This window comes from Arthrobacter sp. AZCC_0090, assembly GCF_014207375.1.
Classification (GTDB): domain Bacteria; phylum Actinomycetota; class Actinomycetes; order Actinomycetales; family Micrococcaceae; genus Arthrobacter.
This window is the reverse complement of the sequence record NZ_JACHEE010000003.1, coordinates 230,145-285,956: the sequence shown is the minus strand read 5'-3', so window position 1 is coordinate 285,956 and position 55,812 is coordinate 230,145. Positions and strand designations below refer to the sequence as shown.

The following is a 55,812-nucleotide window of genomic DNA, read 5'->3' as shown; positions in this document are numbered from 1 at the left end:
CTCATTTCCATTCCCTCCTCAGCTGACCGGATCAATCGGAGAATTAGCTTCCGGCCTCTTCCGGGTGTTCGCGGGCGCGCTCTTCATTGGGGTTTTCGCGGCTTTCATCCGGGATAAAGTCCGGGTCCACCTTGCTGCCCATGCTTTCGGCCGAGACGTTCTTGGGCGTCTTGTTCCGAGCTACTTCTTCCTCGTCCCGTTCATGGCGCTCTTGTGCGCGCTCTTCGCTCATGCGCCAAAGGTAGCCCCGCGGGAGCACGGTGTCGAGGGCTATCGCCCCGTCCACCAGCGCGACGTGACCCCGGGTGTACCGCTCGTCATTATGCCTAAAAGATGAGGCGGCGCCCCCAAGGACCCGAAGCCCGGGGTCAATGGTTCGTGGAAAGGTCCACTTGGGACCGCGTCTCCCGGGGACCGGCGGGGTAGCCACCGCGGCGGCTGGCCAGGATGATTGCGAGCGCTGCCGCCGTGGGGACGGCTGCGGCTAACGGCACCCACGGGGCGCCGACCGTAGTCAGGGGCCAGAGCGCCATACCCGGCGCCGACGGCGATGCCCCATTGAATGGTAACCACGGTCAAACCGCTTTGCGGAGCTCTCAAAGGCCCGACGGCGGTCGTCCCGTACCCTTGAAGAGTGACCCTTTCTGCGATGAACGACTTTGCCGTATCCACTTTGGGAGGCGCAGGACCGGTGCAGCCGCACATGTCCGCGCTCCTCCCCGACTGGCTGAACCCCCAGATCTTCCTGGCCGACCCCGCCTTGGCGCCTTGGGTGGTCCTGCTCGTGTGCGGCATCGTGTTCGCAGAGACGGGACTTCTGGTCGGGTTCTTCCTGCCTGGCGACTCGATGCTCTTCACCGCAGGACTGCTCGTCGCCACGGATACCATCAAGTTCAATATCTGGGCACTTGCCGCCCTGATCATCGTCTCGGCAATCATCGGCAACCAGAGTGGCTACCTCATTGGATCCAAGGCCGGTCCGGCGATCTTCAACAAGCCAGACTCCAAGTTGTTCAAGCGCGAAAACGTCGAGAGCGCCCACGCCTTCTTCGAGAAGCACGGTGGTAAGGCCCTGATCCTGGCCCGCTTCGTACCTATCATCCGCACCTTCGTCCCGGTGATCGTCGGCGTCGCTCAAATGGACAAGCGCAAGTTCTTCATTTTCAACGTCATCGGGGCCGTGCTCTGGGGCGGCGGCGTTACGCTCCTCGGCTACCTGCTCGGCGATAAAGTTCCGTGGGTCCGGGACAACCTCGACATTATCTTCGTGGTCATCGTCCTTATCTCGGTGGTCCCCGTGGCCGTCGAGGTCATCCGCGGCTTGCTGGCCAAGCGCAAGGCCACTGACCGCAGCGCGAACCCCGCCGAAGAGTTCGTCGACGGACGCGAAGCCGGAAAGCACGGCGAGCGCTAAGCCCACTGGCTAAAGAAGAAGGCACCCCGCAGTTCGCTAGCGGGGTGCCTCTCTCGTTAACTCGTACGCTAGCGCAAAGCGTCCACGATGGCTGGAAGCAGCGCCCGGAACGCCTTGCCGCGATGGCTGATGGCGTTCTTCTCCTCGGAACTCAGCTCGGCGCAGCTGCGGTCCAAACCCTGGGGCTGCAGCACGGGGTCATAACCGAATCCGCCCCCACCGCGGGGTTCACGCAGGAGAGTGCCTTCCAGCTGGCCGTATTCGACCACCTCCCGCCCGTCGCCGCCGACGGCGTCCGGTACAGCGAGCGCCGCAGCGCAAACAAACGCCGCTCCACGGTGTGCGTCGGGGACATCGGATAATTGCGCCAGCAGAAGCTGGAGATTGGCGGCGTCGTCACCGTGCCGGCCGGACCACCGGGCCGAGAAGATGCCTGGGGCTCCGCCCAACACGTCCACGGCTAGCCCCGAATCATCGGCAATCGCCACGAGTCCCGTGGCTTCAGCCACGGCCCGCGCCTTGAGCAGGGAGTTCTCGGCAAAGGTTACTCCGGTCTCGGCAACATCGGGGGCTCCAGCCGCAGCCGCATCAATCACTTGCGTATCGACGTCGAGTCCTGGCACTTGCCCCCTCAGGAGCTCCCTGAGCTCCCGCAATTTGCCTTTGTTGTGGGTGGCGAGAACAAGCCGCGGCGCCGCTGCGGTCACCGCCTCGCTCACGGGGCCTCGGCCAGGGTCTCGCGCTGGATCGCGGCCAGCTCGCCCGTGCCAAGGAGGGCAAGGTCCAGCAAAGCATTCAGTTCATCGCGGTCGAAGGGGGCCCCTTCGGCGGTGCCCTGGACCTCCACAAACTTGCCCGAGCCCGTGACCACCACGTTCATGTCGGTTTCGGCGCGCACGTCCTCGACGTAGGGCAAGTCCAGCATGGGGATACCATCAATGATCCCCACGGAAACGGCAGCAATGGTGTCGATCAGGGGCTGCGCGTTCTTGGCGATCATCTTGTTCTCCCGTGCGAAGCGGATCGCTTCGGCAAGGGCCACGTATGCTCCGGTGATCGCTGCCGTGCGGGTGCCACCGTCGGCCTGCAGGACGTCACAGTCGAGCACGATCGTGTTCTCGCCGAGGGCCTTGGTATCGATGATGGAACGCAACGAGCGGCCGATCAGGCGCGAAATCTCGTGCGTGCGTCCGCCGATCCTTCCCTTGACCGACTCGCGGTCGGAACGGGTGTTCGTGGCTCGCGGCAGCATAGCGTATTCGGCCGTGACCCAGCCCCGGCCCTCCCCCTTGAGCCAGCGGGGAACGCCCTCGGTCAGGGAAGCCGTGCACAGCACCCGGGTATTGCCGAATTCGATCAGGGCAGAGCCTTCGGCCTGCTTCGACCAGCCGCGGGTGATGCTGATGGGACGGAGCTGATCAGGCGTGCGGCCGTCGGCACGGATGACAGGGACAGATGTGGCTTCGGAAGTCATAGTGCAAGCTTAGCGATCCCCCAGCCTCCGCTGGACTGCGCAGTCGGACTGCGGGTTCAGACGGTGTAGTGAACCCCGGCAACCGCGACGGCGACATCGCCGGCGAACTCGGGCCGCGCCTCTGCCATGACCTTGGTCTGCGATGTCCACACGGGGATGTGGGTCAGGAGGAGGCGTCGAGCTCCAGCGGCCGTGGCTGCTTGTCCCGCGCGCTTGCCGGTCAGGTGCACATCCTTGATGTCGTCGTCGCGTCCTTCTTCGAAGGCTGCCTCGCACAGGAAGAGGTCCGCGTTACGGGCGGCATCCTCAAGGCCCTGGCACGAGTCGGTGTCCCCCGAGTACGTCAGAATCCTGGTGACGGGACTTCCTTCTTTGTCCGGCTCTGTGACCTCCACGCGTAAGGCGTAGGCCTCTTCCACCGGGTGGTTCACGGCGTACGGCGTCACGGTGAACGGTCCAAGCTGCACGGATTGGCGTTCGTTCCAGTTGCTGAAGTCGAATTCCTCGTGCATTCCGGGGACCAGTTCCAGCCCGTAGGCGGTGGCCATGCGGTCCGCCGTCGCGGCGGGCCCCCAGACGGGGATCCTGTCCCGTCCCCAACCGCCTGGCTTCCACCGGACGGCCACGTGCAGTCCGCACAGGTCCATGCAGTGGTCCGGGTGCAAATGGGTTAGGAAGATGGCGTCGATGTCCTCGAGGTCCGTGTACCGCTGGATGGCCCCGAGGGCACCACTGCCGAGGTCCATGACGATCTTCCACTGGCGTTCGCCGTCGTGCGCAGTCAGTAGGTAGCACGATGCCGGAGAACCCGGCCCGGGAAAGGAACCTGTGCAGCCAACAATGGTCAGTTTCACTGGATGCGGCCCCCGCGGGCCGCGCCGAATTCATTCACTGTGAAGCCTGCAGGGTCAACGAAGTTGGAGGTCCTCGCATGGTGCCCTCCCGCGCGGGCGGCCTCCAGCATTTCCGGGGTGATGCGCGCGAGGCTTCCTGTCGGGTACTGCGCGGCCACATGGTCCACGTGGCGCACGGACAGGACCTCCGGTCCGAGGAAGCGGCGCGCCAGGGTTTCGAACTGGACAGCGTCGCCGGTCGCCATGAAGTCGTGCCGGGGCAGGCCGGCGTCGGTCCGTTGGATCCCGTGGGTGGCCAGGGCGCGATACACGTCTTTGGCGGTCTCCTCGGCGCTGGATACAAGGGTGACGGCCTCCCCCATGACGTAGGAGATCACTCCCGTGAGCAGCGGATAGTGCGTGCAACCCAACACCACGGTGTCCACATCGGCATCCCTGAGCGGTTCCAGGTACTCGTGGGCTGCGGCGAGGAGCTCAGGACCGGTGGTGATGCCGGCTTCCACGAAGCTCACGAATTCCGGACAGGCCACCGAGGTGATATTTAGGTCCGGGGCGGCGGCAAAAGTGTCCTCGTAAGCCCGGGAACCCACCGTGGCCGATGTCCCGATCACTCCGATCCGGCCAGATCGCGTAGCGGACACGGCCCGGCGGACCGCGGGTTGGATGACCTCGATGACTGGAATCCCATAGCGGGCCGTGTACCGTTCCCGGGCATCGCGCAAAACTGCGGCCGAAGCTGAGTTGCAGGCGATCGTCAGCAGCTTGACGCCTGAGTCCACCAGCTCGTCCATGACGCCGAGGGCATTCGCCCGGACTTCGGCGATTGGAAGGGGCCCATACGGTCCGTTGGCAGTGTCCCCCACATAGATGATGGACTCATTCGGCAGTTGGTCGATGATGGACCGTGCCACGGTGAGTCCGCCGACTCCCGAATCGAAGACACCTATGGGGCGCGATCCCAGCAAAGTGTTGACTGCGTTGGTGTTCAGTGTTTCGGGCTTGCGCTGGGATGCCGGCGCCGATGCGGCGCTCTCCCCACCCGATTCCGTATCCGATGCTGAGTTCATGATTCTTAGAGAATAAGCCACTGCATGTGTCGCAGCCATGACTTGTGGCGGGGGCCTCGTGTCTGTTTTGTCACACGGAAGGCCGCTGGCACCTCTAAGTCCATCTCAGGTTTTCCGGTCCATCGATGCCATCATGGCCTGCACCAGCGATTCCTGGAGCCACGTGGTGAAGTTGTATACGAGCGCCAGATAGCTCTCAACGTCTTCGGCTTGGGACCAGTCCTGCATGGCGTGGACATGGTCCGCATCGGCCTCATCGCGGATATCGAGGCGCTCGGCCAGCACCAGGCGGACGTCGTTGAGCGCCATGGACCAGAGCTTCGCCTCCTCGGGCGTGAGCACGAGTTCGTTGCGGTCCAGGCCCATCGCGGCGGCCCGAAGCGCACCGATTTTTCCTTCCCGCAGCGAGCGCTCGGTGAGCTGGCGGAACTCGAGGGACGCGGCGTCGTCGTTCTTCATGACGTTTGGCAGCAACCTCAGCAAGGCGCGATCGGACGGTTCCTTGACGTTCATGTCCAGGCCGATCAGGGCAGTCAGCGGGTCTTCATCGCGGGAAAGCTCCGGTTCCAGCATGGAGATGACATCATCCAGAAGCCCACGCAGGAGTTCGCGCTCGGCGGGCTCAAGGTAGCCTGTGATGCCTTTGAGTCCGTATTTGAAAGCCTTAGCCACGTGCGCCGCCCTTGCGTCCCCGGCCGTCGCCGCTACCGTTTGCCTTTTCAACCGTTGCCCACAAACCGTAGCCGTGCATGGCAACCGCATGCTGCTCCACTTGTTCCTTGCCACCGTAGGCCACGATGGAACGGCCCTTCCTGTGGACTTCGAGCATGAGTTTGTTGGACTTGGCCTCGGAATAGCCGAAGTAGCTCTGGAAGACATAGCTCACATAGCTCATGAGGTTAACGGGATCGTTCCAGATCACCAGGTTCCAGGGGATGTCAGCAGCGCTGAGGAGGTCGGTGGACTGCTGCTCCGCGGTGTCCGTCCGTTCCTCTCCCTTGAGGCCTGCGTCTGTGACGGCTGCAGTGCCGGGGGCAACGGTAGTGGTCATCTGTCCATTCTAAGGCGATCGATGGGCCACGCCGGAGCAAGACCTGGGAGCCGGTGGGTGGGCCCACGCCGGCGAGGGGCCCGGGTCGAGCGGAGCGAGACCTGGGAGCCGGTGGGTGGGCCCACGCCGGCGAGGGGCCCGGGTCGAGCGGAGCGAGACCTGGGAGCCGGTGGGGACTAGAGTGAATTCGTGAGTAGATCCGTCGCCTGGGACCACCCCCGCACGTCGTTGTACACCGATCACTATGAGCTGACAATGCTGGAAGCTGCCCTCCATTCCGGGGCGGCGCACCGGCGCTCGGTCTTCGAAGCCTTCGCCCGCCGCTTGCCAGATGGCCGCCGCTACGGCATCGTCGCCGGCACCGGCCGGCTGCTCGAGGGAATTAAGGACTTCCGTTTCGGCGACGCCGAGCTCGCCTTCCTGGACCGGCACGAAGTGGTGGACAGGCAAACCCTGGACTTCCTCGCCGACTACCGGTTCTCCGGGGACATCTGGGGCTATCCGGAGGGCGAAGCATACTTTCCCGGCTCCCCCATCCTGATCGTCGAATCCACGTTCGCCGAAGCGTGCATCCTGGAAACCTACATCCTGTCCGTGCTCAACCACGACACCGCCATAGCTTCGGCTGCCTCCCGCATGACCAGCGCCGCCGGGAACCGGCCCTGCATCGAGATGGGCTCTCGGCGCACCCAAGAGGAATCGGCGACGGCGGCTGCGCGCGCCGCGGTCATCGCCGGTTTTGGCAGCACCTCCAATCTTGAGGCCGGCCGCCGCTACGGCATCAAAACCGTGGGCACGGCGGCCCACTCGTTCACGCTCCTGCACGATACCGAGCGCGAGGCCTTCGAAGCGCAGATCTCCGCCTTCGGACCAGGAACAACGCTCCTGGTAGACACCTACGACGTCGAGACCGGGGTTCGAACCGCCGTCGAACTCGCAGGTGACAAGCTCGGAGCGGTCCGTCTCGATTCCGGAGACCTGGTTGCCCAGGCACAATGGGTTCGCGAGCTTCTGGACAATCTCGGCAACGTCAACACCAGGATCGTGGTCACCTCAGACCTCGATGAATACGCCATCGCCGCCCTGCAATCGGCCCCGGTGGATGTGTACGGCGTAGGCACCTCCCTGGTCACCGGATCGGGCGCGCCGACGGCCAGCATGGTCTACAAGCTGGTCAGCCGGACCAACGATGCCGGCGAATTCGTTTCCGTCGCAAAGGTAGCCAAAAACAAGGCCAGCGTGGGCGGCCGCAAGTACGCCCTCCGCAAGCTTGACCAACACGGCATCGCAACCCAGGAGATTGTGGGCATCGGACACCGGCCGGAAGACGACGGGAACGATCGCCCGCTGCTCCAGCAGTTCGTCAAGAACGGCGAGCTGCTCCCCGGGTGGACAGGACACGAAGGCGTGGTCCGGGCCCAGGACCGCCATACTGCCACCATGGCTGAACTCCCGCCAGTAGTCCGGAGGCTGCAGCGCGGCGAACCGGCAATCCCCACCGTCTACGAGGAGGACTGAATGTCCCGTGCCCTGATCATCGTCGACGTCCAGAACGACTTCTGCGAGGGCGGGTCGCTCGCTGTGGAAGGTGGCGCCGCTACGGCAGCCGCCATCAGCGAATATCTTGACTCCAATCACCAGCACTTCGACCACATCGTGGCCACGCAGGACTGGCATGTGGATCCCGGAAGCCATTTTTCGGACACGCCGGACCTCGTGGACAGTTGGCCCCCGCATTGCCGTGCCGGCAGCAGAGGCGCCGAGCTCCACCCGGACCTGGATGCCGAGTACATCCAGGCATACTTCCGCAAGGGCCAGTACACCGCGGCCTACTCGGGGTTCGAGGGAGTCCTGGCACCCGAAGACGAAGTGCCCACGGGCGAGCTCGCACCCGGCGCCGCCCCCTCCGTCGAGCTGGACGAAGATGCACTAGGCCTCGATGACTGGCTGCAGAGCCACGGGGTGGAAGAAGTGGTGGTGGTGGGAATAGCCACGGACTATTGCGTCAAGGCCACCGCTTTGGACGCCGTCCAGGCTGGCTACTCCGTGACGGTAATCGGAGAACTCACCGCTGGAATCGCGGAAGATCTAGGCGAGACCTACGCAGAGCTGGAAGAGAACGGCGTCGAGCTCAGCGAGGGCTGAACCGCCGGAGCACGCTCAGAACCCACAGCCCCGAGTCCGCCTGGGCAGCCAAGCGGTTCTACTTTCGCCCGATGAACCAATCCTGAAGCTTGCGCAGCCGCGACTGCAATTGCTCTTCGTTCGCCTGCGCGACGGCCGGCCCGCCGCACACCTCGCGCAACTTGTTGTGGACGACGCCGTGCGGGGTGCCTGTCCTGGCAGACCAAGCCGCCACGTTCTTGGCAAGCTCGTTGCGCAGATCCATCAGCATGCGGTGGTCCGGCACCGCAGGTGACGCAGCAGCAGCCAACGGCGATTGGCGCTTCTTCCGCGACTGCTGATCGTGCTGCCGCTGCCGGAGCAAAGTGCCCACCTGTTCGGCGTCGAGCAAGCCGGGAATTCCGAGGAAATCAAGCTCGTCCTCGGAACCGATGTCTGCTCCCGTACCGAACTCGCCGCCGTCGAACAGCACCCGGTCAAAGGACGCCTGGGAATCGAGGGCTTCGAATTTGCCCTTTTCCAGGGAGTCCGAAGCTTTCTCCTCGCGGTTGGCCTCGGCCATCAAGTTCTCTTCGGGGTTGAAGAGACCATCCGGATCCTCCTTCTCGGGCCGATCCAGGGCATGGTCCCGCTCGGCCTCCATGGAGTTGGCGAGGGCCATGAGGGGCGGCACGGAGGGCAAGAACACCGATGCGGTTTCACCTCGTTTGCGTGCACGAACGAAGCGGCCCACCGCTTGGGCGAAGAACAGCGGCGTGGACGTTGACGTCGCGTAGACGCCGACCGAAAGCCGCGGGACGTCGACGCCTTCAGACACCATGCGGACGGCAACCATCCAGCGCTTGTCGCTGGCGGTGAACTCCTCGATCTTGTGCGAAGCCTTGGAATCGTCCGACAAAATCACCGTGGGCGACTGACCCGTGATCTTCTTGAGCTGGCCGGCGTACGCGCGGGCGTCGTCGTGGTCCGTTGCAATCACCAAGCCACCGGCGTCGGGCACGGTACGGCGCACCTCGCTGAGGCGCTTGTCGGCGGCCGCAAGAACCGCTGGGATCCATTCGCCAGTAGCGTTCAGCGCCGTCCGCCAGGCTTGGGAGGTGATGTCCTTAGTCACGGCGGCTTCGCCGAGGGAGGCCGCCATTTCGTCGCCGGCGCTGGTACGCCATCGCATCTGGCCCGAATACGCCATGAACAACACGGGGCGCACGACATGGTCCCGCAAGGCGTTGCCGTAGCCGTAGGTGTAGTCCGCCTTCGAGCGGCGGATGCCGTCGCGGTCTTCGGCATATTCGACGAAAGGAATGGGCGAAGTATCGGAGCGGAACGGCGTACCCGTGAGGGCCAGGCGCCTCGCCGCGGGATCGAAGGCTTCCCGCAATCCGTCACCCCAGGACAATGCCTCTCCACCGTGGTGGATTTCGTCCAGAATGACCAGCGTGCGGGCGGCCTCGGTCTTGGCGCGATGGAGCATCGGCTTACTGGCCACTTGCGCATAGGTCACCGCGACGCCCACAAAGCCCCTTCCGTGCTGGCCGTCGGAATTCTTGAAGTTCGGGTCAATGGCAATGCCCACCCTGGCAGCGGCGTCAGCCCACTGGCGCTTCAAGTGGTCCGTGGGAGCCACGATCGTCACGCGGTTGACGGTTCCGTTGTCAATGAGCGTCGAAGCGATCCGCAGAGCGAAAGTGGTCTTACCAGCGCCCGGGGTTGCCACTGCGAGGAAATCGCGCGGGTTGGTGTTCAGATACAGGTCCAGGGCTTCCTGCTGCCAGGCGCGCAGTTTCGGGGCGGTTCCCCAGGCTGCGCGTTCCGGATACGCAGGAGGCAGCGCCGGGCCGCCGAAGAGTGTTTCAGTCACGCAGATTCCACCTGCTTGGTGCCAGCCTGACTCGCGGCATTCAATCTGCCCGACTCGCCACCAAGCGCAGCTCGATGCAGGCCGCTGCGCGAGGCAGCGACGATTCCAAGCAAGGCCGCTGCAGCCAGCGAAACCCAAATAACCACAAAAACACCAATCTTTTCCGGATCCGCCGGATCACGCAGGGCAGCAAGCAGGCAGGAGAAGGCACTCCCCCGCCTACTACTAGGAAATATCCAATTACTAAGGATTGCTTACTGCTGGGACTTAGCTACTTGGAGCCGCCCGGGCCGCTGCCCTTGTCTCCGCCGTCGTTACCAGGGCGGAGTCCGTCGTAGATTTCTTTGCATTCCGGGCAGATCGGGAACTTCTGCGGGTCCCTGCCAGGAGTCCATACTTTGCCGCACAGCGCAATCACGGGCTCGCCTGTGATGGCGGACTCCATGATCTTTTCCTTGCGGACATAGTGGGAAAAACGTTCCCGGTCACCGGGCTCCACTTCCTGGCGCACTTCCTCGCGCTCAATGGTTGCAGTGGAAGTTCCGGCTCCGGAAAGCTCGCGCATGGGATCGTTTTCGAATGGGTCCGGAGGCAGCGTCGTCATGCCATCCATCTTAGCCGCTGTAGCTTCCGCGCCGGATGCACGGCGATCAGATGCTCTGCCACTTCGGCTTGTTGTCGTAAGTGTGGCGGTAGTAGTCGGCAAGCTTGAGCGAGGAAGCGGCCGCTTCATCAATCAGGATGGTGGCGTGCTGGTGCATCTGCAGCACCGATGCAGCACAGATGGCTGCGACGGGGCCCTCCACAAAGTCCCGGACGGACTGGGCTTTCTGCGCGCCTGTAGCAATCAGGACAACATGCCGGGCGTCCATGATGGTTCCTAGCCCCTGCGTGACCACGTGGTGCGGGACGTCGTCGATGCTCTTGAAAAAGCGGGCGTTGTCCTTGCGAGTCTGCTCGATCAGCGTCTTGATCCGGGTCCGCGAGGCGAGCGACGAGCCGGGCTCGTTGAACCCGATGTGGCCGTCGGTCCCCACGCCGAGAATCTGCAGGTCAACGCCGCCGAGTGCCCGCATGGAGTCCTCATACGCCTGGCAGGCCGCAGGAAGGTCCGCTGCGGTACCGTCCGGACTGTGGACATTGGCGGGGGCGATGTTGACCCTGTCCGTGAATTCGCGGCGGATGACTTCACGGTACGATTCCGGATGCCCAGGCTCGAGCCCTACGTATTCGTCCAAGGCAAAGGCGTGTGCCTGGCTGAAGTCGAGGCCCCTTTCCTGGTAGCGGCGCGCAAGCTCGTCGTAGACAGGGAGCGGGGACGATCCTGTGGCCAGGCCAAGGACAGCGTTCGGCTTTCGACGAAGCAGCGACTCGATGGCATCGGCGGCAAGCGCCCCGATCTGCTTGCTTCCCGGAAGGATGACAACTTCCATGGTCCACGACCTTTCTAGCTGAGATTCCCGGATCGACTGGTTCGACGTTCAGGTTATCCCATGTCCCATATCTTGTCATTGTTGTTCAAAGTAATCAACGGTTGATGCTGAGCTGAGCGAAGAGCTCCGGCCCGCGCCGATCAAGCCATCGACCGCCGATCCGGACCCCCGTCGCGAAGAGAACAGCCCCAAGAAGCGTGCCGATTGCCAAATTGATCCACCCCCATGACGGATCGCCCGTGACGGACTGGACAACCACGAGGGTAAGTTCCGGAAGGAGCAGGACAAACAGGACCGCCATTCCTCCGAACTGGACGGCCAGCGTCTGGGCAACGTTGCCCGGCGGCTTCTTGAACGGGCTGTCACCGGGCAACGGCACGCTTGATGTGTACCGCGCCGAGACGATGGATGACAAGCCCAGTCCCGTCAGCAGCACGCCCAAGGAAAGCCCAAGAATACCGGGCAGCCAGCCCCAATCTGCCGTCAGGAAAAAGGGTCCGACAGCGAAGATCAGGACCACGGGGAGCGCGAACGCCAGGCAAGCGAGGGCCCGGCCAAGCCGGTCGTGGATGCCGCGAACCCCGGTGGCCAGATGCAGGGCAAACGCGGTGTTGTCGTAGGAAACATCGGCGGCAATGGACCAGGAGAGGACAAAAGCAGTGAGGGGCCCGAGGATCATCAGCCTGGAGTAGCCTCCGGACTGCCCGGACTGGAACAGGAAGATCACGGGCAACAAGGGCACCACAATCAGCGCGGCTGCATAGCGCGGATCACGGTGCCAGTAGGTCAGTGAGCGTGCCGCCACAGCACCGGTAGGGGTTGCCGGCAGAAGTCCGAACAAGCCAAGTTTTCCGCCACGTTTTCCTGATCCGCCGGAGTATGGCGGAGTGACCAGCGCCCGCCTGAGCAGTGCATTCCAACATGCAAACAACGCGAGGAGAGTGGCTAAAGAGATGAGCGCCTTAAGGAGAGCGGCCCCGACGTTTCCCGACGCCAGATCCCCGCCAAGAGCCCACGGCGCTCCGAGCGGAGTCCAAGAGACCGTCCGGGCGAGTTCGGGGAGATAGTCGGTGGAACTGGACACTCCCCCTACTACGCCAGCCACAATCGGCCCCATCAGCACAAGCGGCACAAAGACCACGATGCTGCTCGCATCCTTGAAGCGACGGGAGGCAGGAAGGCTGGCTGTCGCGGTCGTCACCACTTTCGACAGCACCACACAGCTGAGTACGCCCAGCACGGCGCCCACCAGGGCACCGGCCACGGCAGGCACACTGCGCCACCACGTTGCCGCCGTGAACAACGCCACCGCCAGGGTAGACAGGCCCGGAAGCCCGATGAAACCGGCGAGTGCAAGGCCAGCCAGCAGTTGGCGCATGGGAATCGCCGACGTCGTGAAGCGGGATGGGTCAAGTGTCATGTCCGCCGCCGAAGCCACAAGCGGCACCACCGCCCAGCCCAGGGTCGCAGCGGCGCCGCCGAGGACGACGGCGGTGTGGGCGGTCTCGATGTCGGCCCACCGCAAGGCAACAAGGACGACCATGAGGGTCGCCACGACTCCCAAAGCGTAAAGCCCACCGATCGCAATGCCCACGATCTGCCCCGGACTGCGCCGGAAACCGTTCAGCAGGAGCCGCCACTTCAGGCTCAGAAGGTGCGCAACCATTCCAGGCCCCCCGTCCGGTTTCCGCCGCCCACCAACTGCACAAAGCGGTCCTCAAGCGTGGCGCCACCGCGGACTTCATCCACGGTTCCGGCAGCCAGGACCCTGCCCGCCGCTACCACGGCCACGTGGTCGCACATGCGCTGAACCAGGTCCATGACGTGGCTTGAGACGATTACGGTTCCTCCAGAGGACACATAATTGTCCAGGATTCCCCTGATGTTGGCTGCTGAAATCGGATCCACCGATTCAAAGGGCTCGTCAAGCACCAAGAGCCTTGGCGCATGGATGAGCGCCGAGGCCAACGCAATTTTCTTTGTCATGCCTGCGGAATAGTCCACCACGAGGGTGCCCGCGTCGCCGCTGAGATCCAATGCCTCAAGCAGTTCGCCAACCCTCTGTGCGACGACTTCCCTGTCCATCCCACGAAGCAAGCCGGCATACGTGACCAACTGTTCGCCGGTCAATCTGTCGAAGAGCCTCACACCGTCAGGCAATATCCCCATCAGCTTCTTGGCTTGCAGGGGCTTCGCCCATACGTCGACGCCGTGAATGAAGGCAGCACCAAAATCCGGCCTCAGAAGCCCTGTTGCCATGGACAACGTGGTCGTCTTGCCCGCGCCGTTGGGCCCGACCACCCCGTAGAACGAGCCAGCGGGCACGTCCAGGCTGATGCCGTCGACGGCAATCTTTCCGCCGAAGCGTTTGGCCAGTCCACGAAGCGCAAGTGCAGGCACCGGGACAGTGGGAGAGGAATCGGGAAGCTGGACACTCATGCAGCCAGCCTAGTCCCGGCGAGGCTCCCGGGGGTCGTCCCTGAGGGGGAACTCCGGACCGTCCTTCCGGAGCTGCCTCATCCCAAAGGACTAGATCTCCAAAGACTAGATCTCCAAAGACTGGGCCTCAGAAGCTGTGGCGTGGAACCGCGCGTTGGTACTGCGGCGCCCATTCCAAGGCGAATCCGAGTTCAAAAGCTGCGCGAAGCCACCAGTGCGGATCGCGGAGGGCAGCGCGGGCCATGAAAACGCCGTCTGCTTGGCCGGTAGCCACTGTGTGTTCGGCCTGTCCAGGGGAGGTCAGGAAGCCGACAGCCCCAGTAGGGACTCCTGCCTCGCGCCGGATCTGCTCAGAGAATCCCGTCTGATAGCCAGGGCCGGCCTTGATCCGCTGGTGGGCCACGGCGCCACCGCTAGAGACGTCCACCAAGTCCACACCGTGCTCGGACGCCTCCCGCGCGAGCCGCACGGAGGCTTCAATGTCCACGCCGCCCTCGGCCCAATCGCTCGCGGAGATCCGCAACAACAATGGCATGGAGTCGGGGATGGCTGCACGGACGGCATCGATAACCGCGAGAGTCAGGCGATTCCGGCCCGCCTCACTGCCTCCCCAGGAATCATCGCGTTTGTTGATCAAGGGGCTTTGGAACTCATGCAGGAGGTAGCCATGCGCGCCGTGGATCTCGACCGTGTCGAAACCCGCGTCCACGGCCCGTGAGGCTGCTGCCGCGAAATCGGAAATCACTTCCTGGATGTCCGTCTCACCCATGGCAGCAGGGGCGGCAAGCCCGGCAAATGGTTCAGACCCGGGACCCCGGGCCAGCCACCCGCCGTCGGCTTCCGCTACGGATCCGTGTTGTTCGGCAAACGGCCAGTAGGTCGAAGCCTTGCGCCCGGCGTGTGCCAGCTGGGCGCCGATCTTGCCGCCTATAGCGCTATTGCGGTGGACGAAGTCCACGATCCGCTCCCAAGCGCCCGCCTGCCCTTCCGTATACAGCCCGGCGTCCCGCGGGCTGATCCGTCCCTCGGGACTGACGGCTGCCGCCTCGGTGAGGATGAGGGCCGCGCCTCCAGTGGCAAACGCTCCAAGGTGTACAAGGTGCCAGTCGTTCGGCACGCCGCCGTCGCCGTCGGGCGAGCAGCTGTACTGGCACATCGGTGACACCCAGCCTCGATGCGGCAAGGTCAGGGAGCGTAACTGAAGCGGGCTGAACAGAGCCGGCTGCGTCATCAGAAAAGGACCCGCGCGAGACCTTGCCGGGCCTTGGCCACACGTTCGTCCGAAATGCCGACAACGTTGAACAGTTCCAGCAACCGTACGCGCGCCGTTTCGCGCTCGGGCCCGAAGTTGCGGCCGATGAAAACGATGATGCGGTTGAACGCGTCCTCGATATGGCCGCCGGAGATGTCCAGGTCCGCCACGCTGAGCTGCACTTCGATGTTGTCCGGTTCTTCCGCTGCCCGATGGCGCAGGGCATCGGCTTCCGCTGCGGTCAAAGACTCGAGCCGGCCCATCAGTTCCACCTGCGCAAGTCCGGCCTTAGCTTCCGCGTCAGCTGGCTTCTCGGCAAGCGCTTGGCGGTAAGCGACCGCGGCGGCGGCGTAGTCCCCGGCCTCAATGGCGTCGAAGGCCGCTTGGTGCAAGGGCGGCAACGGCGGGGCTTCCGCATCAGGAGCGCCTGCACCGATGCTGCCTGTCACTCCGTTGGCTTCTGCCACCTTGAGGAGTTCGTCGATGAGGGTGCGGATTTCCTGGTCCGACGCCGGCCCTTCGAAGAGCGGCACCGGCTGGCCCTTCAACACTGCGACGGCGGTGGGGATGGCTTGGACCTGGAATGCCTGGGCAAGCTGCGGGAACGCGTCAACGTCCGCGGCGGCCAGCACCACTTTGCCCGCGTAGCTTTCGACAACCCCCTCGAGGATCTGCAACAGGCTCGAGGATTCCAGGGAGCGGTTGGACCACAAGAGAAAAAGGACGGGAATCTGCGCGGACAGCTGAACGAGGTCCTGGAAATTGGCCTCGGTGGCGTCTACCCGCAGCGGCTGGCTGCTTCCGCCGGGGGCAGCCGGAACACCGCTCGATGCCGACGGCGCTGGGCGCCGCAACGCAGAGAGGTCGACGGCGCCGCGAAGGTTGAGCTGGCTGGCAGCGGCTGGAGAGACGGGACGGGATCCTGGCGAACTCATATCGTCCACTCTAGCCGCTGCGCCAACAGCATTTTCCTACTTGAAGCTGGCTCCCACCAGACCGCGAACGGCGGCAACGAGCTTCATCGGAGCAGTCGAACCGGCCGGCGGAATATACACGGCTACTGACTCCGCGAAGGTCTGGACAAGGCCCACTTTCGTCGAATCCCCGCCGGCGAGCACGGCAGCAGCTTTGTCCACCGTCAACGTGTCTCCATCCGCCTTGGGCTTGCTGGTGAAATCAAAGTCCAGCTTTCCGACAACCACAGCGCCGCCGTCGGACGTCCGGAACACCGCCGTGTCCGCCGGAGTGGGAGTGTGGGTGAAGGTGAAGGTTCCATTGGCGCCGGACTTCACGGTGCTGGCCTGGTAGTCCAGGACGTCCGCAATGTAAGGCGAATTGGTTCCCTCGACCAACTTGTCCTTAAACGTGGAGTCCGCCTTGGTCAAACGATCGCCCAGGGCAGCCAGCGCCTCCGTCCCGCTGTACTGCAGCCCTGACTTGTCCCCGGCCGCCAGTTGTTGGGTTCCGCCCAAGGGAATCGCTGGGAAGGACGTTCCAGGCTGAAGCGGGGAGGCGCTCTTCAGCTTGTAGTTTTCGCGTGGTGAAGCCTGCACAAGAGTCAGGACCTGGGGAACTACGTTGCCATCGCCCTGCGTCACCGCGATTACCGTGCGCGGCCATGTGCGCTGGTTGGTAATGACGCTGCCGAGCAACTTGCTGGACCGGACGGGCATCCGCGCCTCGTGCGTTGCAACCTGGGACCGGATCTTGTAGTTCTGGGTTCGAACCTGCAGCTCCGCGCCGTCAACCCGCGGAGCGAGCTTGGCGGCATCACGTGCGGCGTCTCCGGCGGCAACGGCGCTGGCGACCTGTTCCAGGATCCGCTTGAGTTGCGTGTCCACCAGGACAGGCACGGCGGGGGCTCCCGAGATCCCTGACGGGCTCGCCGTCGGGGATCCTGAGGGAGAAGGAGTCTCGCTCGCCTGGGCACCTGCGGCAGTGCCACCAACGAGGGCTGCCGCCACAGCCGCAGCCACCACCGAGACACGGAGCGCAGGACCGCTGCCCGTGCTCTTCTTGGTGTCGCCAGCAATGTCCTCGTCCGTGGCGCCCTGGTCCGTGGTGCCCTTATCGGCTTCCGTGTTCTCGTCAGCGTTCTCGCCGCCCGAGGGATCGCTTGGGCCAACGCCCTTGCCCCGGCCTCTGGTGAACTTGTTGACGAACGGCAGCGCCGCACCCGCGACGAGGAGGATCGCGCCAATGACGATGAGCGGGACGGCCCACGGCATCGTCGCATCGTTCGGGAACGTCACGGAGACCGACGACGGCGCCGGCTTGGTTCCGTCGCTCGCCAGGAGGAGCGACCAGTTACCACTGGCAGGCGGCGTAAAGGTGTAGTCCAGCTGGCCATTGGCGTTTTCCGTTTCCGCCCACAGGTCCGATCCGGCCGGAGACGGAGCGGTCGCTTCGCCGTCGGTGCCGGCAACCTGGAGGGACTTGCCGTCCTCGGACACACCGGTGACGCTGTTATGCGCGGTCTTGCCCACCCAGGCATCGACGTCATCCGGACGGCCAACAGCCAGGACAAAGTTGCCATCGCCCTTGATGCTGATCTTCGTGGGACCCCCCTTGTGGGCCAGCACGTTTTGGTTGATCACCGTCAGCGGAGCGGCTTTGGCGTCGCTAGGGGCGGACGCGGTCACGGTCTCGGCCGGAGCCCAAAAGGTCAGCTGGCCAATGCCGGCCAACAGTGTCAGCAGGCCAAGCAGCACCAGCGAAACTGCAGTCTTCAATCGCACAGGAATACCAATCATCAGCGGTCGTTGAACTTCAAGGGTAACGGTTTTGTTACCGAAGAGTCAGTTCGGAGTCCTGCCCTAGAGGCCCCCCGCGCCCCCCTTTGCCCCTAGAATCCGCCAATTCCTGCCTGCTGATAGTGTGGCGAACAACATCACATCGGGCACCTCCGGAGCCTGAACGCGGAACGAAAAGGCAGCTGAAACACGTGAAAGAGCGCAAGGATCCGACTCCCGCCGAACAACAGCCCGGGACCACCCCGGATGGTTTGGCTACCGGGTCCGCCCAGGATGGCAAGGATCACGGCGAGGGGCTGATGGCTTCCTTCGTCCGCAGGCTCCGCCAGCCCATTCCGGGCGCACAGCCGCGGGTCCGTTTCGAGATGCCGCCCGAGCTTGAGCACGATGGAACAGCCGAGGCCGATCTGGATGAATCCGGCGGTCCACGCTTCGGCTCTCCCGGCCCGCGGATGTCCGCGCAGCATCCGCTTTATCTCGGATTCATGGGCACGGCCGGCGTCGGCGTCGCGCTCTTGTTGTTCTACATCGGCACAAATACCGCCCAGCTTTTGCTATGGATCGTGACCGCCTTGTTCATCGCGCTGGGCTTGGATCCCGTGGTTCGCTGGCTTGAGGGCCGAAGGATTCCGCGCCCGGCCGGCGTCGTCATCGCAGTCGGAGCTGTTGTTGCCGGAGTGGCAGCGTTCTTTGGAACCCTTATCCCCACGATCGTGGAGCAGGTCTCGCAGATCGTGCGGCAGGCTCCGGACTGGATCCGGGGCTTCGTGGATTCCGATTTCTTCAGGTCCCTGGACAGCCAGTTCGGCGTCCGTGACAGGATCAGCCAGGAGCTGGACAAATTCGTCAAGAACCCTGACGCCATGGGCGGAATCTTCGGCGGCGTGGTCGGCTTCGGTTCCACGGTGGCCAATGGCGTGTTCGGGACGCTCATCGTCCTGGTCCTCAGCCTTTACTTCCTCGGTGCGCTGCCCGCCATGAAAAGGTGGGGTTACAGGCTCGCCCCCCGGTCGCGCCGGCCGCGCGTGGAGGCCCTGTCAGAGGAAATCACACGTTCAGTAGGCAACTACGTGATCGGCCAGGTTTGTGTGGCCTTGCTGAACGCATTGTTCGCCTTCATCGTCATGAGTATCCTCGGCATTCCGTTCAGCGTCCTTCTGGCTTTCGTGGTTGCCCTGCTTGCGTTCATACCGCTGGTGGGAGGAATGATCGCGGCCGTAGTGGTCATCCTGGTGGCCTTGACCGCCGGCTGGCAAACGGCCGTGATCTACGCCATCTGCTACTTCGCCTATCTGCAATTCGAGGCCTACTTCATCTCCCCACGCATCATGCAGAAGGCCGTCGCTGTTCCCGGCGCAGTCGCCGTGATCTCGGTGATTGCGGGCGGCAGCCTGCTGGGCGTCCTCGGCGCCTTGATCGCCATCCCGACGGCGGCAGCCATCATGCTGCTGATCAAGGAAGTCTTCATCGTTCGCCAGGACCGCCACTAGGCCTGGCAGTCGCCAAAGGACCGACCGCTGCTCAGGCAGCAGCCGCCGGTCACGCGGTAGCCACCGGACCTGTCCATTCGCGGGGCAGGCCGCCGGGTCCCGCACCGGCGTCGGTCACGTCGTCGACGATCTCGTCCAGAACCCGGGCCGCGTACTTCTCCCCCACCCATAGGTGCTTGGCGCCGTCGATCCCCAGGACACGGGCCTGTGGCACCAGGCTGAACCGCTCAGCGGCCTCAGCGGGCTGAAGATAGTCATCGTGTTCCGGAACCAGGACAGTCAGCGGCTTTCCCGAGGCAGCCCATTCTTTCAGGTGCACGTCCGTGGCCCGGTGCAGCGGCGGTGACAGCAGGACAGCTCCTTCCACTTGGGAAGCCACAGGTTCAACTGCCCCGTACATCAAGGCCAGCTCCGTACCAAAGGACCAGCCGACCAACCAGCGGTTCGGAAGCCCGCGTTCCACCGCGAAGCGAACGGCGGCTTCGACGTCGTACCGTTCGCCGATTCCCTCATCGAACTTCCCCTGGCTGGTACCCCGTGGCGAATGCGTTCCCCGTGTATTGAAGCGCAAAACCGCGACGCCGGCCAGGGCCGGTAGCCGATAGGACGCTTTGCGGTAGACGTGCGAATCCATGAATCCGCCGTGCGTTGGCAAGGGGTGCAGGGTAATCAGCGTTGCCGAGATCTCCCCGGATTCCGGCAACGCCAGTTCTCCCACGAGCAACTTGCCGTCCTCGGTGAGGAACTCCACGTTCTCGCGGCGCGCCGGCAGAACCGTGGAGGCCCGGATATCCGTGGCAGACTCCGGCTGGCTGAAAACGAAGGAGGCAGGATCGAAACTCATGCTTTCAAGCTTAAGTGCTCAGCGGTACCTGTATGTCCGGCCTGTCCAGCAGTTGTTGTGCCAGTGGCGGCGTTCGGCCAATCCTGCGGCTTCGCCGAAAAGGTGCGTCTCGGACCACACCACCAAGTGCGCGACGCCTGGCGTGATGGCCATCGAACAACCGGGGCAAATATACGTCTTCTCGGCATTCCGCGCGGTCATGGTCCGGACCATCCAGTCGCCGTCGGGGGCGCTTTCCCTGCGGGCGATCCCCGAACGGGCGCGTTCCAGATCCAGTTCCGGCGACTCGCCTGTCCGTTTCCAGCTTGCCTTGGCTGATTCGGTGCGTCGGGGGCGGTTGGAGCGGGGCATGACTCCATTCTGCACCAGTCGCTGAATGCAAGCGGCAGAGGAAGTAAAGTGGAGCGGGTGCGACTCGTCATAGCCCGTTGTTCCGTTGATTACGTTGGCCGCCTCAAGGCCCACCTCCCGCTTGCCACCCGGCTTTTGCTCGTCAAATCCGATGGTTCCGTGCTGGTCCACTCCGACGGCGGTTCCTACAAGCCGCTGAACTGGATGAGCCCGCCCGCTACTCTGCGGGTGACGACGCCGGAGGAGACTGAGGTCGAAGAAGGCGTGGTGGAGCAGTGGACCGTGCAATCGGCCAAGACCGATGACCGGCTCATCATCAACATCTACGAGCAAATCCATGACACGTCCCACGACCTCGGAACGGACCCCGGGCTCATCAAGGACGGCGTCGAGGCTGACCTGCAGCGACTGCTTGCTGAGCAAATCGAAACCCTCGGGGCCGGCTATTCGCTCATCCGCCGTGAGTATTTCACCGCCATCGGTCCGGTCGACATCCTCGCCAGGGACAGCGACGGCGGGACAGTCGCCGTCGAACTCAAGCGGCGCGGCGACATCGACGGCGTCGAGCAGCTCACGCGCTACCTTGAGCTGCTCAACCGCGATCCCTTGCTGGCACCCGTACGGGGCATCTTTGCGGCCCAGCAGATCAAGCCGCAGGCGAAGGTCCTTGCCAACGACCGCGGAATAGACTGCGTCACCTTGGACTATGACGCCATGCGCGGCGTAGATGACAGCGAGTCGCGCTTGTTCTAGGCGTTCCGGTTGGTCCGGCCTTCATCCCGATTCAAACCGGGTCAGCGGCAACCAGGGGCAACTAGAATCAAAGCATGACTGTCCCAGACCGGCCTGCATCTTTTTCTGCGCCTGTGCGCCACCTGATTACCGGAACGATCGTCAGTGACGGTGTGGTGATCGAAGACGGCCTGGTGGCGGTGGAAGATGATCGCATTGCCTTTGCTGGGCCGGCCGCTGAGTTCCACGAAGCATCATTTGAAGGCTTCGAGGAAACGCCGCGCACGGATTTCCCCAAAGAACGTTACATCGTTCCCGGTTTCGTGGATGTGCATTGCCACGGCGGCAACGGTGGCGACTTCCCGGGGGCCGACGAATCCTCCGCGCGCAAGGCCATCGATTTCCTGCACCGGTCCGGGACCACAACCTTACTCGCCAGCATGGTCACGGCGCCGCGGGAGGACCTCCTCCGTGGCATCGAGCTCTACGTCCGTTTGGCCGATGAAGGACTCGTGGCGGGAATCCACTTGGAGGGGCCTTTCCTCTCCCATGCCCGCTGCGGCGCGCAGAATCCCGCTTACTTGCTTGAACCGGACCTGGATCTCATGAACGAGCTGGTTGAAGCGGCTGCAGGCAAGCTTGCCACGATGACTTATGCCCCCGAGCTTCCCGGAGCCGCAGCGCTAGTGGACCTGATGACGTTCCACGGAGTAACGCCGTCGCTCGGCCATACCGATTGCGACGACGCGACGGCCGCCGCCTCCCTCATTGCGGCAAGGGAGGGCCTGGAATCCGCTGGTTTCGACGGCGTCAGCTCTTTGCCAACCGTTACCCACTTGTTCAACGGCATGCCGCCCATGCACCACCGCTCCCCCGGGCCGGTTGCCGCTTGCCTGCGCACGGCCCAGGAAGGCAAGGCCGTGGTGGAATTGATCGCCGACGGTACCCACCTCGATCCAAGCACCGTGGCAACCGTTTTTCAGCTGGTAGGTGCCGCGAACGTTGTCCTGGTGACCGACTCGATGGCAGCAGCCGGGCTCTCCGACGGGAACTACATGCTGGGCCCCTCGCCAGTGACCGTGACGGACGGCGTGGCCACTTTGGATGCCACCGGTTCGATTGCCGGCGGCACTGCCACCATGCTCGACGTCGTCCGGCGCACTGTTGCTGCCGGCGTCGGGCTCGCGGACGCTGTTTCATCGGCGACGGCGGTTCCCGCCGCGGTTTTGGGGCTCTCCGATGAACTTGGCGGCCTTCGCAGGGGTCTGCGGGCCGATCTGGTGGTCGTGGACAAGGAACTGCAACTTGCGGGTGTATTGCGCAATGGGGATTGGCTGGCCTAGGCCGAATTCGCGGACGGCCAATGGCAGCGCCAATGGCGGGTGCGCTTTCTTCCGTTACCTTCTTTTTACTTAAAATTTGTCGGAATTCCTGAACAGACCGTTGACCTCCAGTATCCGCCATGAAAGTGTTGTAGCAGTCTTTGTGTAGGTGTGATTCATGCTCGCAAGACGTGTTGCGAGCGTGAAGCTCCTGCGAAGCCAACCAAGCCTGGCTTGGGCGGAGAACCAGGTCTTCTCGCGGAGTAACCAAGGCCGGCACGCGGTGTGCCGGACTTAAAGTTCCACAATGAGGAGAAACAAAAAATGGCACTGGGCACCGTCAAGTGGTTCAACGCTGAAAAGGGCTTCGGCTTCATTACCCCGGACGACGCAGAAGGCGACGTCTTTGTCCACTACTCCGAGATCCAGACCGGCGGCTTCCGCACCCTCGACGAGAACCAGCGTGTTCAGTTCGAGATCGGTCAGGGCGCGAAGGGCCCGCAGGCCACCGGCGTCACCGCCGTCTAGTTTGACTGATTGATTCTGCCTGGCAGGTTCAAGGAAGGGGTTCCGCACAGGATGCGGAACCCCTTTTTCCTTTTCAGGCAACGAGCGTGCGGAGAAGCCTGGCGGTTTGCCGAACGGACAGCCCTGGCAAATATGCCCGGCTGAGCGCAGCGCCGATCGCGGGAATCTCCAAGCTGTCCTGATAGTACATATACAGGTTCCTATACTCCGGCTGGAACTTCGATTTGAAGCGGGCCAACGAGCGGAATCCGTAAACAGGTTCCAAGGTCCTGCCAACAAGGTCAAGAATCCCTGCCATTCCGGCATCCCCGGTGGAAAATTCCCCTGTCTCCCCAGCCAAGGGTGAACCCGACAGGGAAATGACTTCCACTCCCTGGCGCAACTCCTGCACCGCTGAGGCAATCATGAATTCCATGATGCCTGGGAATGCATCACCCCGCCGGCGCATGAAGTCCAATGTCCAGCTAATCACCCGGCCCTCACGAAACACGGGCAGCCAACTGGTCACCCCGTAGACAAACCCTTTGCTGTCGACAGCTATGCAACAAAGCACTTCGTCGTCCATCAGTTCGTCGAGGGAACCCAGGGTAAAGCCCATTTCAGGTACCTTTTTCCTGGCGGCCCATTCTTCCGACACCTCGCCAAGCTGGGAACGGATGTGCTGGGAGAACTCGGAATAGCGTCCCCACCGGGCTTCAACACCGGCCTTGAGCGCCCGGTTCTTGGCCGTGCGGACGTTTTGCCACGCTTTGCCGGTGAACTCAAGATCACGGATGGAGAGCCGGGTTTCCTGGGCAACGGCAATGCGGCGAAACCCCGTGGATTGCAACATCGGCCACAATGCCTCGGTACAGGAGTAGAGGCACGGCACCAAGGCGTGGTCCGCGCAGTAGTCAAGAAAGCCTTCGGTCGCTGCCCGGGCCTGTTCGGGAACGCCGAACGGACCGGCAAGGGTCAGTGCGACGTTTCCGTGCTGCTGGTAGGCAATGCCAGCGTCCATCCCCGGAGTGAACCAGAACTTGTTCGGCTCCCATAGCGACATCCAGGAGAGTGACTCTCCGCCCCGCTTGACCAAATCCCTTGCCGCTAGACGGGCCGGATCGTCTCCGCCTGGACCGTGTTGCCGTTTGAGAAGCAGTGTCCATACAGCGGCGAGTGCCACAAGCCAGAAAATAATCCCGGACCAGGCGAACAATATTGACTCTGCGGCGCTGCGCTCGGCGAACACGCGTCCGAAAGCCGTGGGTATCGGCAGCGGGAGATACTGCCGGGCGAGTTCGGCAATGAGCCCCAGGATGCCGCCGTCGTGCGCCATACCGCCCGAGCCGAGCCAGGCCCCTGTGTAGGCACTCGCCAATACCAGCAACGTTCCGCCAACCAGCCACGCCATCTTACGGCGAAGAGGCGCCCTCGATCCCACGACAAAGTTGCCCCTGAACAGGAAAAGCAGAACTGCCAGGATGAGCGGAACCAGCGCGAGAGTCAGGATATGGAACACTGCGGACCCAAGAACCACAGTGCGGCCCCGTCCTGGAAAATGCGGAATGCTGGCAAACAAAACCAGATAGGCCAAGGACAGCGCCACCACCCCAAGCTGCACTCCGATGGCGATCTTCAGGGCCAAGCGCCTTCCTTGGCGCATGCCCACCGCACAAATGAGGAGAAGCAGTGCGGGTACCACGGCAAGAGCCACGCCGGCTGGCCCGGGATAGCCCTGCCGCCCAAGCTCCAGGCACGTGATGTCCACGGTGCCGCCACAGTTCGCCTGCAACTGCGTGAGTGTCGGAACGGGGTTCAGGACCATTTCCCTGAGCAATGCCAACGGCCCTGCCGGGCTCCGCACGGCGCCTGCCACGAGGGGCCCGACGCCGAAAATCGCCACCATGAGCGACAACAAGTTTCGCGTCTCGCGCCTGGTCGCCCGATGGCTCGGTTGAATTCCTTGGTCGAGTTGGAGCCAGAACCCGGCTCCGAGGCCTAGCAGCGCACCAGTCAGCGCCATGACGGCAGAAGGGTCGCCAACGTACAGGACCAAGAGAAGTGCCAACGACACAACCGTTGCCCTCAACCGCCGACGCCACAAAGTGGGTAGAAGCCCGCTCGCGGCCATCGAGACGAAGAGGGTAGCCGGAACGGGACCCGAAGTCCTGGCATCCATCATCCGTCCCAGCCAACCGTCGTCCGCGTAGGCCGCAAGCTGGACCACCAACAGAAAAGCAGTGACCGTGGCAAACTGGCCGCCAAGGAAGCCTGCTGCCGTTCGGAACCATCCCAGTTTGCGCTCTGAAGAGCCCAGCAACACGACGAGCAGCAACGAACTCGCGACGTAGTCGAAGGGGTTGGCGGCAAAGAACATCGATGTCCAGATGGACCACCAGTCCCCGGACTTCAATCCGCCACCGCTCACGCTGGTCAGGTGACGCAACACATCTGGGCTGGATGCGATGTCCGGGTCGAAGATGGCCGGAGTGAGCAGATAGAGCGCTAGCACCCCCACAGTGAACGGGATCGCGCCAATATGGACAGCCACGTTTGCAACCATGGCCCGGACGAGCGCTGCCACCACCTTCCGCGCTGGCTTGGAGTCCTCGTGCGCAGCTGCTTGGTCCTTGGACAATTGAGCTTCCTGGGTGCTCACGGTGTGATCCCCCATCGAGGAGCCAGGAAATCCAGGGCAGAAGGAAACTCTTGCACGGCCACGGCCCACGAATGACCGGCGCCGGCAACTGAAGCCTGCCTGATGTCGAACCCTGAACCGCGGGCTGCCGCCGCAAGCTCGGTGGCGAAATGGCTGAATTCGCTATCAGCGCTACCGACCGCGATGAAGGCCGCATGCCCGGCGTAGTTTTGTTTTTTCATCAAGATCAGCGGTGTCAGGGCATCGAAAGCGGCAGAGTCTCCGCCGAATGCGGTCTGGATGGTCCGCTGGCGGTCCGGACCAAGCGAAGGCTCCCGCTCGCCCGAGAAGGCAATGAACGAAGGATAGATTTCAGGATGCAGGGTAGTCATCTGCATGGCACACGTGGCACCGAAGGAAAACCCGCCGACTGCCCATTTCCTCGGATCCGCGGAGACCTCGAGAGTCGAGTTGATCCATCGCGGAACATCGATAGAGAGGTAAGTGTCGGCACGGGCGATCCGGCTATCCATGCAGATGGTGTTCGCGGTATCGGAGCCGTTGGGATCGACCACCACCACGACCGGCGCCACTCCACCGTGTTTTGCCGCGAAGGTATTCATGGTCGGTTCGAGCAGGCCGCCGGTCAGCCAGTCGGCGGGACGTCCGGGCTGGCCGGCAAACAGCACCAGCACTGGTAGTTGGGTGCGATCGGCGACCAGATAGGCAGGCGGCAGATAGATGAAAGCATCCTGTGCCTTGAAACCGGATTCGGTCCCCGGAATCGATGCCCGGCGGACTAATCCCCCACCGTGCGCCCACGCTCTCAGGCTTCCGGAAGCACCCTTCTTGAACTCATCCCCAAGTTCCGGGATCCGCCCCACATTGTGGCCGAAGAGATCAGCAGCCGTGTGGTTGAGGCCGAAATAGCTGTTGATCTGAAGCGCAGAGAGCAGCAGGACAGCGACGAACGAGGCGGCAGCTGCACTCCTGCCACGCCACGAAGAGCGAGGGAGCCGGACTAGGAAGAGGGCCAGCGCTGAGAAAGCAACCACGGACCACGCGAGAACATCGAAGGGGAGGTCCTCAGGGAACACTGTGAGAACGTTGACGAGCATCCAGTGGATGAACGCCACAACTCCACTTGCCATCACGACAGCCACAACAATGGAGAGTACCCACCGCCAGCTTCGTCGAATGAGGAGGAACGCGCCCCCGGCGATTCCTGCGCCAAGGATGGTCCAAAAGAATGGACCATCAACAAGGCTCACTTTGTCGAAATAGTCCACAGTCCTCAGCGCCAGGTGCCGACGCCCACCACGGGGCCGGCTTCCAGCCAGGAAGACAACCCGGTGTAGGCATCAAATCTCATGGCGAGCATGAACGACTGGCCTTCATGCTGCAGCTCCACGACCACGACGTCGGGTTGTAGCCTCGTGAGTTCTTCCTCCGTTGGTTTCCGGCGGCCTAGGAGCTCCAAGGAGCTACGGCGGAAGCTGTGCCTCGGACGGAAGCTGAGGGAGAGCAAACGGAACCATTCGAGCTCCGAGTCCTGATAACGACAAACCCCCATCCGCCAGCTGTTTCCAGCCATGCAAATGGAGGCGTCAACCGTGCCCAGGGCGCGCCGCAAATTGAAGCGGCGCACCCCTACGAGGCACAGTGTAAAAATCAGCAACGCAAACGCCGTTGCCAGGGCGATGAACGGAATAGCAGAATCGTCCATCAAGGTCTTGCTATCGGATCCCCGCAGTAGCTGCTTCGCCCAGCTGGGCGTTGTCAGCGACGATCACCACGCGGTTGTTGTCGACGGAGAAGAACCCGCCGTCCACAACTACCGACAGGCGGTCTCCGGAAACCGGCTCGATGGCCAGCTCGCCCTCGGCCAGGATGGCGAGGAGCGGCGAGTGGCCCGGCAGGATCCCGATTTCACCATCGCTGGTGCGGGCCTTGACCATCTTGGCCGCACCGGACCACACAAAGTGGTCCGCTGCGACAATCTCAACCTCGAGCTCAGCCATACTACTTGGTCTGTTCCTGGATCTTGGCCCACTGGCGCTCGACGTCATCCAGGCCGCCGACGTTGAAGAACGCCTGCTCTGCGATGTGGTCCAGCTCGCCATCGCAAATGGCCGTGAAGCCTTCCACAGTGTCCTTGATGGAGACGGTGGAGCCCTCGACGCCGGTGAACTGCTTGGCGGTGTAGGTGTTCTGGGACAGGAACTGCTGGATGCGGCGTGCGCGCGACACGACGATCTTGTCTTCTTCAGACAGTTCGTCAACGCCGAGGATGGCGATGATGTCCTGGAGTTCCTTGTTCTTCTGCAGGATCTGCTTCACACGGACAGCCGTGTTGTAGTGGTCCTTGCCGATGTACTGGGGGTCCAGGATGCGGGATGTCGACGTCAGCGGGTCAACGGCCGGGTACAGACCACGGGAGGCGATTTCACGGGAAAGTTCCGTGGTCGCGTCGAGGTGTGCGAAGGTGGTCGCCGGAGCCGGGTCGGTGTAGTCATCGGCGGGCACGTAGATTGCCTGCATCGACGTAATCGAGTGGCCCTTGGTCGAGGTGATGCGCTCCTGCAGGAGGCCCATCTCGTCGGCGAGGTTCGGCTGGTAACCAACGGCGGACGGCATGCGGCCGAGCAGCGTGGAAACCTCGGAACCGGCCTGGGTGAAGCGGAAGATGTTGTCGATGAAGAGCAGCACGTCCTGGTTCTGCACATCGCGGAAGTACTCCGCCATGGTGAGCGCAGAGAGTGCGACGCGCAGACGCGTTCCCGGCGGCTCATCCATCTGGCCGAACACAAGGGCGGTGTCCTTGAGGACGCCCGCCTCTTCCATTTCAACCCAAAGGTCGTTACCTTCACGGGTACGCTCGCCAACACCGGCGAATACCGAAGTACCACCGAAGTTACGGGCAACACGGGTGATCATTTCCTGAATCAGAACGGTCTTGCCAACACCGGCGCCGCCGAACAGACCGATCTTTCCACCCTTGATGTACGGGGTGAGAAGGTCGATGACCTTGATGCCGGTCTCGAGCATCTCCGTGGAGCCCTCAAGGGACGCGAAGGCCGGAGCCTTGCGGTGGATCGGCCAGTAGGCGTCAGCCTTGATCTCCGACTCGTCGACGTCCAACGGCTTGCCGAGGACGTTGAAGATGTGTCCCTTGACGCCGTCGCCAACGGGCACGGAGATCGGGGCGCCGGTGTCCTGCACGGAGGTACCGCGGACGAGTCCGTCGGTGGCCTGCAGGGAGATGGCACGAACGAGGTTGTCACCCAGGTGCTGGGAAGTCTCGAACGTGATGGTCTTGGTCTCACCGTTGAGGGTTACCTCAGTGGTAAGCGCATGGTAGATCGACGGGATTGCGTCAGCCGGGAATTCGACGTCGACAACCGGGCCGATGACACGGGCAATGCGGCCGGTGGCGCCGGCCGTTGCAGCTGCGTGCTCGGTAGCGGTGGCAGTCATCTCTCTCACTTCACTCAGTAGATGGCGTGGGGTTAAGTTTATCTATTTGGTGCAGGTGTAGCTTGCGCCGAATCATGCACCGGCAACTACGCGCTCAGGGCGTCGGCGCCGGCCACGATTTCGGAAAGCTCCTGCGTGATCTCAGCCTGGCGGGCCGTGTTGCGCAGTCGCGTGTACTTCTTGATCAGTTCGGTCGCGTTGTCGCCTGCCGACTTCATGGCGCGCTGGCGGGCCGCGAGCTCGGAAGCCGCTGCCTGCAGCATCGCTGCAAAGATGCGGGATTCGATGTAACGCGGCAGCAGTGCGTCAAGCACCTGCTCCGATTCCGGTTCGAACTCGTACAGCGGCAGAAGCTCGGCCTCGCTGACTGTCTGCTCTTCAACTTCGAGCGGCAGCAAGCGAACAACTGTGGGTTCCTGCGTCACCATTGACTTGAAGCGGGTGTAAACGACATGGATCTCGTCGACACCACCCTCAGCGAAGTCGTTGGCGAACTCTTCGAGAAGAGCAGCACCGATTTCCCTGGCAGTCTCGAATTCCGGTGCGTCCGTTCCGCCGGTCCACACGCGGGAGTACGAACGGCTACGGAAGTCGAAGTAAGCCTGGGCTTTACGGCCAACCAGGTAGGTCTTGACTTCCTTGCCCTCTGCGCGGAGAAGCTCGTTGAGTCCTTCAGCCTTCTTGAGCACGCTCGCGGAGTAAGAACCAGCCAGGCCACGGTCCGAGGTGATGACAAGGACGGCGGCACGGCGGATCTGCTCCGGCTCGGTGACGAGCGGGTGATCGATTTCGCTCTGGCTTGCGACAGCAGAAACAGCACGGGTAATCGCGTTTGCGTAGGGCGTCGAAGCTGCAACGCGGGCGCGGGCCTTACCGATGCGCGAGGTAGCGATCAGTTCCATCGCCTTGAAGATCTTGCGCATCGACGTCGTCGAGCTGATCTTCTGACGGTAGACCCGGATCTGGGCTCCCATACATTTCCTTTCCTAAGATCCCGATGGATCAGCGGCTAAGGCTTTGGCGAAGGCCCCGGGCCTGCGTTCGTACGCAGGCCCGGGGACCAATGCTCTAGCGCTTCTGCTTGACGATCTTTTCCTGGTCGACTTCGCCGCCGGAGATCGCTTCGTGCTCTTCGTGTCCGGCACCGACCAAGCGGTCGTCGCCTTCGCCGAAGAAGCCCTTCTTGAAGGCAACGATGGCTGTCTTCAGCGCTTCAGCGGTGTCGTCGTCCAGGACGTTGGTCTGCGCCAGCGTGGTCAGGATGGAGGACTTGTGCTTGAGGTGCTCCAGGAACTCAGACTCGAATCGGCTGACATCCTCAACGGGGACATCGTCCAGGTAGCCCTTTGTACCGGCCCAGATGGACACAACCTGGTCCTCGACCGGGAACGGCGAGTATTGGCCCTGCTTGAGCAGTTCCATCAGGCGGGCACCACGGGTCAGCTGCTGGCGAGAAGCCGCGTCAAGGTCGGACGCAAACATCGCGAACGCCTGCATGTCGCGGTACTGTGCCAGGTCCAGCTTCAAGGTACCGGAGACCTTCTTCATGGACTTGACCTGCGCCGAACCACCAACGCGGGACACGGACACACCGACGTCAACAGCGGGGCGCTGGTTGGCGTTGAAGAGGTCCGACTGGAGGAAGATCTGGCCATCGGTGATGGAGATGACGTTGGTCGGGATGTAGGCCGAGACGTCGTTTGCCTTGGTTTCGACGATCGGAAGACCGGTCATCGAGCCTGCACCCAGCTCGTCGGAGAGCTTGGCACAACGCTCCAGCAGACGGGAGTGCAAGTAGAAAACGTCACCCGGGTACGCTTCGCGTCCCGGCGGGCGGCGGAGCAGCAGGGAGACTGCACGGTAGGCTTCAGCCTGCTTCGACAGGTCATCGAAGATCACCAGTACGTGCTTACCGCCGTACATCCAGTGCTGGCCGATGGCCGAGCCCGCGTACGGAGCCAAGTACTTGAAGCCTGCCGGGTCGGATGCCGGGGAAGCCACGATCGTGGTGTACTCCAGCGCGCCGTGGTCTTCCAAGGTCTGGCGGACAGCGGCGATGGTGGAAGCCTTCTGGCCGACGCCGACGTAAACGCAACGGACCTGCTTGGTGACATCGCCCGAAGCCCAGTTGGCCTTCTGGTTGATGATGGTGTCCACGGCGATGGCGGTTTTGCCTGTCTGACGGTCACCGATGATCAGCTGACGCTGGCCACGGCCGATCGGAATCATGGCGTCGATAGCCTTGAGACCGGTCTGCATCGGCTCGTGGACCGACTTACGCTGGGTCACGCCCGGAGCCTGGAGTTCCAGTGCACGGGTGGTCTCGGCCTTGATCTCGCCGAGGTCATCGATCGGCTGGCCCAGCGGGTCAACTACGCGGCCCAAGAAGGCGTCGCCAACCGGGACAGACAGGATTTCACCGGTGCGGTGGACTTCCTGGCCTTCTTCGATACCGGTGAAGTCACCGAGGATGATGACACCGATTTCGCGGACGTCGAGGTTCTGGGCCAAGCCCAGGGTGCCGTCTTCGAAGCGAAGCAACTCGTTCGCCATGACCGAGGGAAGGCCCTCAACACGGGCGATGCCGTCACTTGCGGCGGTCACGCGGCCGACCTCTACGCGTTCTGCGTTTCCGGGTTCGTAGGACGCCGCGAACTCGTTCAACGCATTACGGACGTCGTCGGCGTTGATGGTCAATTCGGCCATCTGCAGTCCCTGCTCTCCTGTTTTCGTGATCATCGTTGCTCACGATGACCGGTGTTTGTATCAGTTAAGTTGTGCTTGTCTGGCTAGCCAGCGAGCTGCCGGCGGAGCTCGGACAGGCGGGCTACAACGGAAGCGTCAAGCACTTCGTCTGCCACCTGGACCCGGATTCCACCGATCAGAGTCGGATCAACGCTGACGTTGACCTTCAACTCGCGGCCGTAGAGGGCATCAAGCCCGGCCTGCAGACGGCTGGCCTGCGCATCCGTCAACGGACGGGTGACGCGGACAGTTGCGATCCAGCGCTGCTGGCGCTTGGCTGCAAGCTTGGCGAAGTTGTCGATGAGCTTGCTCGGCTTGACGCCGCGCGGCTGCGACACGGCCTGGCCGATGAGAAGTTGGGCTTCCTGGCTTGCGCCAGGAACCAGCTTCTCCGCCAAGCTGATTTTGGCCGCAGCACTTGCCTGCGACTCTCCCAGAGCACGTTGTACCTCGTGGCTGGAAGCAACGGCCTGGTTGAAAGCAAACAGATCGTTTTCCAGCTCTTCCAGCCCCGTAATTCCGGAGGCAGAAACGGCCGACTTGTTTTCAGCCACGGCGATGACCACCGTGGCGGCAAGAGTCTCGAGTGCATCGCCGATATCGCGTGCCGATGCCCAGCGGGAGCTGGCCAATCCGCTCGCGATTTCCGCAGCATCAGCGGAGACTTTCCCGCCAACCAGCTGCTTGACCAGCGCCGACTTTTCTTCTCCGCTGCGGGAAGGGTCAGTCAGGGCGCGGCGCAAGCCAGCCGAGCTGTCCACCGTTCCCAGGATTCCGAAGAGGTCCTTAGCCAACTGCAGCGAGGCAACCGGAAGCGTGGCTTCCAACTGCTCCAGCGCTTTGGTCAGCGATTCGCTCGATACACCTGCCATTACTTAGCTGCACCTGCGCTCTGAGTCTCCAGATCTGCCAGGAAACGGTCCACCACGCGGGCGGCACGCTCGTCATCGCTGAGCGATTCGCCAACGATGCGCTCGGCCAACGTCGTGGCCAAGGTGCCCACCTCGGAACGCAGGGAGACAACAGCTGCCTGACGCTCCGATTCGATCTGGGCGTGTGCCTGCTCGGTGATACGCGCCGACTCGGCTGCTGCCTTGGTCTTCAGCTCCGCAAGGATCTGGGCACCTTCGGCACGAGCTTCTTCGCGGATGCGGTTGGCCTCGGCGCGGGCGTCGTGGAGCTGCTGCTTGTACTCTTCAAGAGCTGCAGAAGCTTCAGCCTGAGCCTTTTCAGCCTTGGCAATGCCACCCTCAATCGCCTCTGCGCGCTCGGCAAAAGTCTTCTCGAACATCGGGACAACAAACTTGACCACGATGTAAAAGAGGACCGCGAAGCCAGCGAGGACGACGCCCATTTCCCAAGGGTTGGGAAGGAGCGGATTAGCCGACTCGGCGGCGCCTTGAGCGGCGGCTGAGATGATCTGCTGATTCATTTTTCACCCGTCCTTATCTACTCGGTTCTGAATGTTCGCTTGGTTCTTAGCGGTTTACTTGAGAACGAAAGCGAAGACCAGGCCGAGGATGGCGAGGGCTTCCGTCAGAGCCAGACCAAGGAACGCGATCGGCTGGAGCACGCGCTGGGCTTCCGGCTGACGTGCAACACCGTTGATGTAAGCAGCAAATACGAGACCCACACCGATACCACCGCCGATGGCGGAGAGACCGTAGCCAATGAGGTTAAGGGAGCCGTTGATGTCGCCGTTCATTGTATTCCTTTCAAGATGCCGCAGTCGCGGCAGGTTGTTTGGTTTGCTTCAACCCCCGAGGGGGAAGATTGAGGGTTGTGCCTAGTGGCTGTCGGCGTGGAGTGCGCCTTCGATGTAGATCGCAGTCAGAAGGGTGAAGACGTATGCCTGCAGCACCATGATCAGGGCTTCGAGCATGTACATGGCGATGGCACCTACGAGGACCAGCACGGAAGCACCCTTGAGGAGGACGTTTTCCTGTGAGACAAGGAACTCGATACCCGAGCCGGCGATCATGACGATGAGGTGTCCGGCCATCATGGTGGCGAAGAGACGGAGGCTGTGCGTCACCGGCCGGACCAGGAAGTTGGAGATGATTTCGATCGGTACGACGATCGGCAGGATGAACCACGGGACGCCTGAAGGAACCGTGGCCAGCTTGAAGTACTTCAGGCCGTTCTTCTTGATGCCGATGCCAATCCAGGTGACATATACAACCGCGGCCAGAACATAGGCTCCGCCGACGTGCGAGAAGCTCGGGAGCTGGATGACGGGAATGGCGCCGTAGATGTTGTTCACCAAGATGAAGAAGAACAACGTGAACAGGAGCGGTACGTACTTCATGAAGTCGCGGCCGCCGATAATGTCCTTGGCGATGCTGTTGCGGACGAAGCCGTAGGCCATCTCGCCTGCGAACTGCAACTTGCCGGGAACCAACTGCTGTTTGCGTGCAGCGGCGATGAAGAATGTAGCGATAAGGACGACCGACAGGATCACCAGCAACATCTGCTTGGAGAAGCCATCGCTCGCACCCCACGGCAGGATAGCCGGCAGGTGCATTTGGTCGATTCCGGGAGGAGTGAAGGTCCCTGAATCCTGGGCCGGGAGCGCAAGCGCGATCAACGCGTTTCCTCTCTGCAGTGTCCATCATTGGGCGTTGTTGAGGATCCGGCCGCGTTTCCTGCAGCCATTTCCCGTGTGAAATTATTTGGCATTACTGTCCCCGTCGTGGGGCGGGCCGCTGTGTGCTTTGCTCTCACCAGCTGAAGACCGTTGACTGGTAAGGCCATGCATGTGGGAAAGATAGAACCCCCCTGCGGCTCCGAGCAGAGCGCCAACGAGCACAATCCAGCGAGTCCCCCACAGAATATCCAGACCCCAGCCTATCAAACTCCAGACTATGATTCCGCCAACAATGTAGCTAAAGACGGCAATGCCGGCGTTGTATCCGCCGTCGCTTCCGTCGCTCACTTGCTCAGTGGAATCGCCGGGTTTTGCGGCACGGGGCGTGGCGGAGTGTCCTTTGTTCTTACGAGTGAACATCGTCGCCTCCTTTGCCTGCTGCGCGGTCGTTGTAGATCTGGAGCCGCGCTTTGCTGAAGCCATAGATTTCGGCGGCCTGCCAAGAGACGACGGCAACGACGGCCCCAATCACGAACCAACGTCCGTGCAGCCATGCGGGGGCTCCTAGGACGAACAGCACCACGGCAAAGCCGACCACCTTGACAAAGTAGCTGGCGACTAAGAGGCCTACCGCGCCGGAGGGGTTGTCCCGGCCAACAAAATGGCCGATCAAAAGGCTGATGGCAAAGAACGCCATCACCAGCACGCCGCCGAATGCGGCAGAAAGCACTCCTACGCCACCGTTCATGACCGCCGCAACAACCGACGTTGCAGCAAGAGCCGCCACCGCCGCCGCCGAGCTGAGGAAAAGGAGCCGCAGCCAGAGCGAAGAAGTGGAGCGTGGGGCAGCAACGCCGCTGGAGTCGGACTGCTGTCCGCCGGCGTTGGAGGTCATGGGGATGCCAATCGTCGTGGCAAGGATGCCAAAGTCTCAAAAGGGTGGGTGCGCGGGCGAGTGACTGTCCGCCCTAGAATTCTACATGAGATAGAACTGTGATGTTAACGCCCTTGTCACACGACGTCTACCGGGCGGCGCGTCCCTTTCGGACGAAGTACGGCCAAGCTGTCACGCCGGCCATGATCAACGCGGCCAGGATGTCCAGGGTAAGGACCATTTGCCAGGGGAAGATCGCAAAAGCAAGGCCTCCGAAAGCCAGGATGCAGGTCCACACATACATCATGAGCACTGCCGTTCGGTGCGTGTGACCGAGCTCTATGAGCTTGTGATGCAGGTGCCCGCGATCGGCTGACCACGGTGATTGCCCACGTGCTGTTCGCCGCAACACCGCCAGCCCGAGGTCCAACAACGGCAGCGAGAGAATCGCGAACGGCAGCAGGATGGGGACGATCGTCGGAATACCGTTGGCGCGGTCGTAAAGTCCGGAGCTGATTTGGCCCGTGGAGACAACACCTGCCGAGGCCATCACTAGGCCCAAAAGCATGGCCCCCGAGTCGCCCATGAAGATCTTGGCCGGGAACCAGTTGTGTGGCAGGAATCCGATGCAGCAACCCACGATGATCGCCATCAGCAGCGCCGCCAGGTCCGAGCGATCAGTGAGTGTCGCGTTGCGGTGGACCCAGTATGCGGTCAGGAAGAACGCGACCCCGCCAATCGCGGCGACGCCTGCCGCCAAGCCATCGAGTCCATCGATGAAGTTGACGGCGTTCATGGTGGTCACAATGAGGAGGGCGGTAAGGACAACCCGCAGCGGTTCCGACTCAATCCGGATGGGCTCCGGAACAAACGGAATCACCGACATCTGCACACCCCAGACTGCAACGATCGTGGCGGCTGCGCACTGGCCGATCAGCTTGACCCACCATCGGATGTCCATCACGTCGTCGGCAACACCAACCGCGACGATCACCAGGGCACCGGCCAGTATCCCCCATGGCGCACCGTTTCCGTGGAAGATGTCCTTCACGAAGAACGAATTGCTCGCTACGACGAGGGCCACGGCAAAGCCTGCGAAGAGTCCCAGGCCACCCAGCCGGGAAATAGGCACAGAGTGCATATCGCGGCTCCGGATAGGGGCAAACAGCCGAAGTCTGTTCCCCATTTGGCGGGCTACCCACGTTGCGAGATAGGACACGACGGCAGCCGTGAGCATCATGAGTGAGTACATGATCACGTGGCGGCTCCTGTTGGCGGTGGTGGTGGATTTCGTCCCCGGCGAATAGCTGCCGGCACAACACCCGCAACACCTCTGCGCACCGCCGAATATTGCTGTACTACAGTTGGACTCTGTTCAAGATACTAGCGGCAACGGCGGCCTTGCTCCGTTTCACGCGCCCCTAGGGCGAGCCGGGAAGACCCTCCCGCTGCTGCCCGGAAGGAACCCTACATGACTGTCTCCGTTGCCGTTGCGGCTGTGACCTTTGACCGCCCCGGAGAGCTTGCAGTCCTGCTCGACGCCGTCAACAACCAGTCCCTACCGGTGGACACCATCTGTCTCGTGGACAGCGGTACCACTCCTTCGCGGGAGCTCGCATCGAGCCATCCGAACGTGGACTACGTCCGCTCCAAGGCCAACCTTGGCGGGGCGGGCGGCTTCGCCCTAGCCATCCTCAAAGCCGTGGCCAGCGGCGCCGAATGGGTCTGGATCATGGACGATGACGCCGAACCAGGGGATCCCGAATGCCTCGAAACCCTGGTTCGCGAAGCGGAAGCCCGGGGATTGGATGCCGTGGTCCCGCTCGTGGTGGCCCCCGGCCACCCGGATAAGCTCTCCTTCTTCTTCCGGATCGACGGCAAGGTGACCCACGACCGTTCCGAAGTCGAGAAGGCCGGGTTCCTGCCAGACGTCGGGCACTTCTTCAACGGGGCCCTCATCCGTTCCAGTGTCTTCTTCAAAGTGGGAGTGCCGGATATCCGGCTTTTCATCCGGGGCGATGAGGTGGACTTCATGATCCGCCTGAGGAAAGCCGGGATACGGTTCGGTACTGTCGCGACGGCGTGGATCACCCACCCGCACGCGTTTTCCGAGACGAAGCACGTCTTCGGCGCGCGCTGGCACGTGATCGTGCCGGATTCGGCGTTCAAGCGCTACTTCTACTACCGCAACCGCGGCTATTTGATCCGCAGGTATCGTCGCGGCAAGTCCATGGTGGCCGACGTCGGAGGCTACCTAGGCTATTTCCTCCCCCGGGGTGACTTCCGCGGGCTCGCCGAGTGGTTCCGGGCGTTCTCCGCCGGTTTGCGGAACAAGGGCTTCGGCCCCTTGGAGGACCAGAAGTTCTAAGGGCCCTGAGGGGCGCTGTTCTTGCCTGCAAGCCGACGGCGGACGAGCAGGCTGAGCAGCACCCACGGCTCACCGAACACCCGGTATGCGACGCGTCCCGGATGCAGAATGAGTCGCCAGGCCCATTCAAGCCCCAGCCGGCCGAGCCAGCGCGGAGCAAGCTTCTGGAGCCCCGCCAACTGCTCGATAGCCCCGCCGACCGTGCAATAAACGGCGGGCGGAAGTTCGCCCAGGCGACGGTGCAACACCGACTCCTGCAGCGGCATTCCAAGGCCAAGGAGCACCAATTGCGGACGGAACTCCGCCAGCCAGGCAACGGTAGCCTCCTCGCTGGAGGCGTCCCAATTCTCACCCGCCCGGCCAGAGACCTCGGCGCCGGGCACGATCTCCCGGAGCCGTTCGACCGTCTTGGCATTAGCCACGGGGCCAGCCCCGACGACGGCGATCCGGCGTAGTCCTTCAACACCGCCCAGCGCTGGCACCCAGTCCGTGGATCCCAGACGGTGTTCCATCAGCCCGGGGCCGTCAGTTCGTGAATCGCCGCGGCGGCCAAGTCCCCAAAGCATGGCGACGGGCGCACCATCAAGGAGGACCACATCGCTGCGTTCATAGAGGCGGCGGAAATCCGGACTCGAATGAAACAGCGTGACACTGTGCAGGTTGTGCCCAAGAACCACCTTCGTGGTGCCATCGGAAATGAACCCTCGCATGGCCTCGAGAAGTTCGTCGACGCGCAGGGCTGTGACGTCAACGTCCAAGAGGGGAACACGATCCCGGACCAGGCTCATTCGGCCTTGATCTCTCCGGAGACTGGGAACTCAGCCTGATCTTTCGGCGCTTCAGGCACCGTATCCGGCGCCACGGCCGACTCAGCCTCCCCGCTTGGCGCGGGCGCAGTCTCGCCAAGGGCCAACAGGCCCGGAACCACCTCGCGTAGGAGTTCCAGGGAAAGAGCACCATCGCGGACCACTCGAAGTGGCAAGGTAGTGGCGTCAACGATCGTCGACGCTACGGACTCGGTTCCTTCGACAGGCCGGAACCCGCCCTCAAGGTACACCTCGACCGATTCAGCAAGCTGGATCCTCGCCTCGGCAGCTGTCTGCGCCGCCGCTTGACCGGTGCGATTGGCCGAGGACACGGCCAGCGGACCGGTGCGGTTGAGCAGTTCAAGCGCAATTTCATCGTCGGGCATGCGCAGGGCCACGGTTCCGCGGGTCTCTCCCAGGTCCCAATCCAGGGACGGCTGGGCGTGGAAGATCAAGGTCAGGCCACCGGGCCAGAAGGCGTCTGCCAGTTTACGGGCTTCTTCCGATACGTCTGTTGCCAGCCCGTCCAAGGCATTGAGCCGCGGGATCAACACCGGGGGCGGCATGTGGCGACCGCGGCCCTTGGAGACGAGCAGCATGGTCACGGCCTGGGGCGAGAACGCGTCGGCGGCGATGCCGTAGACGGTGTCGGTCGGCATGACGATGCATTTCTTCTCACTGATGGCGCGCTGCGCATGCTCCAGGCCTTCGGCGCGTTGTTCCTCTGACGTGCAGTTGTAGCTTGTGGTCACAGCGCTATTCTTTCATTCCCCGGAGTCGGCGATTGCCAACACCGCACTCGTGGCACGTTCTTTGCCGTTGAGATCGACGTGGGTGGTGACCTCCGCCCAACAATCAGCGGACCTCAAATGTTCGGCAATCCACCCTGCCTGCACTTCCGCGTGCTCCATGACGAAGAAGCCCCCGGGCTTCAGGAGCCGCGCTGCAGAGGCGGCAGCCGCCGTCGGAAGCTCCATCCCGTCTGCTCCCCCGCCGTACAGCGCCTCGGGCGGATCATGCAATGCAACTTCAGGCTCGTTCGGAATCGCTTCAGCGGGAATGTAGGGCGGATTGGAAACGACGACGTCGAAAGTTCCGTTGTGTTCGGGCAAGGCATTGCGGAGATCGCCCTGCACGAGTTTCACCCCGAGGGGCTTCAGGTTCTTGGCGGCCCAGGCATGGGCAAAAACACTGAATTCAACGGCATGGACGTCTGCCCCAGGCACTTCGTGGGCAATCGAACCGGCAATAGCGCCGGAACCGGTGCCAAGATCGACAACCTTGGGGTGCGGGAGTCCCTGAAGGTGGTCAATGACCAGCTGGACCACCGATTCGGTTTCCGGCCTCGGAATGAACACCCCCGGTCCCACGGCAAGCGTGAGGTAGCGGAAATGCGCGACGCCGGTGATGTGCTGGAGCGGAACGCGCTGTGCCCGCTCGGCCACCAAGTCCCCGTAGCCATCCGGCGCGGCAGAATCACCAAGCAGCATGGCACGCAGGCGGCCGAGGCCGACACCCAGGAGGTGTTCCGCGAGGAGTTCCGCGTCCACGCGCGGAGTGGGGACTCCGGCGTCGGACAGGATGGTTGTTGCCTCGCGTACGGCGTCGGCGAGGCTTTGGCCCGGAAAGAGCGTCATGAAGATCCTTGCAGGCTGTTACTCGCCCAGGGCATCCAGGCGCGACTGTTCGTCCATCTCGATGGCCGATTGGATGACCGGCTCCAGGTCGCCGTTCATGACGGCGTCGAGGTTGTAGGCCTTGTAGCCGGTACGGTGGTCGGCAATCCGGTTCTCCGGGAAGTTGTAGGTGCGAATACGCTCCGAACGGTCCATGGTGCGGATCTGCGACTTGCGCTGGGCCGAGTTCTCGGCGTCGATCTGCTCCTGCTGGTGGGCCAGGATGCGGGCGCGCAGAACGCGCATGCCGGCTTCCCGGTTCTGCAGCTGGGATTTTTCGTTCTGCATCGCCACCACGATTCCCGTGGGAAGGTGGGTGATGCGGACTGCCGAGTCCGTGGTGTTGACGGACTGGCCGCCAGGCCCCGACGACCTGTAGACATCGATCTTGAGATCGTTCTGGTTGATTTCGAGCTCTTCGGGCTCATCCACTTCCGGGAGCACCAGCACACCGGCAGCCGAAGTGTGGATGCGCCCCTGGGACTCGGTGACGGGAACGCGCTGGACGCGATGCACGCCGCCCTCAAACTTCAACCGGGCATACACGCCTTCGGCGGGATCGTTCGAATTGCCCTTGACGGCCATCTGGACGTCCTTGTAGCCACCCAGATCCGATTCCGTTGCTGAGATGAGTTCGGTCTTCCAACCGCGCGACTCCGCGTAGCGCATGTACATACGCAGCAAATCGCCAGCGAACAGGGCAGCTTCGTCGCCGCCTTCGCCGCCCTTGACTTCAAGGATGACGTTACGGGCGTCGTCGGGATCGCGGGGAATCAGCAAGCGGCGGAGTTTCTCCTGGGCAGCCGGAAGCTTCGCCTCGATTTCGTCTACCTCGGCAGCAAATTCGGCGTCCTCGGAAGCCATTTCCTTTGCCGCTTCAAGATCGTCCATGAGCCCGCGCCACCGGTTGTACGCCTCCACGATGCCCTGCAACTGGGCGGAGCGCCGCCCCAACTTGCGGGCCAGGGCTTGGTCGGCATAAACAGCAGGATCACTCAACTGCGCTTGGATAGCAGCATGCTCATCAAGCAATCCCTGTACGGACTCAAACATTTCAAAACCTCTTTCGACTTCTACAAGTCTAATAACTGCAACGAGGGGTCACTTACGGCCCATGCGGAGGGCCCGGATGGGCCGTATCTGACCCCGCGTTGCAACGAGAAGGGGCGGGGGCGGAACATCCGCGCGGAATCAACCGCACGAACGAACCAGCGCCCGCCCCTAAAACAGCTATTTGTCGTTATCCGACTTGGCTCCAAGAGTCGTCTTCTGCACCTGCATGAGGAACTCGACGTTGCTCCCGGTCTCCCGGATCTTGTTGGTCAGGAGTTCAAGGCTCTGCTGGGTCTCGAGTCCGGACAGGACGCGGCGCAGCTTCCACATGATCTTGACTTCTTCAGGCGAAAGCAGGTTCTCTTCGCGACGGGTACCCGAGGCGTTGACGTCCACAGCCGGGAAGATGCGCTTGTCCGCCAGCTGGCGGGACAGGCGGAGCTCCATGTTGCCCGTTCCCTTGAACTCTTCGAAGATGACCTCGTCCATCTTGGAACCGGTCTCCACGAGGGCGGTTGCCAGGATGGTGAGCGAGCCACCGTTTTCAATGTTGCGGGCGGCACCAAAGAAGCGCTTCGGCGGGTAGAGCGCGGCGGAGTCGACACCACCGGACAGGATACGGCCCGAGGCCGGTGCTGCCAGGTTGTAGGCACGGCCCAGGCGGGTCATGGAGTCCAGGAGGACCACCACGTCCATGCCCATTTCCACGAGGCGCTTGGCGCGTTCGATGGAAAGCTCGGCAACCGTAGTGTGGTCATCGGCGGGACGGTCGAAGGTGGAGGCAATGACCTCGCCCTTGACGGTGCGCTGCATGTCCGTGACTTCTTCAGGACGTTCGTCAACCAGCACCATCATGAGGTGGACCTCAGGGTTGTTGGTGGTGATCGCGTTGGCGATGGACTGCAGGATGAGGGTCTTGCCAGCCTTGGGCGGGGAGACGATCAGGCCGCGCTGGCCCTTGCCGATCGGGGCCACGAGGTCGATAACGCGCGGGCCGATCTTCTTGGGGTCCGTTTCGAGGCGCAGTCGCTCGGACGGGTACAGCGGGACGAGCTTGGCGAATTCGACGCGGTCCTTGAGCTCTTCGGGCGTCTTGCCGTTGACCGACGTGACGCGGACGAGCGCGTTGAACTTCTGGCGCGCGGACTGCTGGCTTCGGTCCTCGCCGTCACGCGGGGCGCGGATTGCGCCAACGACGGCGTCGCCCTTACGCAGGTTGTACTTCTTGACCTGGGCGAGGGACACGTACACGTCGTTGGCACCGGGCAGGTACCCGGAGGTACGGATGAACGCGTAGTTCTCCAGTACATCCAGGATTCCCGCGACGGGAAGCAAGACGTCATCCTCGGTGACCTCGACGTCGTCGACGTCCGGGCCCTGGCCGCGGCCGCGACGGCGTTCGTTGCGGTCGCGGAAGCGGTCGCTGCGGGTGTTTCCATCGCGGTTGTCACGGTTGTCCTGCGGACCCTGACGGTCGTTGCGGTCGCGGCGGTTGCGACGATTGCGGCGGTTGCCCATGTCATCGCCGTCGTTCGTGTCTTCGCGACGCGTACGGGTGGTGTCGCGGCGTTCGCGCTGGCCGGATTCGCCAGCCTCGACCGAGGCCTGCTCGCCCTGGCGCGGCTGTGCCTGTCGCTGTTCCGCCTGGCGCTGTTCCGTCTGGCGCTGCTCGGGCTGACGCTGCTCGGCCTGGCGCTGCTCGGGCTGACGCTGCTCCGTTTGGCGCTGTTCGACGCGGGGCTGTTCAGCCTGGGGCTGCTCGGCTGCACGGGTTTCGCTTGCTTCACCGGTCTCCACAGGAGCAACGGCGGCTTCGCCACGGCGACGATTCCGCGTGCGCGGCTGGCGGCGTTCGCTAGCGGCCTCGCTTGCTTCGGCGACGGGAGCGGCAGGAGTCTCGGCAGTGACGGCGGGAGCCTCCGCGGTTTCCGTGGCAGCGGGAGCGGCAACAACGCCGTCGCTCGTAGCGCGACGGCTTCGGCCACGGCCACGTGCCCGGGTGCCGTCCTGCGCGGGAGCTTCGGTAGATGCGGCAGCGGTCTCAGCTTCTGGGGATGCAGGCGCAGTCTTTGCTGCTACGGCCTTGGCCGCAGTGGGAGCCTTGCTGGTGGTTGCACCGGCACGGTGGGCCGAGATAGCCGAAACCAAGTCCCCCTTGCGCATCCGGGACCCGCCCGAAATGCCCAGCTGACTGGCGAGAGCCTGGAGCTGCGCGAGCTTAAGGCCTGCAAGGCCGCTGCTCTTGGCGGTTGCGGCCGTTGATTCAGCTGCAGAAGATGTTGTGTCCACAGCTGAAGCCAGCTCAGTGGTTTCTGTCACGAAGGATCCTTCCCCCTCGACGGCGTCCAGACCTAGAGCTGGACGCGATGATTTGTTCTGGACTGCAGTTCAGATCTGCAGCCGTGATTTCGGTCTTGCCGGTTTAATTTCAGCAGGGCCGGATACTGATACGTCTTCGATGCTCCGGCGGGCGGGGCGCGGGCTGACGGTTCGGGTAACAGAAAGGGTTCTGTGGCACCTGCGGCAGGCCGATAAGGAGACGGCACCGGCAGACTTCGACACAGTAGGAGACGGGAACGGCATTAAGCCGGGATCCAATGTCAGGGAACTGCCCGCGGTTCTACCGCCGGTGCAAGTCCACTCTAGCACCTTCAACGTCCACCGCCAGTGTCATCACGCGCCAAGAAACGTCTGGTGTGTTGTCCGCAGTGAAAGAGGTGATCAATTCCGTAATCGCTTCTGCCTCGTCCGTGCCGTTTGCCAATGCCAGAACTGTGGGCCCGGCGCCGGAAACAACCGCCGCGTGGCCCGCGGTCCGCAAAGCCGCAATCAACGCCGCGCTAGGCCGCATGGCCTCGGCACGGTAGCTCTGGTGCAGGTAGTCCTCGGTTCCTGGAAGCAGGAAACGGGGCTCGGCCGTCAGTGCGTGGATCAGGAGCGCGGCGCGTCCTGAGTTCATTGCCGCGGCATGATGGCCGATGGACGCCGGAAGCAAGCCGCGCGCTGTCTCTGTGGACAGTTCGTAGTCCGGTACGGCGACGATGGGAATGACGGACGGGACCACCTCGGCACGGGTGCTGCTGTACTGCTCGCTGTCCTGCCATGACAAGGCCAGTCCGCCGAAAATCGCCGGTGCGACGTTGTCCGGATGGCCTTCCATCTCGCTCGTGAGTTGCAGGATCCACTCACGGTCGCGTTGGGCGGATTCGGGTACCAAGGCGTTGGCTGCGGTAACTGCCGCAACCACTGCCGATGCCGAGGAACCGAGTCCGCGACCGTGCGGGTTGACGTTGTCCGCGGTGATCTTCAGGCCGTTGTGCCGGAAACCGAGGCGTTCCAAGGCTGTGTTGATCGCTCGGACCACGAGATGGCTGGCATCGCGGGGAAGGGTGTCGGCCCCCTCACCGGAGAGCTCGAACTCAAGCTCTCCGGTGGTGAGTGTTTCGACGGTCAGGGTGTCGTAGATCGACAATGCCAGGCCGAGGCTGTCGTAGCCAGGGCCCAGGTTGGCACTGGTTCCCGGGACCCTGACGGTCAGCTGCTGGCCTGCCGCGACAAGCGCTAGTCCGGTCGCGGTGGGCTGCGTGGTTTCCACTCTTAGCTTTCTTCCAGTCCCAGTTCAGCTGCCACCGTCACGACGTCGTTCGGTACCTTGACGGGCTGGACTTCGCTGCCGTCCTCGGTACGGAGTGCCCACTGCGGGTCCTTGAGTCCGTGTCCGGTGACCGTGATGACGATCGTCTTTCCGGCGGGAACTTCGCCTGCGGCGTGTTTTTTGATGAGGCCGGCGACGCCCGCCGCGGAGCCGGGTTCTACGAAAACGCCTTCCTTGGCGGAAAGCCAGCGGTGTGCGTCGAGGATTTCTTCATCAGTCACGGCGTCGATGAAGCCGCCTGATTCATCGCGTGCCGCGATGGCCGTGTCCCAGGACGCCGGGTTGCCGATGCGGATCGCCGTGGCGATGGTATCCGGCTCAGTGATGGGGTGGCCGGCAACGAACGGCGCTGCACCAGCGGCTTGGAAGCCCCACATGGCCGGCGTCTTCGTGGAGACGGCGGGAAGGGTGCCGGCGGTTGTGGACTCGAAGGGCGCGCAGTATTCCTTGTAGCCCTTCCAGTACGCGCTGATGTTGCCTGCGTTACCCACCGGCAGGACGTGGATGTCCGGAGCGTCGCCGAGAGCGTCGACGATTTCGAAGGCACCGGTCTTCTGGCCCTGGATTCGGGCGGGGTTGACCGAGTTGACAAGGAACACCGGGTAGGACTCGCCGAGCTTGCGGGCGATGTCCAGGCAGTTGTCGAAGTTGCCGTCCACCTGGAGGAGCGTGGCGCCGTGCGCGATCGCCTGGCTGAGCTTGCCCATGGAGATCTTGCCTTCGGGGACCAACACGGCACACTTCAGCCCGGCGGCCGTAGCGTAGGCCGCAGCGGAGGCCGAGGTGTTGCCCGTGGAGGCGCAGACAACCGCCTTGGCGCCTGCTTCAACAGCCGCCGTCATGGCCATCGTCATGCCGCGGTCCTTGAAGGACCCGGTGGGGTTCATGCCCTCCACCTTCAGGTACACGGTGGATCCGGTGAGTTCGGAGAGCTTCTGCGCATGGACGAGCGGAGTTCCGCCCTCACCGAGGGTAATGACCTTCGTGGCTTCCGTTACAGGCAAACGATCAGCGTATTCGCGGATTACTCCGCGCCATTGGTGAGCCACTTAGACCCCTTCTACCCGCAGGACGGATGTCACAGAATTGATGACGTCCAGGCCCTTGATGGCCTCGACGGTTGCCGCGAGTGCGGCTTCGGATGCGCGGTGCGTGACGATCTTCAGCTCGGCCGACTCAACGTTCGAGGCGGCATCACGGTGGATCGTCTGACGCATGATCTCGATGGATACGCCGTGCTCCGCAAAGATATGGGTGATCCGCGCCAGGACGCCAGCCTGGTCGGCAACGTCAAGGCCGACGTAATAGCTGGTGTTCGATGCACTTATCGACAGTGCAGGCACGTGGCCGGTGGTGGTCTCGGTACGGCCGGGACCACCCAGCACCACCCGGCGGGCAGCCGAGACGAGGTCGCCCAACACGGCAGACGCCGTCGGGGTTCCGCCGGCGCCCTGACCGTAGAACATCAGCTCGCCGGCGTTCTCGGCTTCGATGAAGACTGCATTGAACGCACCGCGAACGGCTGCAAGGGGGTGTTCACGCGGCAGGAGGGTGGGGTGGACGCGGACTGAGATGCCGCCGTCGTTACCGGGCTCCGAGCTCTCGATCTTCTCGGCGATGGCGAGCAGCTTGATGACAAAGCCGGCTTCCTTCGCTGCCGCAATGTCGGCTGCGCTGACCTTGGTGATGCCTTCGCAGTAGACGTCTTCGAGGGCGAAGCGCGTGTGGAAGGACAGCGACGCGAGGATGGCGGCCTTGGCTGCGGCGTCGTGGCCTTCGACGTCGGCAGTGGGGTCAGCTTCCGCGTAACCGAGCCGTTGGGCTTCAGCCAGGGCGTCGGCGAACTGGGCGCCGGTGCTGTCCATCTGGTCGAGGATGAAGTTAGTGGTGCCGTTGACGATGCCCAGGACGCGGGTGATGCGGTCACCGGAGAGGCTGTCGCGGATGGGGCGCAGGATCGGAATGGCCCCTGCGACGGCGGCCTCATAGGAGAGCTGAACGCCGGCCTTGTCAGCCTCTTCGTAGAGTGTGGGGCCGTCCTGTGCCAGGAGTGCCTTGTTGCCGGTAACGACGCAGGCGCCGTTCTGCATGGCGGTCAGGATGAGCGAACGGGCCGGCTCAATGCCGCCCATGAGCTCGATCACCAGATCCGCGTCCTTGACCAGGGTGTCGGCGTCGGTGGTGAACAGTTCGCGCGGTAGCTCGACGTCGCGCTTTGAATCAAGGTTGCGCACGGCGATGCCAGACAACTCCAAGCGCGCACCACTGCGGGCAGCAAGGGCGTCGGCGTCGTCAAGGAGGATCCGCGCTACCTGGGCTCCAACGTTGCCACAGCCCAGCAGGGCCACCTTCAGGGTTCGCACTTCAGACATTCGCCACTCCCATGTCGCGGTTCAAGAGATCTTCTTCGGTTTCCCCGCGGACGATCAGCCGGGCGGATCCATTGCGCACAGCGACAACGCCAGGCCTGGCCAGATAGTTGTAGTTGCTTGAGAGGGCCCAGCAGTAAGCGCCGGTCCCCGGTACAGCGAGCAGATCACCGGCTGCCACGTCTTCGGGCAGATATACATCTCTAACAACTATGTCGCCGCTCTCGCAATGTTTGCCCACTACTCGGGACAGTTCCGGGACAGCGTCCGAGGTGCGCGAGGCCAGAATCGCCGAATAATCCGCGTCGTACAGCACCGGACGGGCGTTGTCGCTCATGCCACCGTCCACCGACACATAGCGTCGCGGGAACGTAACGTTTTCCTGCCCTGCTGAACTGCTCGGGGCATCCACACGCACGGTCTTCAGCGTCCCGACCTCGTACAAGGTGAAGGTGCTGGTGCCAACGATCGCGCGGCCGGGCTCGATCGAAATACGTGGCGAGGTGATGCCCAGCTCAGCACACTTTGAGCGTACGACGGCGGCCATCGCCTGCGCGATTTCGGCCGGTGGACGGGGGGTGTCCACCGGAGTGTAGGCAATGCCGTAGCCACCGCCCAGGTCCAGTTCCGGCAAGACGATGGAGTACTTCGCCTGCATCGCGGCGAGGAATCCCAACAGTTTCTCGGCTGCCAGGGCGAAGCCGTCAGGCTCGAAGATCTGGGAACCGATGTGGCAATGCAGGCCCAGGAGTTCCACATTGGAGTACGAGGTGGCCGCAGCGACGGCTTCTTCGGCGGCCGAGAGGCCTGCCGATTCCGTGGTATCCCCGGCCATGGAAAGACCGAATTTTTGGTCCTCGTGGGCCGTGGCGATGAATTCGTGGGTGTGGGCGTGGACGCCGGGAGTCAGCCGGAGCATGACCTTCGCCGTCTCGCCGCGGCCGGAGGCAATCTTGGCAACCCGCTCAAGCTCATCGAGGCTGTCCACCACGATGCGGCCGAGCTTCATGTCCAGCGCGCGGTTGATCTCGGCGTCGGACTTGTTGTTTCCATGCAGGCCCAAATTGGCGCCGTCGATGCCGGCGCGGGCCGCGACGGCGAGTTCGCCGCCGGAACAGGTGTCCAGGCGTAGGCCTTCCTCGGCCACCCAGCTCGCCACGGCAGTGCACAAGAAGGACTTTCCGGCGTAATAGACATCCACTCCCCCGCAGATGTCCTCAAAAGCTGCGTCGAACGCATCCTTGAAGGAACGCGCGCGGGCACGGAAATCGCCCTCGCTCATGACGAACAGCGGGGTGCCGAACTGCGCCTTCAGCTCACTGACGGGAACCCCGTCAATGACGAGTTCGCCGGCGTCGTTCCTCTGGACACCTTCGGCCCACATCGGCGCGTGGAGCGCGTTCGCGTCCTCCGGCACGGCGAGCCATTCGGGAGCAAGGGGTGAAGCTGCGGCGTTGCTGGGGCTTTGCTGCACGCCGATCACATCCGTTCCGGAGCTGAAACGCCGAGGAGTTCAAGTCCGTTGGCCAGCACTTGGCTCGTGGCGTCGTTGAGCCACAAACGCGTGCGGTTGACGTCCCGCACCGGCTCGTCGCCCAGCGGCGAAACGCGGCAGGCGTCGTACCAACGGTGGTATGCCCCTGCGATGACCTCAAGGTGGCGTGCCACCCGGTGCGGCTCGCGGAGCTCCGCGGCCTTGGCCACGATGGACGGGTAGCTGCCGAGGTAGGACAGCAGCTCGTTCTCGGTGGCGTGGTCCAGCAGGGACGCGTCGAAGGCGCTGTGGTCCACGCCAGCCTCGATTGCGTTGCGTGCTGTTCCGCGGGAGCGCGCATGCGCGTACTGCACGTAGAACACCGGGTTTTCGTTGCTGTTCTTCTTCAGTAGTTCCGGATCCAGTGTGAGCGGCGAATCGGCGGGGAAGCGCGCCAACGAGTAACGCACCGCGTCCTTGCCGAGCCACTCGATAAGGTCCTTGAGCTCGATGATGTTGCCCGCACGCTTGGACAGCTTGGCGCCGTTGACGGAGACCAGCTGTCCGATCAGGACCTCGATATTGACCTCGGGGTCGTCACCGGCGCAGGCGGCAATGGCCTTGAGCCGGTTGATGTAGCCGTGGTGGTCCGCGCCGAGCAGATAGATCTTCTCCGTGAAGCCGCGGTCCTTCTTCGACAAGTAGTAGGCGGCGTCGGCGGCGAAATACGTGGGTTCGCCGTTGGCGCGGATCATCACGCGGTCCTTGTCGTCGCCAAAGTCCGTGGTGCGCAGCCAGACTGCTCCGCCGTCGTCGAACACGTGGCCCTGCTCCCGGAGGCGCGCAACGGCCGATTCGATCGCACCGGCGTCGTGCAGTTCCTGCTCGGAGAAGAAGACATCGAAAGCCACGCCGAATTCGGCAAGAGTGTCCTTGATGTCCTTCATCTGGGCTTGGTAGGCGGCGGCGCGGATCACGGGAAGTGCTGCCCCGTCGGTGAGTTCACGGATTGCCGGATGGGCCTTGAGGACCTCGTCGCCTAGTTCCCGGATGTACTCACCAGGGTAGCCGCCCTCCGGAACGCCACGCCCGTGCAGGCGGGACAGTACCGAGTTCGCAAAAACGTTCATCTGCGTGCCGGCGTCGTTGATGTAGTACTCGGCAGTGACATCCGCACCGGAGGCGCGGAGCACGCGGGCAATGGAATCGCCCAAGGCGGCCCAGCGCGTGTGTCCAATGTGCAGCGGGCCCGTGGGGTTGGCGGAGACGAACTCCATGTTGACCACATGGCCTGCGAGCGCCTGGTTGGTTCCGTAAGAGCTTCCTGCCTCGACGATGGCCTTGGCCAGTGCGCCTGCAGCGGCGGCGTCCACGGTGATGTTAAGGAAGCCCGGGCCCGCGATCTCCACGGCGGTCACGCCGTCGATCGCTTCCAGCCGCTTGCTGAGAATCGTGGCGAATTCGCGCGGGTTGGTCCCGGCTTGCTTGGCCAGCTGCAAGGCAATGTTGGTAGCCCAGTCGCCGTGCTCCCGGTTCTTGGGTCGCTCCACGCGCACGTCCTCGGGGAGGGCAGATTCGGAAAGCGCAAGCTCGCCAGCGGCGACAGCGTCTTTCAGGCAGGCGGATATGGCGGCGGAGAGTTCTTCGGGAGTCACCCGTCTAGCCTACCGGTGGGGCTTGCAAGTGGTGGAATTCTTTGCATAGCGATCATGTACACGCGGGCACCAGTTGGCGCACAGGCTGCGCACAGTTTCGCCACGTAGAGCTCCCAGACTGAACCGTTAGGCTGAATTCAACGTTGAACGTGCGAACGGCCTGCGTGTGATCGGCCCCAGGCCGCAAACCATTTCTTGTCCAGTTGAAACGAGCAGAATATGACTACGCCACTCCACAAGAGCATTCTTGTCGGTGCCGCCGGCCTCTCCCTCGCCAGCTCGGTGGCCGCTTGCGCCCCCTCGGCCCAAGGCAGCACCCCGCAGAATACGAGCACGCAAGCGGGCTCCAGCAAACTGGCCACGACAGGCTCGTCATCGTCGGGCTCGTACAAGGACGGCACTTACAATGCCGACGGCTCCTACACCTCGCCCAACGGCCAGGAAACCGTAGGCGTCCAGCTCACCCTGTCCGGTGGCACTGTCTCCGCCGTGAACATCACAGTCCATGCCGACAACCCAAACACCAAGAGGTTCCAGGGAGAATTCAAGGACGGCATCGCGGCGCAGATCGTCGGCAAGAAACTGGACGATATCAACGTGTCCAAGGTCGCAGGCTCTTCGCTGACCAGTGGCGGGTTCAACCAAGCCGTGGAAATCATTAAATCCGAGGCCAAATAACCGCCATGACGCACGCGGGCTGGAGCGACTTCGACTTCGACGGAATCGGAACCCGGTGGGAGATTTCGACGCCGGAGCCGCTTCCCTCTGCGGTCCGCCGCAGCTTGTTGGGCGTTGTAGAGGACTACGACCGAAGCTATTCACGGTTCCGTGACGATTCGCTGATTGCGCGGCTCGCGCGGGAACCCGGAACTGTCGTTCTCCCGGCAGGGGCGTCCGGGCTGGAAGTGCTGTTCAGGAAGTTGTACCAGCTCAGCAGGGGTGCTGTGACGCCGCTTATCGGCAGCAGCCTTGAGCAACTGGGCTACGGGGCGGATTATTTCCTGCGACCCCTCGGCCACCCGGTGCCGGCGCCGCGTTGGGAAGACGTCCTGGAGTGGAACGGCACAAAGATCTCCACTTCTGCTCCGTTGGTCCTTGACATCGGCGCTGCGGGAAAAGGCCAGTTGGTGGACCTAGCAGCCGAGGTCCTGCGCTCAGCGGGGATCACGGAGTTCCTCGTGGATGCGAGCGGCGACATGCTCCATTCCGGTGCGGAACCCCTCGGTGTCGCCCTCGAACACCCTTACGATCCCACCCAGGCGATCGGCGTCGTTGAACTCCACGACCACGGCGCCCTGTGCGCTTCTGCAGCCAACCGGCGCGCGTGGGGCGACGGCCTGCACCATGTCCTGAACGGTGCTACCGGGCGCCCGGTAGAGACCGTGGTGGCCACCTGGACCATGGCCGCCACGGCAATGGAAGCCGATGCGCTGGCCACTGCGCTGTTCATGGTGGATCCGAAAGTGCTCGAGGAAGAATTCGTATTCTCCTGGCTCAAGGTCTATTCGGACGGACACGCCGCCTATTCGGCCGGCTTCGAAGGGACACTATTCACATGATTGCCCTCAAAGCGCGTGCGGACGCCTGGCTTGGCCGTTTCACGATGTACCGGCTGATCCTCTGGGTCCTCGCGGTTCTTGTGGTGTACAGCCTGGTGTTGAACGTCCTTGGCTGGCTGACCTTCGGCCTGCCGGAAATGCTGGTCCACCTGCTGCTGTGCCTGGGACTGACATACGTGTCCAGCCGACTCGCGGCCGTGCTGTTCAGGGTGCGGCCGCATTCGGAGTCATCACTTATCACCGGCTTGCTGTTGTACTTCCTGTTCTGGCCGACCGAACTAGTTCCTTCCGTTCACCTGCCCGATCTCGCCGGAATCGCTTTGGCGTGCGTCCTGGCATCGCTGTCCAAATACGTGTTGGCTTTCCGGGGCCGGCACATTTTCAATCCTGCCGCCGCGGGCGCCTTCATTGCCGGTCTCACTGGTTTGAACATCGCCACGTGGTGGGCGGCCACTCCGGCCATGCTGTGGCTTCTGGTTCCCGGGGTCCTGCTGGTGCTGTACCGGACGCTGAAGGTGCTGATGGCGTGCACTTTCCTCGTGGTGGCGGGGTCCATTGCGTGCGCTGTGCTCCTGAGAGGCGGCATGGCGTTCGGACCAGCGCTCTGGCAGCCGATCTCGCAGCAGCCGCTCCTGTTCTTCGTCGGCTTCATGCTCACAGAACCCCTCACTTTGCCACCCCGCCGCTGGCAGCAAGTGGCGCTGGCCGTCGTCGTCGGCATATTTTTTGCGGTGCCGTTCAACCTTGGCATCGTCGCCAACTCGCCCGAGCTCGCGCTCCTCATCGGCAACTTCCTCGCATTCCTCGTGGGACAACGGAGTGGGGTCCTGCTGACGTTCAAGGGTTCCCGTCCTTTGACTCCGTTCACTACCGAATTCCGTTTCGAGCCGCGACGGCCCGTTCGCTTCCTCCCAGGGCAGTTTATGGAACTCAACCTCCCGCACTCCCGCTCCGACGGGAAGGGACGCCGACGGGTCTTCAGCATGACCAGCGCACCGGGCGCACCCGAGGTGACATTCGGCGTCGGCACGGCGGAGCCTGTCTCGGCAGCGAAGCGCGCATTGCTCGCCCTGGAGCCTGGCGAGTGCGTTCGTGGCACCACCGTGGGCGGCGACTTCGTCCTACCGCCCGACGCCGGGAAACCCCTGCTGCTCATCGCGGCAGGAATCGGGATCACACCTTTCTTGTCCCAGCTGGCGTCGGTCGATTCCCAACGAAGGGACATCGTGGTGCTGTACCTCGCCCCCAGCGCTGCCGAGCTTGCCGGAAGCGATGTTCTGGAGGCATCTGGGGCGCGGATCATTTCGCGCGTGGCAGACGGTTCCCCACCGCCGTCGTTCATGCGCGACGCCGGACGGACCCGGATCGATGGCGACTCCCTGCGGGAACTCGTCCCGGATGTCGCCGGGCGGGACGTGTACGTATCCGGGTCCCCGGCAAACGTGGACACCCTTCGCGCTGCCGCCCGCCACGCCGGAGCCCGACGGATCCACGTGGACTCTTTCGCCGGCTACTGACGGCGCGCCCGGCCCGTTTTCCATTGCGGCGCGGTGACCTGCTAAGCTCATGGACGTCCCTCCGGCAACGGATGGGAGCCCCGGATGCCCTCGTAGCTCAGGGGATAGAGCGTCTGCCTCCGGAGCAGAAGGCCGTAGGTTCGAATCCTATCGAGGGCACCACAGAAAACCTCGCCAGTTCAAGGAACTGGCGGGGTTTTTGCTTCGACCGGCGAGTTGGTGGCGTGGCAAATTGAAAAATATGTGGAAAAACCGCGTCACGTTTTGCTCCCTCCCTCCACAACGTTCTTGTGCAGATACCAAAAGTGGAGCCCGCGACTGCGTTCCCGGAGCTCGAAGCCAAAGCCCCGGTCCTTGCCAGGAAACTCTCGCGCCTGCCAGCGGCACAACTCGCAACCATCCTTCGCGCGGAACCCAAGGACAACGATGCCGGACTGTGAAGCCGCCCGCCGCAACAAACAAGCCCTCTATGAAATCGAATTGGCATGGGGCAACGGCATCGTGGACCTTGGCAAACTGCAACGGATCCTCAAAGGTTCCGAAAACGACCCGGAACCTTTGCCCCCCTGCCCGGTGGAAGCCTCTCATTTGACGTGATGGCGGACATGCCGCGCCGACCCGGCCAAAATGTCGGCGCCCGCTCCTAAGCTGTTCGTACCCGGTCAAGTCCACCAGGTACGAAAGGGTTCGCCGTGATCTGTTCCATTATTCCGCCCTACATGCTGCGCAGGTTGGCAGCCCAGAATGAGCCCCGTCTGCGGATCATTGCACGCGCGGCCAAGGAATCCCTGCTCCAGATCAAGTCCCTTCAGGCGGTCCGCGCGCTTCCTGTGCCGGCCCCGGTGCCCACGGCGCGCCAGGCCAAGCCCGGACCTCCCAAACGGACCATCTACGACGCCGAATCTGCAGAGGTCCTGCCCGGCAAGCTTGTCCGCAAGGAGGGCGGTGCGGCCACGGGCGACGCAGCCGCCGACGAAGCCTACGACGGACTGGGCGAAACCCACAGGCTCTACGCAGAGGTGTTCAGCAGGAATTCAATCGACGGCGTCGGGTTGAAACTCGATGCTACTGTCCACTACGGCCAGCTATACGACAATGCGTTTTGGAACGGCAGCCAGATGGTCTTCGGTGACGGTGACGGCGAGATCTTCCAGCGATTCACGAAGTCGCTCAGTGTGATCGGGCACGAACTTGCCCACGGCGTCACCCAGTACACAGCGGCCCTCGCCTATCGGAACCAGGCCGGAGCCCTCAACGAATCCATGTCCGACGTTTTTGGGGTCCTGGTGGAGCAGCACGCCAAAAAACAATCCGCGGCCGAGGCCAGCTGGCTGATCGGCGAGGGCTTGTTCACCGATGCCGTTCAAGGCGCCGCGCTCCGTTCAATGAAGGCACCCGGCACCGCGTACGACGACGACGTGCTCGGGAAGGATCCGCAACCGGACTCCATGGATACGTATGTCCGCACCACTGCGGACAACGGCGGTGTCCACATCAACTCAGGCATCCCCAACCGGGCTTTCTCCATAGTTGCCCTGGAGCTGGGCGGCAATGCGTGGGAGGCGCCGGGGCAGATCTGGTACAACACCCTGGCAAGCGGTTCCCTGCCCGCAACGTGTACCTTCCGGCGCTTCGCCAAGGCAACCGCGGCGTCGGCAGAGGAACTGTTCGGCGCTGGTTCGTCCGAGCATGACGCCGTCTTGAAGGCGTGGGAAACTGTGAAGGTAAAGCTCTAGCAACACATTCCAGAGCAGTGGAAGCCGTCAAACATGAAAATCACCGTCCAGCGCAGCGGCGGGGTCGCCGCGATCACGCGCGTCTGGACCGTAGATGCCGCCAGCCCCGAAGACAAGCAACGCTGGATGCCGATTGTTGAAGCCTGCCCTTGGGACCAGGTGCCGTCCCGCGCACTAGCGGCCGCGCAGGCAGCCGGGAGAGCGGCCGGGCAAGCCGATCGGTTCATGTATTCGATCCGCGCGGGGCAACACCGGGCAACGCTCCCGGAAACCGCTGTCACGGGGCCATGGCACACCCTCGTGGAGAGTGCCAAGGTAGAGGGCCGGGAAACCCTCCGCTAGCCGACCTCGGCCAATTGGCCACGGAAAGCTCTCCGGTACGACTGCGGGCTCGTGGCCAGGACCTTGGCGAAGTGGTGCCGCAGCAGCACGGAATGCCCGAACCCTGCTTCCCGTGCAACTTCGTCAATGTTCAGTTCGGTGGTTTCCAGGAGTTCCTGTGCCCGGAGCACGCGTTGCGAGTTGAGCCAAGCCGCCGGCGTGGCACCTGTTTCGGCCCGGAACCGGCGTGCGAAGGTCCGGGCGGACATGTGCAGCCGGGCTGCCAGTTCGTTGACGCTGTGGTCCCTCTCAAGGTTCTCCACCATCCAGCGCAGCA

The 55,812-nt window shown here is 63.1% G+C and carries 58 protein-coding genes and 1 tRNA gene (2 of these 59 running past the window's edge); 15 read left to right on the top strand and 44 right to left on the bottom strand.

Annotated elements, in window-relative coordinates; genetic code table 11:
* The 3 genes from HNP00_RS06615 to HNP00_RS06605 all read right to left on the bottom strand — a co-directional run.
* Nucleotides 1-5 carry the start of a hypothetical protein gene (locus HNP00_RS06615; RefSeq protein ID WP_184737184.1) on the bottom strand. It extends 253 nt beyond the left edge of the window, so only the first 5 of its 258 coding nucleotides appear in the window; its start codon is at nt 3-5; its stop codon lies beyond the left edge, outside the window.
* 38 nt (nt 6-43) lie between these two features.
* Nucleotides 44-232, bottom strand: a complete 189-nt coding sequence (locus HNP00_RS06610; protein WP_184737182.1) for a hypothetical protein — start codon at nt 230-232, stop codon at nt 44-46.
* A gap of 136 nt (nt 233-368) precedes the next feature.
* Nucleotides 369-533 (bottom strand): hypothetical protein, encoded by a 165-nt coding sequence (locus HNP00_RS06605; protein WP_395893792.1) that lies wholly within the window; start codon nt 531-533, stop codon nt 369-371.
* A 116-nt stretch (nt 534-649) separates the two neighbouring features.
* Between HNP00_RS06605 and HNP00_RS06600 the strand changes: the two genes are divergently transcribed.
* Entirely contained in the window at nt 650-1,414 is a 765-nt protein-coding gene (locus HNP00_RS06600) for a VTT domain-containing protein (protein WP_184737475.1), read from the top strand.
* 68 nt (nt 1,415-1,482) lie between these two features.
* Here the strand turns inward: HNP00_RS06600 and rdgB are convergent, their stop codons facing one another.
* From rdgB to clpS, 6 genes are all read right to left on the bottom strand, one after another.
* Complete coding sequence (gene rdgB, locus HNP00_RS06595; protein WP_395893791.1) at nt 1,483-2,133, bottom strand: RdgB/HAM1 family non-canonical purine NTP pyrophosphatase; 651 nt, start codon at nt 2,131-2,133, stop codon at nt 1,483-1,485.
* Nucleotides 2,130-2,888, bottom strand: a complete 759-nt coding sequence (rph, locus tag HNP00_RS06590; protein WP_221451250.1) for a ribonuclease PH — start codon at nt 2,886-2,888, stop codon at nt 2,130-2,132. The genes rdgB and rph overlap by 4 nt, the downstream gene beginning before the upstream one ends.
* Before the next feature lie 56 nt (nt 2,889-2,944).
* Nucleotides 2,945-3,742: an MBL fold metallo-hydrolase gene (locus HNP00_RS06585; RefSeq protein WP_184737180.1), complete on the bottom strand. Its 798-nt coding sequence runs from the start codon at nt 3,740-3,742 to the stop codon at nt 2,945-2,947.
* Nucleotides 3,739-4,809 (bottom strand): glutamate racemase, encoded by a 1,071-nt coding sequence (murI, locus tag HNP00_RS06580; RefSeq protein ID WP_260404804.1) that lies wholly within the window; start codon nt 4,807-4,809, stop codon nt 3,739-3,741. Before murI ends, HNP00_RS06585 begins: the two co-directional genes overlap by 4 nt.
* A 105-nt stretch (nt 4,810-4,914) precedes the next feature.
* Entirely contained in the window at nt 4,915-5,481 is a 567-nt protein-coding gene (locus tag HNP00_RS06575; protein WP_184737176.1) for a DUF2017 domain-containing protein, read from the bottom strand.
* Nucleotides 5,474-5,860 carry an ATP-dependent Clp protease adapter ClpS gene (gene clpS / locus HNP00_RS06570; protein WP_184737174.1) on the bottom strand — a complete coding sequence of 129 codons (387 nt, stop codon included), beginning with the start codon at nt 5,858-5,860 and terminating at the stop codon, nt 5,474-5,476. Before clpS ends, HNP00_RS06575 begins: the two co-directional genes overlap by 8 nt.
* Nucleotides 5,861-6,049: 189 nt before the next feature.
* Between clpS and HNP00_RS06565 the strand changes: the two genes are divergently transcribed.
* Together HNP00_RS06565 and HNP00_RS06560 are read left to right on the top strand one after the other, a co-directional pair.
* Complete coding sequence (locus HNP00_RS06565; protein ID WP_311770512.1) at nt 6,050-7,378, top strand: nicotinate phosphoribosyltransferase; 1,329 nt, start codon at nt 6,050-6,052, stop codon at nt 7,376-7,378.
* The gene (locus tag HNP00_RS06560; RefSeq protein ID WP_184737172.1) at nt 7,379-8,005 is read left to right on the top strand and encodes an isochorismatase family protein; all 627 of its coding nucleotides are present in this window, start codon (nt 7,379-7,381) and stop codon (nt 8,003-8,005) included. It abuts the gene before it with no gap.
* A 58-nt stretch (nt 8,006-8,063) separates the two neighbouring features.
* Here HNP00_RS06560 and HNP00_RS06555 read toward each other — a convergent pair whose 3' ends face one another.
* From HNP00_RS06555 to HNP00_RS06520, 8 genes are all read right to left on the bottom strand, one after another.
* Nucleotides 8,064-9,842, bottom strand: coding sequence for a DEAD/DEAH box helicase (locus HNP00_RS06555; RefSeq protein WP_184737170.1), 1,779 nt, complete (start codon nt 9,840-9,842; stop codon nt 8,064-8,066).
* Nucleotides 9,843-10,113: 271 nt separating this feature from the next.
* Entirely contained in the window at nt 10,114-10,455 is a 342-nt protein-coding gene (locus HNP00_RS06550; protein WP_184737168.1) for a DUF3039 domain-containing protein, read from the bottom strand.
* Nucleotides 10,456-10,492: 37 nt separating this feature from the next.
* Nucleotides 10,493-11,275 carry a glucosamine-6-phosphate deaminase gene (gene nagB / locus HNP00_RS06545; RefSeq protein WP_184737166.1) on the bottom strand — a complete coding sequence of 261 codons (783 nt, stop codon included), beginning with the start codon at nt 11,273-11,275 and terminating at the stop codon, nt 10,493-10,495.
* Between the two features lie 94 nt (nt 11,276-11,369).
* Nucleotides 11,370-12,941 (bottom strand): transporter, encoded by a 1,572-nt coding sequence (locus HNP00_RS06540; RefSeq protein WP_184737164.1) that lies wholly within the window; start codon nt 12,939-12,941, stop codon nt 11,370-11,372.
* Complete coding sequence (locus HNP00_RS06535) at nt 12,923-13,714, bottom strand: ABC transporter ATP-binding protein (RefSeq protein ID WP_184737162.1); 792 nt, start codon at nt 13,712-13,714, stop codon at nt 12,923-12,925. The genes HNP00_RS06540 and HNP00_RS06535 overlap by 19 nt, the downstream gene beginning before the upstream one ends.
* 127 nt (nt 13,715-13,841) lie before the next feature.
* Nucleotides 13,842-14,945, bottom strand: coding sequence for an NADH:flavin oxidoreductase/NADH oxidase (locus HNP00_RS06530; RefSeq protein WP_184737160.1), 1,104 nt, complete (start codon nt 14,943-14,945; stop codon nt 13,842-13,844).
* The gene (locus tag HNP00_RS06525; RefSeq protein ID WP_184737158.1) at nt 14,945-15,901 is read right to left on the bottom strand and encodes a tetratricopeptide repeat protein; all 957 of its coding nucleotides are present in this window, start codon (nt 15,899-15,901) and stop codon (nt 14,945-14,947) included. The genes HNP00_RS06530 and HNP00_RS06525 overlap by 1 nt, the downstream gene beginning before the upstream one ends.
* Nucleotides 15,902-15,937: 36 nt before the next feature.
* Nucleotides 15,938-17,719: a hypothetical protein gene (locus tag HNP00_RS06520; protein WP_184737156.1), complete on the bottom strand. Its 1,782-nt coding sequence runs from the start codon at nt 17,717-17,719 to the stop codon at nt 15,938-15,940.
* Nucleotides 17,720-18,018: 299 nt separating this feature from the next.
* Between HNP00_RS06520 and HNP00_RS06515 the strand changes: the two genes are divergently transcribed.
* On the top strand, nt 18,019-19,209 hold the full coding sequence (locus tag HNP00_RS06515) for an AI-2E family transporter (RefSeq protein WP_184737468.1): 1,191 nt from the start codon (nt 18,019-18,021) through the stop codon (nt 19,207-19,209).
* 49 nt (nt 19,210-19,258) lie between these two features.
* Here HNP00_RS06515 and HNP00_RS06510 read toward each other — a convergent pair whose 3' ends face one another.
* On the bottom strand, nt 19,259-20,053 hold the full coding sequence (locus HNP00_RS06510) for an alpha/beta hydrolase (protein WP_184737154.1): 795 nt from the start codon (nt 20,051-20,053) through the stop codon (nt 19,259-19,261).
* An 18-nt stretch (nt 20,054-20,071) separates the two neighbouring features.
* On the bottom strand, nt 20,072-20,404 hold the full coding sequence (locus tag HNP00_RS06505; RefSeq protein WP_184737153.1) for an ATP/GTP-binding protein: 333 nt from the start codon (nt 20,402-20,404) through the stop codon (nt 20,072-20,074).
* A 57-nt stretch (nt 20,405-20,461) separates the two neighbouring features.
* Between HNP00_RS06505 and nucS the strand changes: the two genes are divergently transcribed.
* The 3 genes from nucS to HNP00_RS06490 all read left to right on the top strand — a co-directional run bounded on the left by nucS (nt 20,462) and on the right by HNP00_RS06490 (nt 22,986).
* Nucleotides 20,462-21,157 carry an endonuclease NucS gene (gene nucS, locus HNP00_RS06500; RefSeq protein WP_184737151.1) on the top strand — a complete coding sequence of 232 codons (696 nt, stop codon included), beginning with the start codon at nt 20,462-20,464 and terminating at the stop codon, nt 21,155-21,157.
* 74 nt (nt 21,158-21,231) lie between these two features.
* Complete coding sequence (gene nagA, locus HNP00_RS06495; RefSeq protein WP_184737149.1) at nt 21,232-22,479, top strand: N-acetylglucosamine-6-phosphate deacetylase; 1,248 nt, start codon at nt 21,232-21,234, stop codon at nt 22,477-22,479.
* Nucleotides 22,480-22,782: 303 nt separating this feature from the next.
* Nucleotides 22,783-22,986 carry a cold-shock protein gene (locus HNP00_RS06490; protein WP_028264741.1) on the top strand — a complete coding sequence of 68 codons (204 nt, stop codon included), beginning with the start codon at nt 22,783-22,785 and terminating at the stop codon, nt 22,984-22,986.
* A gap of 73 nt (nt 22,987-23,059) precedes the next feature.
* On the opposite strand, the gene HNP00_RS06485 is transcribed toward HNP00_RS06490, so the two are convergent.
* From HNP00_RS06485 to HNP00_RS06425, 14 genes are all read right to left on the bottom strand, one after another.
* Nucleotides 23,060-25,528 carry a DUF2156 domain-containing protein gene (locus HNP00_RS06485; protein WP_184737452.1) on the bottom strand — a complete coding sequence of 823 codons (2,469 nt, stop codon included), beginning with the start codon at nt 25,526-25,528 and terminating at the stop codon, nt 23,060-23,062.
* 92 nt (nt 25,529-25,620) lie between these two features.
* On the bottom strand, nt 25,621-26,874 hold the full coding sequence (locus tag HNP00_RS06480; RefSeq protein WP_311770510.1) for an alpha/beta hydrolase-fold protein: 1,254 nt from the start codon (nt 26,872-26,874) through the stop codon (nt 25,621-25,623).
* A 23-nt stretch (nt 26,875-26,897) separates the two neighbouring features.
* Entirely contained in the window at nt 26,898-27,329 is a 432-nt protein-coding gene (locus tag HNP00_RS06475; protein WP_184737145.1) for a DUF2550 domain-containing protein, read from the bottom strand.
* Nucleotides 27,330-27,339: 10 nt separating this feature from the next.
* On the bottom strand, nt 27,340-27,624 hold the full coding sequence (locus HNP00_RS06470) for a F0F1 ATP synthase subunit epsilon (RefSeq protein ID WP_184737143.1): 285 nt from the start codon (nt 27,622-27,624) through the stop codon (nt 27,340-27,342).
* A 1-nt stretch (nt 27,625) separates the two neighbouring features.
* On the bottom strand, nt 27,626-29,080 hold the full coding sequence (atpD, locus tag HNP00_RS06465) for a F0F1 ATP synthase subunit beta (RefSeq protein WP_184737141.1): 1,455 nt from the start codon (nt 29,078-29,080) through the stop codon (nt 27,626-27,628).
* Between the two features lie 86 nt (nt 29,081-29,166).
* Complete coding sequence (locus HNP00_RS06460; RefSeq protein ID WP_184737139.1) at nt 29,167-30,054, bottom strand: F0F1 ATP synthase subunit gamma; 888 nt, start codon at nt 30,052-30,054, stop codon at nt 29,167-29,169.
* Between the two features lie 94 nt (nt 30,055-30,148).
* Entirely contained in the window at nt 30,149-31,786 is a 1,638-nt protein-coding gene (gene atpA / locus HNP00_RS06455; protein WP_184737450.1) for a F0F1 ATP synthase subunit alpha, read from the bottom strand.
* An 83-nt stretch (nt 31,787-31,869) separates the two neighbouring features.
* Nucleotides 31,870-32,697 carry a F0F1 ATP synthase subunit delta gene (locus tag HNP00_RS06450; RefSeq protein WP_184737136.1) on the bottom strand — a complete coding sequence of 276 codons (828 nt, stop codon included), beginning with the start codon at nt 32,695-32,697 and terminating at the stop codon, nt 31,870-31,872.
* Entirely contained in the window at nt 32,697-33,257 is a 561-nt protein-coding gene (locus tag HNP00_RS06445; protein ID WP_184737134.1) for a F0F1 ATP synthase subunit B, read from the bottom strand. Before HNP00_RS06445 ends, HNP00_RS06450 begins: the two co-directional genes overlap by 1 nt.
* 54 nt (nt 33,258-33,311) lie before the next feature.
* Nucleotides 33,312-33,530 (bottom strand): ATP synthase F0 subunit C, encoded by a 219-nt coding sequence (gene atpE / locus HNP00_RS06440; RefSeq protein ID WP_028264751.1) that lies wholly within the window; start codon nt 33,528-33,530, stop codon nt 33,312-33,314.
* An 81-nt stretch (nt 33,531-33,611) separates the two neighbouring features.
* On the bottom strand, nt 33,612-34,412 hold the full coding sequence (gene atpB, locus HNP00_RS06435; protein ID WP_184737132.1) for a F0F1 ATP synthase subunit A: 801 nt from the start codon (nt 34,410-34,412) through the stop codon (nt 33,612-33,614).
* A gap of 81 nt (nt 34,413-34,493) precedes the next feature.
* Nucleotides 34,494-34,832 carry a hypothetical protein gene (locus tag HNP00_RS23155; protein ID WP_395893790.1) on the bottom strand — a complete coding sequence of 113 codons (339 nt, stop codon included), beginning with the start codon at nt 34,830-34,832 and terminating at the stop codon, nt 34,494-34,496.
* Complete coding sequence (locus HNP00_RS06430; RefSeq protein WP_184737129.1) at nt 34,819-35,307, bottom strand: hypothetical protein; 489 nt, start codon at nt 35,305-35,307, stop codon at nt 34,819-34,821. Before HNP00_RS06430 ends, HNP00_RS23155 begins: the two co-directional genes overlap by 14 nt.
* 127 nt (nt 35,308-35,434) lie before the next feature.
* Nucleotides 35,435-36,544, bottom strand: coding sequence for an MraY family glycosyltransferase (locus tag HNP00_RS06425; RefSeq protein WP_184737127.1), 1,110 nt, complete (start codon nt 36,542-36,544; stop codon nt 35,435-35,437).
* A gap of 213 nt (nt 36,545-36,757) precedes the next feature.
* Here HNP00_RS06425 and HNP00_RS06420 point away from each other — a divergent pair, with 213 nt between their 5' ends.
* Nucleotides 36,758-37,654, top strand: a complete 897-nt coding sequence (locus tag HNP00_RS06420; protein ID WP_184737124.1) for a glycosyltransferase — start codon at nt 36,758-36,760, stop codon at nt 37,652-37,654.
* On the opposite strand, the gene HNP00_RS06415 is transcribed toward HNP00_RS06420, so the two are convergent.
* The 10 genes from HNP00_RS06415 to argS form a co-directional block, all read right to left on the bottom strand.
* Entirely contained in the window at nt 37,651-38,442 is a 792-nt protein-coding gene (locus tag HNP00_RS06415) for a WecB/TagA/CpsF family glycosyltransferase (protein WP_184737123.1), read from the bottom strand. The genes HNP00_RS06420 and HNP00_RS06415 overlap by 4 nt on opposite strands.
* Nucleotides 38,439-39,212 (bottom strand): L-threonylcarbamoyladenylate synthase, encoded by a 774-nt coding sequence (locus HNP00_RS06410; protein WP_184737120.1) that lies wholly within the window; start codon nt 39,210-39,212, stop codon nt 38,439-38,441. Before HNP00_RS06410 ends, HNP00_RS06415 begins: the two co-directional genes overlap by 4 nt.
* A 12-nt stretch (nt 39,213-39,224) precedes the next feature.
* Nucleotides 39,225-40,097, bottom strand: coding sequence for a peptide chain release factor N(5)-glutamine methyltransferase (gene prmC, locus HNP00_RS06405; RefSeq protein WP_184737118.1), 873 nt, complete (start codon nt 40,095-40,097; stop codon nt 39,225-39,227).
* Nucleotides 40,098-40,115: 18 nt separating this feature from the next.
* Complete coding sequence (prfA, locus tag HNP00_RS06400) at nt 40,116-41,189, bottom strand: peptide chain release factor 1 (protein ID WP_028264759.1); 1,074 nt, start codon at nt 41,187-41,189, stop codon at nt 40,116-40,118.
* A gap of 177 nt (nt 41,190-41,366) precedes the next feature.
* Complete coding sequence (gene rho / locus HNP00_RS06395; RefSeq protein ID WP_184737116.1) at nt 41,367-43,508, bottom strand: transcription termination factor Rho; 2,142 nt, start codon at nt 43,506-43,508, stop codon at nt 41,367-41,369.
* A gap of 301 nt (nt 43,509-43,809) precedes the next feature.
* Entirely contained in the window at nt 43,810-44,784 is a 975-nt protein-coding gene (gene thrB, locus HNP00_RS06390) for a homoserine kinase (RefSeq protein WP_184737114.1), read from the bottom strand.
* A gap of 2 nt (nt 44,785-44,786) precedes the next feature.
* Nucleotides 44,787-45,893 (bottom strand): threonine synthase, encoded by a 1,107-nt coding sequence (gene thrC, locus HNP00_RS06385; protein ID WP_184737112.1) that lies wholly within the window; start codon nt 45,891-45,893, stop codon nt 44,787-44,789.
* The gene (locus HNP00_RS06380) at nt 45,894-47,216 is read right to left on the bottom strand and encodes a homoserine dehydrogenase (protein ID WP_184737110.1); all 1,323 of its coding nucleotides are present in this window, start codon (nt 47,214-47,216) and stop codon (nt 45,894-45,896) included. It lies immediately after the preceding gene.
* Nucleotides 47,209-48,687, bottom strand: coding sequence for a diaminopimelate decarboxylase (lysA, locus tag HNP00_RS06375; RefSeq protein WP_184737108.1), 1,479 nt, complete (start codon nt 48,685-48,687; stop codon nt 47,209-47,211). Before lysA ends, HNP00_RS06380 begins: the two co-directional genes overlap by 8 nt.
* A 5-nt stretch (nt 48,688-48,692) precedes the next feature.
* Nucleotides 48,693-50,342 carry an arginine--tRNA ligase gene (argS, locus tag HNP00_RS06370; RefSeq protein WP_184737106.1) on the bottom strand — a complete coding sequence of 550 codons (1,650 nt, stop codon included), beginning with the start codon at nt 50,340-50,342 and terminating at the stop codon, nt 48,693-48,695.
* 219 nt (nt 50,343-50,561) lie between these two features.
* Between argS and HNP00_RS06365 the strand changes: the two genes are divergently transcribed.
* From HNP00_RS06365 to HNP00_RS06335, 7 genes are all read left to right on the top strand, one after another.
* Nucleotides 50,562-51,020 carry a hypothetical protein gene (locus HNP00_RS06365; protein ID WP_184737104.1) on the top strand — a complete coding sequence of 153 codons (459 nt, stop codon included), beginning with the start codon at nt 50,562-50,564 and terminating at the stop codon, nt 51,018-51,020.
* A gap of 5 nt (nt 51,021-51,025) precedes the next feature.
* Nucleotides 51,026-51,901, top strand: coding sequence for an FAD:protein FMN transferase (locus HNP00_RS06360; RefSeq protein ID WP_184737102.1), 876 nt, complete (start codon nt 51,026-51,028; stop codon nt 51,899-51,901).
* Nucleotides 51,898-53,418 carry an FAD-dependent oxidoreductase gene (locus HNP00_RS06355; RefSeq protein ID WP_184737100.1) on the top strand — a complete coding sequence of 507 codons (1,521 nt, stop codon included), beginning with the start codon at nt 51,898-51,900 and terminating at the stop codon, nt 53,416-53,418. Before HNP00_RS06360 ends, HNP00_RS06355 begins: the two co-directional genes overlap by 4 nt.
* Before the next feature lie 86 nt (nt 53,419-53,504).
* Nucleotides 53,505-53,580 (top strand) — tRNA-Arg (locus tag HNP00_RS06350).
* 128 nt (nt 53,581-53,708) lie between these two features.
* The gene (locus HNP00_RS06345; RefSeq protein ID WP_184737098.1) at nt 53,709-53,858 is read left to right on the top strand and encodes a hypothetical protein; all 150 of its coding nucleotides are present in this window, start codon (nt 53,709-53,711) and stop codon (nt 53,856-53,858) included.
* Nucleotides 53,859-54,137: 279 nt separating this feature from the next.
* Nucleotides 54,138-55,154, top strand: a complete 1,017-nt coding sequence (locus tag HNP00_RS06340; protein ID WP_184737447.1) for a M4 family metallopeptidase — start codon at nt 54,138-54,140, stop codon at nt 55,152-55,154.
* A 33-nt stretch (nt 55,155-55,187) separates the two neighbouring features.
* Entirely contained in the window at nt 55,188-55,496 is a 309-nt protein-coding gene (locus tag HNP00_RS06335) for a protealysin inhibitor emfourin (RefSeq protein ID WP_184737096.1), read from the top strand.
* Here HNP00_RS06335 and HNP00_RS06330 read toward each other — a convergent pair.
* Nucleotides 55,493-55,812, bottom strand: the end of a protein-coding gene (locus tag HNP00_RS06330) for a GlxA family transcriptional regulator (protein ID WP_184737094.1). 649 nt of this gene lie beyond the right edge of the window; only the last 320 of its 969 coding nucleotides appear in the window; its start codon lies beyond the right edge, outside the window; it ends in the stop codon at nt 55,493-55,495. The two genes, HNP00_RS06335 and HNP00_RS06330, sit on opposite strands and share 4 nt — an antisense overlap.

What these genes read in the sequence shown, in the direction of transcription:
- HNP00_RS23155 (WP_395893790.1), bottom strand. Translation starts at nt 34,832, where the DNA reads ATGTTCACTCGTAAGAACAAAGGACACTCCGCCACGCCCCGTGCCGCA.
- HNP00_RS06335 (WP_184737096.1), top strand. Translation starts at nt 55,188, where the DNA reads ATGAAAATCACCGTCCAGCGCAGCGGCGGGGTCGCCGCGATCACGCGC.
- HNP00_RS06510 (WP_184737154.1), bottom strand. Translation starts at nt 20,053, where the DNA reads ATGAGTTTCGATCCTGCCTCCTTCGTTTTCAGCCAGCCGGAGTCTGCC.
- HNP00_RS06355 (WP_184737100.1), top strand. Translation starts at nt 51,898, where the DNA reads ATGATTGCCCTCAAAGCGCGTGCGGACGCCTGGCTTGGCCGTTTCACG.
- HNP00_RS06475 (WP_184737145.1), bottom strand. Translation starts at nt 27,329, where the DNA reads ATGGACGATTCTGCTATTCCGTTCATCGCCCTGGCAACGGCGTTTGCG.
- HNP00_RS06485 (WP_184737452.1), bottom strand. Translation starts at nt 25,528, where the DNA reads ATGGTTGCAAACGTGGCTGTCCATATTGGCGCGATCCCGTTCACTGTG.
- HNP00_RS06470 (WP_184737143.1), bottom strand. Translation starts at nt 27,624, where the DNA reads ATGGCTGAGCTCGAGGTTGAGATTGTCGCAGCGGACCACTTTGTGTGG.
- HNP00_RS06450 (WP_184737136.1), bottom strand. Translation starts at nt 32,697, where the DNA reads ATGGCAGGTGTATCGAGCGAATCGCTGACCAAAGCGCTGGAGCAGTTG.
- HNP00_RS06520 (WP_184737156.1), bottom strand. Translation starts at nt 17,719, where the DNA reads ATGATTGGTATTCCTGTGCGATTGAAGACTGCAGTTTCGCTGGTGCTG.
- nagA (WP_184737149.1), top strand. Translation starts at nt 21,232, where the DNA reads ATGACTGTCCCAGACCGGCCTGCATCTTTTTCTGCGCCTGTGCGCCAC.
- HNP00_RS06490 (WP_028264741.1), top strand. Translation starts at nt 22,783, where the DNA reads ATGGCACTGGGCACCGTCAAGTGGTTCAACGCTGAAAAGGGCTTCGGC.
- HNP00_RS06550 (WP_184737168.1), bottom strand. Translation starts at nt 10,455, where the DNA reads ATGGATGGCATGACGACGCTGCCTCCGGACCCATTCGAAAACGATCCC.
- HNP00_RS06360 (WP_184737102.1), top strand. Translation starts at nt 51,026, where the DNA reads ATGACGCACGCGGGCTGGAGCGACTTCGACTTCGACGGAATCGGAACC.
- HNP00_RS06365 (WP_184737104.1), top strand. Translation starts at nt 50,562, where the DNA reads ATGACTACGCCACTCCACAAGAGCATTCTTGTCGGTGCCGCCGGCCTC.
- HNP00_RS06600 (WP_184737475.1), top strand. Translation starts at nt 650, where the DNA reads ATGAACGACTTTGCCGTATCCACTTTGGGAGGCGCAGGACCGGTGCAG.
- HNP00_RS06415 (WP_184737123.1), bottom strand. Translation starts at nt 38,442, where the DNA reads ATGAGCCTGGTCCGGGATCGTGTTCCCCTCTTGGACGTTGACGTCACA.
- murI (WP_260404804.1), bottom strand. Translation starts at nt 4,809, where the DNA reads ATGAACTCAGCATCGGATACGGAATCGGGTGGGGAGAGCGCCGCATCG.
- HNP00_RS06605 (WP_395893792.1), bottom strand. Translation starts at nt 533, where the DNA reads ATGGCGCTCTGGCCCCTGACTACGGTCGGCGCCCCGTGGGTGCCGTTA.
- atpA (WP_184737450.1), bottom strand. Translation starts at nt 31,786, where the DNA reads ATGGCCGAATTGACCATCAACGCCGACGACGTCCGTAATGCGTTGAAC.
- prfA (WP_028264759.1), bottom strand. Translation starts at nt 41,189, where the DNA reads ATGTTTGAGTCCGTACAGGGATTGCTTGATGAGCATGCTGCTATCCAA.
- atpE (WP_028264751.1), bottom strand. Translation starts at nt 33,530, where the DNA reads ATGAACGGCGACATCAACGGCTCCCTTAACCTCATTGGCTACGGTCTC.
- HNP00_RS06525 (WP_184737158.1), bottom strand. Translation starts at nt 15,901, where the DNA reads ATGAGTTCGCCAGGATCCCGTCCCGTCTCTCCAGCCGCTGCCAGCCAG.
- clpS (WP_184737174.1), bottom strand. Translation starts at nt 5,860, where the DNA reads ATGACCACTACCGTTGCCCCCGGCACTGCAGCCGTCACAGACGCAGGC.
- rph (WP_221451250.1), bottom strand. Translation starts at nt 2,888, where the DNA reads ATGACTTCCGAAGCCACATCTGTCCCTGTCATCCGTGCCGACGGCCGC.
- HNP00_RS06445 (WP_184737134.1), bottom strand. Translation starts at nt 33,257, where the DNA reads ATGAATCAGCAGATCATCTCAGCCGCCGCTCAAGGCGCCGCCGAGTCG.
- HNP00_RS06340 (WP_184737447.1), top strand. Translation starts at nt 54,138, where the DNA reads ATGCTGCGCAGGTTGGCAGCCCAGAATGAGCCCCGTCTGCGGATCATT.
- HNP00_RS06610 (WP_184737182.1), bottom strand. Translation starts at nt 232, where the DNA reads ATGAGCGAAGAGCGCGCACAAGAGCGCCATGAACGGGACGAGGAAGAA.
- HNP00_RS06540 (WP_184737164.1), bottom strand. Translation starts at nt 12,941, where the DNA reads ATGGTTGCGCACCTTCTGAGCCTGAAGTGGCGGCTCCTGCTGAACGGT.
- HNP00_RS06460 (WP_184737139.1), bottom strand. Translation starts at nt 30,054, where the DNA reads ATGGGAGCCCAGATCCGGGTCTACCGTCAGAAGATCAGCTCGACGACG.
- HNP00_RS06430 (WP_184737129.1), bottom strand. Translation starts at nt 35,307, where the DNA reads ATGACCTCCAACGCCGGCGGACAGCAGTCCGACTCCAGCGGCGTTGCT.
- HNP00_RS06560 (WP_184737172.1), top strand. Translation starts at nt 7,379, where the DNA reads ATGTCCCGTGCCCTGATCATCGTCGACGTCCAGAACGACTTCTGCGAG.
- prmC (WP_184737118.1), bottom strand. Translation starts at nt 40,097, where the DNA reads ATGACGCTCTTTCCGGGCCAAAGCCTCGCCGACGCCGTACGCGAGGCA.
- atpD (WP_184737141.1), bottom strand. Translation starts at nt 29,080, where the DNA reads ATGACTGCCACCGCTACCGAGCACGCAGCTGCAACGGCCGGCGCCACC.
- HNP00_RS06530 (WP_184737160.1), bottom strand. Translation starts at nt 14,945, where the DNA reads ATGACGCAGCCGGCTCTGTTCAGCCCGCTTCAGTTACGCTCCCTGACC.
- HNP00_RS06505 (WP_184737153.1), bottom strand. Translation starts at nt 20,404, where the DNA reads ATGCCCCGCTCCAACCGCCCCCGACGCACCGAATCAGCCAAGGCAAGC.
- HNP00_RS06515 (WP_184737468.1), top strand. Translation starts at nt 18,019, where the DNA reads ATGGCTTCCTTCGTCCGCAGGCTCCGCCAGCCCATTCCGGGCGCACAG.
- HNP00_RS06535 (WP_184737162.1), bottom strand. Translation starts at nt 13,714, where the DNA reads ATGAGTGTCCAGCTTCCCGATTCCTCTCCCACTGTCCCGGTGCCTGCA.
- nagB (WP_184737166.1), bottom strand. Translation starts at nt 11,275, where the DNA reads ATGGAAGTTGTCATCCTTCCGGGAAGCAAGCAGATCGGGGCGCTTGCC.
- HNP00_RS06380 (WP_184737110.1), bottom strand. Translation starts at nt 47,216, where the DNA reads ATGTCTGAAGTGCGAACCCTGAAGGTGGCCCTGCTGGGCTGTGGCAAC.
- HNP00_RS06420 (WP_184737124.1), top strand. Translation starts at nt 36,758, where the DNA reads ATGACTGTCTCCGTTGCCGTTGCGGCTGTGACCTTTGACCGCCCCGGA.